Source organism: Dongia sp., from assembly GCF_041910485.1.
Classification (GTDB): Bacteria; Pseudomonadota; Alphaproteobacteria; order Dongiales; family Dongiaceae; genus Dongia.
Genome location: NZ_JAYRQR010000013.1, coordinates 1 through 54,486, shown reverse-complemented (window position 1 = coordinate 54,486; position 54,486 = coordinate 1). Strand labels below are relative to the sequence as shown.

Annotated in this window: 59 protein-coding genes and 2 riboswitches (1 of these 61 only partly in view); of the genes, 24 read left to right on the top strand and 35 right to left on the bottom strand. The window is 62.8% G+C overall.

From position 1 onward, the window contains the following. Positions 1-282 carry the 5' portion of a hypothetical protein gene (locus ACE3PP_RS03425; protein WP_374377956.1) on the bottom strand. It extends 252 nt beyond the left edge of the window, so 282 of the gene's 534 nt are visible here — the first part of the coding sequence; the start codon lies at positions 280-282; the stop codon falls past the left edge of the window. 236 nt (positions 283-518) lie between these two features. Here ACE3PP_RS03425 and ACE3PP_RS03420 point away from each other — a divergent pair, with 236 nt between their 5' ends. After that, positions 519-1,118, top strand: a complete 600-nt coding sequence (locus ACE3PP_RS03420; protein WP_374377954.1) for a hypothetical protein — start codon at positions 519-521, stop codon at positions 1,116-1,118. Positions 1,119-1,133: 15 nt separating this feature from the next. Beyond that, positions 1,134-1,424, top strand: coding sequence for a 4a-hydroxytetrahydrobiopterin dehydratase (locus tag ACE3PP_RS03415; protein WP_374377952.1), 291 nt, complete (start codon positions 1,134-1,136; stop codon positions 1,422-1,424). A gap of 4 nt (positions 1,425-1,428) precedes the next feature. On the opposite strand, the gene ACE3PP_RS03410 is transcribed toward ACE3PP_RS03415, so the two are convergent. The 4 genes from ACE3PP_RS03410 to cobA all read right to left on the bottom strand — a co-directional run bounded on the left by ACE3PP_RS03410 (position 1,429) and on the right by cobA (position 5,491). Next, on the bottom strand, positions 1,429-1,932 hold the full coding sequence (locus tag ACE3PP_RS03410; RefSeq protein ID WP_374377950.1) for a PAS domain-containing protein: 504 nt from the start codon (positions 1,930-1,932) through the stop codon (positions 1,429-1,431). Between the two features lie 49 nt (positions 1,933-1,981). Then, positions 1,982-3,169 (bottom strand): MFS transporter, encoded by a 1,188-nt coding sequence (locus ACE3PP_RS03405; RefSeq protein ID WP_374377948.1) that lies wholly within the window; start codon positions 3,167-3,169, stop codon positions 1,982-1,984. A gap of 143 nt (positions 3,170-3,312) precedes the next feature. Then, a complete protein-coding gene (locus ACE3PP_RS03400) occupies positions 3,313-4,641 on the bottom strand; it encodes a cobyrinate a,c-diamide synthase (RefSeq protein WP_374377946.1) in 1,329 nt (442 codons plus the stop codon). Between the two features lie 10 nt (positions 4,642-4,651). Continuing rightward, complete coding sequence (gene cobA, locus ACE3PP_RS03395; RefSeq protein WP_374377944.1) at positions 4,652-5,491, bottom strand: uroporphyrinogen-III C-methyltransferase; 840 nt, start codon at positions 5,489-5,491, stop codon at positions 4,652-4,654. Positions 5,492-5,560: 69 nt separating this feature from the next. Between cobA and ACE3PP_RS03390 the strand changes: the two genes are divergently transcribed. Then, positions 5,561-6,679, top strand: a complete 1,119-nt coding sequence (locus ACE3PP_RS03390) for a cobalt-precorrin-5B (C(1))-methyltransferase (RefSeq protein WP_374377942.1) — start codon at positions 5,561-5,563, stop codon at positions 6,677-6,679. Here ACE3PP_RS03390 and ACE3PP_RS03385 read toward each other — a convergent pair. From ACE3PP_RS03385 to ACE3PP_RS03370, 4 genes are read right to left on the bottom strand one after another with little or no spacing between them, the layout of a single operon-like run. Next, positions 6,676-7,911: an MFS transporter gene (locus ACE3PP_RS03385; protein ID WP_374377940.1), complete on the bottom strand. Its 1,236-nt coding sequence runs from the start codon at positions 7,909-7,911 to the stop codon at positions 6,676-6,678. The two genes, ACE3PP_RS03390 and ACE3PP_RS03385, sit on opposite strands and share 4 nt — an antisense overlap. Before the next feature lie 2 nt (positions 7,912-7,913). After that, complete coding sequence (cobM, locus tag ACE3PP_RS03380; protein WP_374377938.1) at positions 7,914-8,672, bottom strand: precorrin-4 C(11)-methyltransferase; 759 nt, start codon at positions 8,670-8,672, stop codon at positions 7,914-7,916. 18 nt (positions 8,673-8,690) lie between these two features. Then, positions 8,691-9,074, bottom strand: a complete 384-nt coding sequence (locus ACE3PP_RS03375) for a cobalamin biosynthesis protein (RefSeq protein ID WP_374377936.1) — start codon at positions 9,072-9,074, stop codon at positions 8,691-8,693. Between the two features lie 5 nt (positions 9,075-9,079). After that, positions 9,080-9,478, bottom strand: coding sequence for a GFA family protein (locus ACE3PP_RS03370; protein ID WP_374377934.1), 399 nt, complete (start codon positions 9,476-9,478; stop codon positions 9,080-9,082). 80 nt (positions 9,479-9,558) lie between these two features. Here ACE3PP_RS03370 and cbiB point away from each other — a divergent pair, with 80 nt between their 5' ends. Further along, positions 9,559-10,527: an adenosylcobinamide-phosphate synthase CbiB gene (gene cbiB / locus ACE3PP_RS03365; RefSeq protein ID WP_374377932.1), complete on the top strand. Its 969-nt coding sequence runs from the start codon at positions 9,559-9,561 to the stop codon at positions 10,525-10,527. Here cbiB and ACE3PP_RS03360 read toward each other — a convergent pair. The 5 genes from ACE3PP_RS03360 to cobU all read right to left on the bottom strand — a co-directional run bounded on the left by ACE3PP_RS03360 (position 10,524) and on the right by cobU (position 18,120). Further along, complete coding sequence (locus ACE3PP_RS03360; RefSeq protein WP_374377931.1) at positions 10,524-11,984, bottom strand: cobyric acid synthase; 1,461 nt, start codon at positions 11,982-11,984, stop codon at positions 10,524-10,526. The two genes, cbiB and ACE3PP_RS03360, sit on opposite strands and share 4 nt — an antisense overlap. 163 nt (positions 11,985-12,147) lie before the next feature. Next, entirely contained in the window at positions 12,148-12,768 is a 621-nt protein-coding gene (cobO, locus tag ACE3PP_RS03355; protein WP_374377929.1) for a cob(I)yrinic acid a,c-diamide adenosyltransferase, read from the bottom strand. Beyond that, a complete protein-coding gene (cobN, locus tag ACE3PP_RS03350) occupies positions 12,765-16,484 on the bottom strand; it encodes a cobaltochelatase subunit CobN (RefSeq protein ID WP_374377927.1) in 3,720 nt (1,239 codons plus the stop codon). The genes cobO and cobN overlap by 4 nt, the downstream gene beginning before the upstream one ends. A gap of 6 nt (positions 16,485-16,490) precedes the next feature. Then, positions 16,491-17,537 carry a cobalamin biosynthesis protein CobW gene (gene cobW, locus ACE3PP_RS03345; RefSeq protein ID WP_374377925.1) on the bottom strand — a complete coding sequence of 349 codons (1,047 nt, stop codon included), beginning with the start codon at positions 17,535-17,537 and terminating at the stop codon, positions 16,491-16,493. A 19-nt stretch (positions 17,538-17,556) separates the two neighbouring features. After that, on the bottom strand, positions 17,557-18,120 hold the full coding sequence (gene cobU, locus ACE3PP_RS03340; protein ID WP_374377923.1) for a bifunctional adenosylcobinamide kinase/adenosylcobinamide-phosphate guanylyltransferase: 564 nt from the start codon (positions 18,118-18,120) through the stop codon (positions 17,557-17,559). Positions 18,121-18,171: 51 nt separating this feature from the next. After that, positions 18,172-18,339, bottom strand: a riboswitch (cobalamin riboswitch). Positions 18,340-18,586: 247 nt separating this feature from the next. On the opposite strand from cobU, the gene ACE3PP_RS03335 reads away from it, so the two are divergent. The 4 genes from ACE3PP_RS03335 to ACE3PP_RS03320 all read left to right on the top strand — a co-directional run bounded on the left by ACE3PP_RS03335 (position 18,587) and on the right by ACE3PP_RS03320 (position 21,342). Then, positions 18,587-19,765 carry an ATP-binding protein gene (locus ACE3PP_RS03335; RefSeq protein WP_374377922.1) on the top strand — a complete coding sequence of 393 codons (1,179 nt, stop codon included), beginning with the start codon at positions 18,587-18,589 and terminating at the stop codon, positions 19,763-19,765. A gap of 69 nt (positions 19,766-19,834) precedes the next feature. Next, entirely contained in the window at positions 19,835-20,593 is a 759-nt protein-coding gene (locus tag ACE3PP_RS03330; protein WP_374377920.1) for an SDR family NAD(P)-dependent oxidoreductase, read from the top strand. A 75-nt stretch (positions 20,594-20,668) separates the two neighbouring features. Beyond that, positions 20,669-20,914: a hypothetical protein gene (locus ACE3PP_RS03325; protein ID WP_374377918.1), complete on the top strand. Its 246-nt coding sequence runs from the start codon at positions 20,669-20,671 to the stop codon at positions 20,912-20,914. A gap of 20 nt (positions 20,915-20,934) precedes the next feature. Continuing rightward, positions 20,935-21,342, top strand: a complete 408-nt coding sequence (locus ACE3PP_RS03320) for a hypothetical protein (RefSeq protein WP_374377916.1) — start codon at positions 20,935-20,937, stop codon at positions 21,340-21,342. Positions 21,343-21,523: 181 nt separating this feature from the next. On the opposite strand, the gene arsC is transcribed toward ACE3PP_RS03320, so the two are convergent. Continuing rightward, positions 21,524-21,874 carry an arsenate reductase (glutaredoxin) gene (gene arsC, locus ACE3PP_RS03315; RefSeq protein WP_374377914.1) on the bottom strand — a complete coding sequence of 117 codons (351 nt, stop codon included), beginning with the start codon at positions 21,872-21,874 and terminating at the stop codon, positions 21,524-21,526. Positions 21,875-21,945: 71 nt separating this feature from the next. Here arsC and ACE3PP_RS03310 point away from each other — a divergent pair, with 71 nt between their 5' ends. From ACE3PP_RS03310 to ACE3PP_RS03300, 3 genes are read left to right on the top strand one after another with little or no spacing between them, the layout of a single operon-like run. Next, complete coding sequence (locus ACE3PP_RS03310; protein WP_374377912.1) at positions 21,946-22,476, top strand: PAS domain-containing protein; 531 nt, start codon at positions 21,946-21,948, stop codon at positions 22,474-22,476. A gap of 9 nt (positions 22,477-22,485) precedes the next feature. Beyond that, positions 22,486-22,737 (top strand): molybdopterin converting factor subunit 1, encoded by a 252-nt coding sequence (gene moaD, locus ACE3PP_RS03305; protein ID WP_374377910.1) that lies wholly within the window; start codon positions 22,486-22,488, stop codon positions 22,735-22,737. Between the two features lie 4 nt (positions 22,738-22,741). Further along, positions 22,742-23,224 (top strand): molybdenum cofactor biosynthesis protein MoaE, encoded by a 483-nt coding sequence (locus tag ACE3PP_RS03300; protein WP_374377908.1) that lies wholly within the window; start codon positions 22,742-22,744, stop codon positions 23,222-23,224. Between the two features lie 21 nt (positions 23,225-23,245). Here ACE3PP_RS03300 and ACE3PP_RS03295 read toward each other — a convergent pair whose 3' ends face one another. Together ACE3PP_RS03295 and ACE3PP_RS03290 are read right to left on the bottom strand one after the other, a co-directional pair. Then, on the bottom strand, positions 23,246-23,563 hold the full coding sequence (locus tag ACE3PP_RS03295) for a hypothetical protein (RefSeq protein WP_374377906.1): 318 nt from the start codon (positions 23,561-23,563) through the stop codon (positions 23,246-23,248). Positions 23,564-23,732: 169 nt separating this feature from the next. Continuing rightward, positions 23,733-24,188 carry a carboxymuconolactone decarboxylase family protein gene (locus tag ACE3PP_RS03290; protein WP_374377904.1) on the bottom strand — a complete coding sequence of 152 codons (456 nt, stop codon included), beginning with the start codon at positions 24,186-24,188 and terminating at the stop codon, positions 23,733-23,735. Positions 24,189-24,253: 65 nt separating this feature from the next. Here ACE3PP_RS03290 and ACE3PP_RS03285 point away from each other — a divergent pair, with 65 nt between their 5' ends. Next, complete coding sequence (locus ACE3PP_RS03285; protein ID WP_374377902.1) at positions 24,254-24,748, top strand: MarR family winged helix-turn-helix transcriptional regulator; 495 nt, start codon at positions 24,254-24,256, stop codon at positions 24,746-24,748. 177 nt (positions 24,749-24,925) lie between these two features. Further along, positions 24,926-25,003: riboswitch (SAM riboswitch) on the top strand. Between the two features lie 63 nt (positions 25,004-25,066). Then, positions 25,067-25,984, top strand: a complete 918-nt coding sequence (gene metA / locus ACE3PP_RS03280; protein ID WP_374377900.1) for a homoserine O-succinyltransferase — start codon at positions 25,067-25,069, stop codon at positions 25,982-25,984. Between the two features lie 28 nt (positions 25,985-26,012). On the opposite strand, the gene ACE3PP_RS03275 is transcribed toward metA, so the two are convergent. From ACE3PP_RS03275 to ACE3PP_RS03255, 5 genes are all read right to left on the bottom strand, one after another. Next, a complete protein-coding gene (locus tag ACE3PP_RS03275) occupies positions 26,013-26,240 on the bottom strand; it encodes a hypothetical protein (protein WP_374377898.1) in 228 nt (75 codons plus the stop codon). Positions 26,241-26,436: 196 nt separating this feature from the next. Beyond that, positions 26,437-26,646, bottom strand: coding sequence for a cold-shock protein (locus ACE3PP_RS03270; RefSeq protein ID WP_374377897.1), 210 nt, complete (start codon positions 26,644-26,646; stop codon positions 26,437-26,439). A gap of 392 nt (positions 26,647-27,038) precedes the next feature. Next, positions 27,039-27,815, bottom strand: coding sequence for an enoyl-CoA hydratase (locus tag ACE3PP_RS03265; RefSeq protein ID WP_374377895.1), 777 nt, complete (start codon positions 27,813-27,815; stop codon positions 27,039-27,041). Positions 27,816-27,867: 52 nt separating this feature from the next. Further along, positions 27,868-28,230 (bottom strand): hypothetical protein, encoded by a 363-nt coding sequence (locus tag ACE3PP_RS03260; protein ID WP_374377893.1) that lies wholly within the window; start codon positions 28,228-28,230, stop codon positions 27,868-27,870. Between the two features lie 51 nt (positions 28,231-28,281). Next, the gene (locus tag ACE3PP_RS03255; RefSeq protein ID WP_374378343.1) at positions 28,282-28,962 is read right to left on the bottom strand and encodes an ArsR/SmtB family transcription factor; all 681 of its coding nucleotides are present in this window, start codon (positions 28,960-28,962) and stop codon (positions 28,282-28,284) included. A 183-nt stretch (positions 28,963-29,145) separates the two neighbouring features. On the opposite strand from ACE3PP_RS03255, the gene ACE3PP_RS03250 reads away from it, so the two are divergent. From ACE3PP_RS03250 to ychF, 5 genes are all read left to right on the top strand, one after another. Further along, the gene (locus ACE3PP_RS03250; protein WP_374377891.1) at positions 29,146-29,367 is read left to right on the top strand and encodes a DUF1127 domain-containing protein; all 222 of its coding nucleotides are present in this window, start codon (positions 29,146-29,148) and stop codon (positions 29,365-29,367) included. Positions 29,368-29,950: 583 nt separating this feature from the next. Then, a complete protein-coding gene (locus ACE3PP_RS03245) occupies positions 29,951-30,886 on the top strand; it encodes a ribose-phosphate pyrophosphokinase (RefSeq protein ID WP_374377889.1) in 936 nt (311 codons plus the stop codon). A gap of 100 nt (positions 30,887-30,986) precedes the next feature. Further along, positions 30,987-31,691: a 50S ribosomal protein L25/general stress protein Ctc gene (locus tag ACE3PP_RS03240; RefSeq protein ID WP_374377887.1), complete on the top strand. Its 705-nt coding sequence runs from the start codon at positions 30,987-30,989 to the stop codon at positions 31,689-31,691. A gap of 36 nt (positions 31,692-31,727) precedes the next feature. Beyond that, positions 31,728-32,354 (top strand): aminoacyl-tRNA hydrolase, encoded by a 627-nt coding sequence (gene pth, locus ACE3PP_RS03235; RefSeq protein ID WP_374377885.1) that lies wholly within the window; start codon positions 31,728-31,730, stop codon positions 32,352-32,354. Positions 32,355-32,368: 14 nt separating this feature from the next. Beyond that, positions 32,369-33,472 (top strand): redox-regulated ATPase YchF, encoded by a 1,104-nt coding sequence (gene ychF / locus ACE3PP_RS03230; RefSeq protein WP_374377883.1) that lies wholly within the window; start codon positions 32,369-32,371, stop codon positions 33,470-33,472. Between the two features lie 14 nt (positions 33,473-33,486). On the opposite strand, the gene ACE3PP_RS03225 is transcribed toward ychF, so the two are convergent. Next, a complete protein-coding gene (locus ACE3PP_RS03225; protein ID WP_374377881.1) occupies positions 33,487-35,538 on the bottom strand; it encodes a caspase family protein in 2,052 nt (683 codons plus the stop codon). A gap of 157 nt (positions 35,539-35,695) precedes the next feature. On the opposite strand from ACE3PP_RS03225, the gene ACE3PP_RS03220 reads away from it, so the two are divergent. Then, entirely contained in the window at positions 35,696-36,667 is a 972-nt protein-coding gene (locus tag ACE3PP_RS03220) for a DMT family transporter (protein ID WP_374377879.1), read from the top strand. Positions 36,668-36,850: 183 nt separating this feature from the next. Continuing rightward, complete coding sequence (locus ACE3PP_RS03215; protein ID WP_374377877.1) at positions 36,851-38,521, top strand: calcium-binding protein; 1,671 nt, start codon at positions 36,851-36,853, stop codon at positions 38,519-38,521. A 46-nt stretch (positions 38,522-38,567) separates the two neighbouring features. Here ACE3PP_RS03215 and gshB read toward each other — a convergent pair whose 3' ends face one another. From gshB to rsmI, 5 genes are all read right to left on the bottom strand, one after another. Next, positions 38,568-39,506 carry a glutathione synthase gene (gene gshB, locus ACE3PP_RS03210; RefSeq protein WP_374377875.1) on the bottom strand — a complete coding sequence of 313 codons (939 nt, stop codon included), beginning with the start codon at positions 39,504-39,506 and terminating at the stop codon, positions 38,568-38,570. Positions 39,507-39,570: 64 nt separating this feature from the next. After that, positions 39,571-40,431 (bottom strand): SirB1 family protein, encoded by an 861-nt coding sequence (locus ACE3PP_RS03205; RefSeq protein ID WP_374377873.1) that lies wholly within the window; start codon positions 40,429-40,431, stop codon positions 39,571-39,573. Between the two features lie 21 nt (positions 40,432-40,452). Continuing rightward, on the bottom strand, positions 40,453-41,319 hold the full coding sequence (locus tag ACE3PP_RS03200) for a BON domain-containing protein (RefSeq protein WP_374377871.1): 867 nt from the start codon (positions 41,317-41,319) through the stop codon (positions 40,453-40,455). Positions 41,320-41,375: 56 nt separating this feature from the next. Then, on the bottom strand, positions 41,376-41,750 hold the full coding sequence (locus tag ACE3PP_RS03195) for a YraN family protein (protein WP_374377869.1): 375 nt from the start codon (positions 41,748-41,750) through the stop codon (positions 41,376-41,378). Continuing rightward, positions 41,743-42,648, bottom strand: coding sequence for a 16S rRNA (cytidine(1402)-2'-O)-methyltransferase (rsmI, locus tag ACE3PP_RS03190; protein ID WP_374377867.1), 906 nt, complete (start codon positions 42,646-42,648; stop codon positions 41,743-41,745). Before rsmI ends, ACE3PP_RS03195 begins: the two co-directional genes overlap by 8 nt. A 32-nt stretch (positions 42,649-42,680) precedes the next feature. Here rsmI and ACE3PP_RS03185 point away from each other — a divergent pair, with 32 nt between their 5' ends. After that, positions 42,681-43,907, top strand: a complete 1,227-nt coding sequence (locus ACE3PP_RS03185) for a penicillin-binding protein activator (protein ID WP_374377865.1) — start codon at positions 42,681-42,683, stop codon at positions 43,905-43,907. A gap of 25 nt (positions 43,908-43,932) precedes the next feature. On the opposite strand, the gene hemW is transcribed toward ACE3PP_RS03185, so the two are convergent. From hemW to ACE3PP_RS03150, 7 genes are all read right to left on the bottom strand, one after another. Beyond that, positions 43,933-45,099, bottom strand: coding sequence for a radical SAM family heme chaperone HemW (gene hemW / locus ACE3PP_RS03180; RefSeq protein ID WP_374378341.1), 1,167 nt, complete (start codon positions 45,097-45,099; stop codon positions 43,933-43,935). A gap of 176 nt (positions 45,100-45,275) precedes the next feature. After that, positions 45,276-47,330 carry an ASKHA domain-containing protein gene (locus ACE3PP_RS03175; protein WP_374377864.1) on the bottom strand — a complete coding sequence of 685 codons (2,055 nt, stop codon included), beginning with the start codon at positions 47,328-47,330 and terminating at the stop codon, positions 45,276-45,278. A 220-nt stretch (positions 47,331-47,550) separates the two neighbouring features. After that, positions 47,551-48,492, bottom strand: a complete 942-nt coding sequence (locus ACE3PP_RS03170) for a methyltetrahydrofolate cobalamin methyltransferase (protein ID WP_374377862.1) — start codon at positions 48,490-48,492, stop codon at positions 47,551-47,553. Positions 48,493-48,528: 36 nt separating this feature from the next. After that, positions 48,529-49,536: a methylenetetrahydrofolate reductase gene (locus tag ACE3PP_RS03165; RefSeq protein ID WP_374378339.1), complete on the bottom strand. Its 1,008-nt coding sequence runs from the start codon at positions 49,534-49,536 to the stop codon at positions 48,529-48,531. Then, on the bottom strand, positions 49,536-50,093 hold the full coding sequence (locus tag ACE3PP_RS03160) for a methylenetetrahydrofolate reductase C-terminal domain-containing protein (protein WP_374377860.1): 558 nt from the start codon (positions 50,091-50,093) through the stop codon (positions 49,536-49,538). The genes ACE3PP_RS03165 and ACE3PP_RS03160 overlap by 1 nt, the downstream gene beginning before the upstream one ends. Positions 50,094-50,108: 15 nt before the next feature. Beyond that, positions 50,109-50,417, bottom strand: a complete 309-nt coding sequence (locus ACE3PP_RS03155) for a virulence factor (protein ID WP_374377858.1) — start codon at positions 50,415-50,417, stop codon at positions 50,109-50,111. A gap of 9 nt (positions 50,418-50,426) precedes the next feature. Next, positions 50,427-51,050 carry a DUF1638 domain-containing protein gene (locus ACE3PP_RS03150; RefSeq protein WP_374377856.1) on the bottom strand — a complete coding sequence of 208 codons (624 nt, stop codon included), beginning with the start codon at positions 51,048-51,050 and terminating at the stop codon, positions 50,427-50,429. 137 nt (positions 51,051-51,187) lie between these two features. On the opposite strand from ACE3PP_RS03150, the gene ACE3PP_RS03145 reads away from it, so the two are divergent. From ACE3PP_RS03145 to ACE3PP_RS03135, 3 genes are all read left to right on the top strand, one after another. After that, positions 51,188-51,604, top strand: coding sequence for a hypothetical protein (locus ACE3PP_RS03145; protein ID WP_374377854.1), 417 nt, complete (start codon positions 51,188-51,190; stop codon positions 51,602-51,604). Positions 51,605-51,847: 243 nt separating this feature from the next. After that, entirely contained in the window at positions 51,848-53,203 is a 1,356-nt protein-coding gene (locus ACE3PP_RS03140; RefSeq protein WP_374377852.1) for a protoglobin domain-containing protein, read from the top strand. A gap of 215 nt (positions 53,204-53,418) precedes the next feature. After that, a partial coding sequence (locus ACE3PP_RS03135; RefSeq protein ID WP_374377850.1) for an MCP four helix bundle domain-containing protein occupies positions 53,419-54,486 on the top strand: 1,068 nt, incomplete at its 3' end.

The following is a 54,486-nucleotide window of genomic DNA, read 5'->3' as shown; positions in this document are numbered from 1 at the left end:
GCAGCGAATGTCGATCTGGCGCGTCGCATCATGCGCGACGATGGTGAGAAGTGCGTCGAGCGAGGCTCGGGCCGGTTTGAGATCCAGCTTCTCGAATGTGCCGCAACTTACGTCTTCAAACGGCTTGTCCAATTTCAACGCTGTCACCCAAGCACGCGCCGACCAGATGACAAATTGCGCCCCGAATGTGAGCGCCGTGAGGGCCGGCTCAGTGAGCGGTCCCGTCTCCTGAACGTCGGCAGGTTCGGCCGCATGGGTGCATTCATTGTCGTTGGCCGCCATGACAGTTCCTTTCATCTTCAGAGAGGCGACCATAGCTCCCGCGGACTTCAATTGCAAATGATTTGCAATTGCAACAATGCCGCACTTGCGGGCGGAAGGGGGCGCTGGCAGGGTCGTAGGCACCCGATTTGCCGTTGAACCTGGTCAACGCAGCGGAAACAGACCGTCACCCCAGCCGCAGCACACTGCAAAGCGTCCCAGTTTTCGATCACCAGCCACAAGAGTCTTCGCTGCCGATGTTTGCAAAACCTACCCGCCTCGCCTTCCTCGCCGCGCTCGGCGCGGCGATGTTCTCCCTCACCGCCTGCAACACGCCGCCGGATCGCCAGGCATTTCCCGACATCACCTTCCAGCATCTGCCACCGATCAATCTCGACGTGGCCCATATCGAAATCGCCAGCGACTACCGCGCGGCGGACGTTCAGAATGAGAATTCGGCCGACTATCCGGAAACACCGGAAAAGCTCGCCCTCGACTGGGCCCGTGACCGCTTGAAGAAGGTTGGTTCGCGTGGCCAAGCCACCTATACCGTCGTCGAGGCGCGTGCCGTGAGGGTCCCTCTGCCGCGCTCCTCGGGAATCAATGCGGCTTTGAAGACGGAACAATCCGATCGCTACGATCTCAGCATCACCGTGCGGCTCGAAGCGGGCAATCCGCTGTCGGGCAAATCCGGAACGGTGACTGAGACCGTCACCAGATCGCAGACGGTGCCGGAGAATATGACTCTCAACCAGCGCGAGGCGGTCCTCTTCAACATGCTCGACGCCGCCATGAAAGATCTCAATGCGCGACTTGAAGCCAGCATTCCGCAGTATCTGGCGCCTCTCGTGCGCTGAAACAAGGAGGTGGACATGATTGCCAAGCTCAATGATACCGAGCGCAATCTCGCCTTCGCCGAGTTGCCACAATGGAAGCCGGTCGACGGCCGCGACGCGATCTCGCGCAGCTTCCGCTTCAAGAACTTCGTCGAAGCCTGGGGCTTCATGTCGAGCGTTGCCCTTCTCGCCGAAGCGCAGGACCATCACCCGGAATGGTTCAATGTCTATAACCGCGTTGATATTCTGCTGACGACGCACGACTGCAAGGGACTGAGTGCGCGCGACGTGAAGCTCGCCAAGTCAATCGACCAGTTGGCGGGCTGAGTGCTCAGGAACTCGCCTGCCGACGCAAATCGAGGGGCGAGAAGAAGAAGTCCTCCAGCCCCAGGCAGCGATCGATCCGCGCGCCCGAGCTGGACAATGGCAGCATCACGATTTCGCTGCGCCCGTCGGTATCATTGCTGAGCGGCCAGGAATCGAGCCCGTAATGCGGTAGGCCGCTGGCCACAACTGCGTGATAGGCGCGTGTATAGCGCTCGCTGGAATCCCAGCGCATCTCGTCGAGATAGGTCCCGGTGAAATCGAGCCGGTTGAATTCCACGACCCGCGTCCCCACCAGCCGGTAGCGCACACGGAACGGCTCTTCAATCTCGGCAATGAGGAGCAACGGCAGCAGGTCGCGAATGGCGGCAGGGTCGATATCGTCGCGCAAAGGGACAGGACGGCCGTTCCGGCGGGATTCCCAATAGGCAACGAGGCGCCGGATCCGCGTCGATGTGATCGCGGAATCGCTTGGGGAGAAATCGGGAAAATGCTCCGCCATGTCAGTCATGGTCGCGTAACCGGTGTGACAAAGCGACAGGAATGAGAGCCGGCGGTCGTCATAGGCTACGCGGCAGCTTCAACGCCAGCATGCCGCACAACAACGCGAAGCCGCCGCTGACGACGAAGACAACGGGCAGCGGAAAGAAGCTGAGAAGAAGGGCAAAGATCGCCGGCGGAATGAGAGCGGCACTGTCGCGGTAGATGCTGAAGATCATCGTCATCTGCGGCCGCTCCCATCCGCGGACGGCGCGCAGAAAGGTAACGACGCAGACGGAATCGAGCGAAACCGAGCCGATGGCCGAGACGATCAGCATCCAGCTGGCGACATCCGGCCGGTCGCTGAACCAGGCGACGGAGAAGGTCGCAACCGCTACCCAGCAAAAGGCCCCGGCGATGAAACGCCTGAGACCGATGCGCCGACCAAGCCACCCAAGGAACAGGCTGACGAAAAGAAGTGCCGTGCAGGAGGCGATGAGGTCGCCCGCCTCAACCGCCGGCTTTCCGGCCTGAACAAGATAAATCGGCGCGTAGGTGAAGAGCGTCACCCACCACATCTCGCGCCCGAAATTGAGTACCCAGGCAAGCGTCAGCCGCCTTTGGGAGAAGAAGCGCCGCACGTTCACCCAGGGCGTGAAGCGACCGGCGGCGATCGCCGGGGATGGTGCCTGCAGGTGGAGACGCCGGAAATAGATGAAGAGCACGATCGCGGCAGCAATCGACACGGCAAAGGGGAGCAGCGGCGACATTTCATAGAAGCGGATGCCCAGGAACGGTCCGCCGACCCAGGCCGTCGCCGAAAAGAAGGTGCGCAAGGGTTCCGACTTGGCGAGGTCGCGCTTGTCGATGAAGGCCGCGATATAGATGTTGAGGAGGCCGAGCAGACCCGCCGCCGCCATTGCCCGCATCATCCAGCCAAGGCCAAAACCCACCACGCTCTGCGAGGCCATCAGCAGCGAGGCGATACCCAGCATGCCGATCGCCAGCAGGTACGTGGCGCGCGGCCGCCAGCGATGAATGATCGCAGGCAGGACCAACGCCATGCAGACACCGGCGACGCCGACCACCGTCACCGCGACACTGACATTGCGCGCCGAGCCGAGAAGCCGCAGCGCCTCGAGCGGAATGACCGGGGCGATGATCGCCCGCGCAATCGAATCCAGGGTGAACAGAGTCGCAAATAGCACCGGTCCCGGCCGCGTTACGGGCGCGTACCAGGGGCGGTCGTCGGCTAGGGCGATACTCATGGGGTGGGGTGGATTTCGGCGCGAGGATCGATGGGTCGCGCCATCATAGCGATTGCCGCACCGCGCGCGATGCATGCCTTTGCATAGCGGCCATCCGCCCACGTCCGGACAGCAGCTGCAGCAAAGGTGAACTTTACCGATCGCTAACCATGACCAGTGGTGCGGTCGATGAGATGCATGAACGATCCCATAACGGTGCCGGCACGGCGGCCGACCGGCCCCAATAAGCGGCCCCGCGCATCGCGCGCCGTAAAGAGGGCGGCGTCCCCATCCTCGGCGGTCACGCTTGCATAGTGGAACTCGTGGCCACGATAGATGGTCCCGGCTGGGCCGAGTGGCGTGCCATCGAGCAAATTCGCTTCGCGGTAGCCAAGATGCAGCTTGCGCTTGGCAAAGCTGGTCTCGACCGGCAGCAGCCCCGCCATCTGATGCCGGACGCCGGCGGCGTCCACCAGCCCGCGCCCCAGCGCCATATAGCCGCCGCATTCGCCATAGATGAAGGCGCCGCGCGCGGCCGCTGCATGGAGGCCCGCCTGAAAGGTCGCATTGGCGGCCAAACGGCCGGCATGGAGTTCGGGATAGCCACCGGGCAGAAAGACCGCGTCGGCATCGGCGCGCGGGCTTTCGTCCGCCAGGGGCGAGAAGGGCGTCACTTCGGCACCCGCCGCGACCCAGGCCTCGCGGTGGAATGGGTAGGAAAAGGCAAAGGCCGCGTCATCGGCCAGGGCGATGCGCTGCCCCAGCGGCGCCACCATTGGCAGGAGCTTTGCGTCAGTTGCCGTGATCGGCCCTGCTGCGGCCATGATCGCGTCGAGATCGAAACTATCGGCGAAATGTTCGCGCGCATTGGCCAGGAACTTGTCGAGGACCGCGATCTCGCGCGCCTGCACCAGCCCCAGATGCCGCGACGGCACATTGAGCACCGGGACATGCGGCAGGAACCCCAGTGCCGGTACGCCGGCCCGTTGCGCCGCATCGCTCAAGATCTCGCGGTGGCCTGCACTTCCCACATTGTTGAAGATGATGCCGGCGATCTTGAGCGCCGGATCGTGGCGCACCAGCCCCTCGATGATGGCCGCCGCCGTCGCCCCCTGGCCCTTGGCGTTGAGCACCAGGACAACGGGCAGATCAAGGAGTCGCGCCAATTGCGCCGCCGATCCGTTGGCATCGATGGGCAGGCCCGGAATGCCGTCGAAGAGCCCCATGACGCCCTCGACGATGATGAGCTCGCCGCGTTTCGCTTGCGCCGCCAGCAGCGCTTGCAGCGATGGCGGTCGCATGGTCCAGAGATCGAGGTTGAAACAGGGAAGACCCGTCGCCGCGGCGTGGAATTCGGGATCGATATAATCCGGCCCCGCCTTGCAGCCAGCGACCTTGATACCCTTGGCGTGCAGCAAAGAGAGAAGGCTGAGTGTCGTGAGCGTCTTGCCGCTGCCCGAGGATGGAGCGGCGATGAGGAGTCCCCGCGCCAAGAGGGAACGCTCAGCCGGTCCGGTCGCGCTGGCGCTGGCCGAGCGGATCGGGAATGAGGCTCTTGCCGTCCATGGCACCGCGCCAATCCATCGCCGCGCGCAGCTTCACGACCTCGCCCACCACCACCATGGCCGGGGGTTCGATTCCGGCTTCGGTCGCATCGGCAGCGGCGCGAGAGAGAGTCGTTTCCAGCACGCGTTGCTCGCTGGTTGTCGCCTTGGCAATGATGGCGACCGGATCGTTGGCGTTGCGTCCACCCTCGATGAGGCGCTGGGCGATGCGACCGATATGCTTCAGCGCCATATAGAGCACGATGACCGGCGCGCCCTTGGCAAGCGCCGCCCAATCGACCGAATCCGGCACCTCGCCGGTCGCGTCATGGCCGGTCACGAAGGCAACCGCCGAATTGCAATCGCGGTGCGTCACCGGAATGCCGGCATAGGCGAGGCCACCGATTCCAGCGGAGATGCCAGGGACGATACGGAAAGGGATCTTGTTTTCGACCAGCGTCAGCGCTTCTTCACCGCCGCGCCCAAAGACGAACGGATCACCGCCCTTGAGGCGCAGCACGCGTTTGCCCTCGCGCGCCAGTTGAACAAGGCGCAACGAAATGTCGGGCTGCTTGGCCGAAGGCTTGCCGCCGCGCTTGCCTGCATATTCGAGGATGGCACCCGGGCGCGCGAGATCGAGGATCGACTGGTCGACCAGCGCGTCATAGACAATGACGTCGGCCGAACTGAGACCCTTCACCGCCAACAGGGTGAGGAGGCCGGGATCGCCGGGACCGGCGCCAGTCAACCACACCCAGCCGGGTTCGAGTTCCGGCAATGTCGCAAACAGCTTATTCATAGGCGTTAAATTAGCGCAGGATGGCCCCGACACTAGCCAGCAAAAGACATCGGCCCATAAAATAGCGTCATGACTGATAAAAAAACGACAGAAGGCGCCCCGCGCCGGCCGGAAGGCGCCTTGCGGCGAGGTTGGACCACGGGTTGCTGCGCCACGGCGGCCAGCAAGGCCGCTTTTTCAGCCCTTTTGAGCGGAAAATTCGCCGATTCGGTCACAATTACCCTGCCCAAGGGCGAAAAACCGACCTTTCCGCTGCTGGAACCGGTGCTTCAGGCTGATTTTGCCGAGGTTGGCATCGTAAAAGATGCTGGTGACGACCCGGATGTGACCCATGGTGCCCATATAAGGGCCCGAATCCGCCACTTGCCGGCCGGCAGCGGCACGGTGTTCAAGGCGGGTGCAGGTGTCGGCCTGGTCACCAAGCCCGGCCTGCCCATCCCGCCCGGCGAGCCCGCCATCAACCCTGCTCCCCGCACCATGATCGCGGGCGTGCTGGCGGAAGTCGCCGCCGAGCATGGGACCCATCCGGATGCCGAAGTGACGGTCAGCGTCATCGGCGGTGCCGAGATCGCCAAGCAGACCTGGAACCCCCGCCTCGGCATCGTTGGCGGCATTTCGATCCTCGGCACGACGGGGATCGTACACCCCTTTTCCTGCGCGGCCTGGATCGCCTCGATCCATCGCGGCATCGACGTCATTCGGGCCGCCGGACAAACCCACGCCGCCGCCTGCACCGGCTCCACCACGGAAGCAGCCGTCGAACAGCGGCACGACCTGCCCGATTTCGCCTTCATCGACATGGGCGATTTCGCGGGCGGCGTCCTCAAATATCTGCGCCACCACCCGGTCGAGCGGCTGACCCTTGCCGGCGGCTTTGCCAAAATGGCCAAGCTCGCCGAAGGTCATCTCGATCTTCATTCCGGGAGAAGCCAGATCGATCTCAGTCGCTTGGCGGAACGCGCCACGGCACTGGGCGGCGATGCGCAATTGGCGGCAAGCATTCGCGCCGGCAATACGGCGATGGAAGCGTTGGAGCTTTGCAACAAGGCCGGCATCCCGATCGGCACCGACATCGCCCGCGCAGCGCAGGATGTGGCCCTGACCGAATCCGACCATCGCCTTGAAATCGAATTGCTGGTCTATGACCGCAAGGGCAATCTGGTCGGCGAGGCACCGTTCAGGCGCTAAATCCGGTTTAGGCGCCGGACATCCGACAGGAACGCCACCACCGGCGACAGCGCATAACCTGCGACCGCAATCCACATCACGGCATGAACGCCGATCTGTTCCGCAATGAGGCCGCCAATCAGTGCCGCAAACGGAATGGGGGCATCATTGACCAGCCGGGTCGTCGCCCCGGCGCGCGCCAACAATTCGGCCGGCACGCGTCGTTGGCGCAGGCTGCGCTCGACCACCATGAAATAGCCTGTGCTGCCGTCGGCGAGAATCTGCTGGGCGATCAGCAGCAGAATGGCTGCATAGGGACCCAGGCCCAATGCGTGCCCAGCAAGCGGCACGCAGGCAAGGCCCAGTGACTTGACCGCAAACGCAAGGATGAGACCGGGACCGGCGGTAAAGAGCGTCACCAGCTTCGGGACGGCAGCGGAACCGAGCAGCGATGCCGCCCCACCGACAGCAACAACCAGGCCCAGTTGCAAGGGTGTGAGGCCAAGGTCTGTCACGGCATAGAGCACATAAAACGGCCCCAACATGCCGCCGAAGAAGGTGCGGATGAAGCGCGCATAGAGCAGCGGCCGCAGTACGGAATCGTGCCACAGGACGCTGAGACCCGCCTTGATCTCATGCGTGATATTGGGCACCTCGGCGCGGGGCGTTGATCTCGGTTCATCGGCGCGGATACGGCCCAGGAAAAGCGCCGAGACCAGATAGCTCACCGCGTCGATGAGGATCGTGAATGGCCCGCCGATTGTCTGGACGAGGATACCACCCACGGGCGGCCCCACGATTTCCGTCGCAGCATCGGCTGCTTCCTTCAGCGAATTGGCCTGGACGATCTCCTCTTTGCCGACGAGACCCGGCAGATAGGCCTGGTCGGCAATGTCGAAGGCGAGCGTCGCTGCCGAGACGAAGAAAGCGACGATGACCAGCTGTCCGATGGAAAGAGCCCCGAACAAAGCCGCGATCGGCACCGAGATCAGCACCAGGAAGCGAATGAGATCGGCGACAATCATGGCGGGCCGGCGCCGCACCCGGTCAAGGAACGCACCAGCATGGAGCGCCATCAGCAAGGTCGGCAGGCTTGCCGCAACCGTGAGCCCGCTCATCGCCATTGGCCCGGCACCCAGCACCAGCACTGCCGTCAGCGGCAACGCCTCGCGCGCCACCTTGGCCCCCATCTGCGAAACGCCGAGCGCTGCGATGAGGCGCCGGAAGTCGGCGTGCCGCCAAAGGCCCGCCATATTCAGTCCGGTCGATAAAGGTGCTGATGCGCGGCGCTATAAAGCTGGCTGTCCTTGAACTGCGCCGCCCCAAAAACACGGCCAACGAAGATCAGCGCCGTGCGTGCAATGTCGGTCCCTTGCAGCTGCGCCTCGATGTCGCCGAGGCTGCCGCGCACCACCGCCTCATCCGGCCAGGAGGCGCGATAGACGACGATAACCGGGCAATCGGCACCGTAATGAGGCGTCAGTTCCGCGACCACCTTGGCGATGCTCTTCACGGAAAGATGGAGCGCCATCGTGGCGCCCGCCTTGCCGAGGGTGCTGAGATCCTCGCCCGGCGGCATAGGCGACGAGGCGCCCTGGACACGCGTCAGGATGATCGACTGACTGACCCCTGGCAGCGTCAATTCGCTCTTGAGAAGGGCGGCGGCGGCGGCAAAAGCCGGAACGCCGGGCACAACCGCGTAAGGAATGCCCAACTCATCCAGCCGCCGCATCTGTTCGCCCGTGGCGCCATAGATCGACGGATCGCCAGAATGGACACGCGCCACATCTTCCCCGCGCGCGATCGCGGCCGCCATCTCGGCGACGATCTCGTCGAGATGCAGCGGCGCTGTATCGATGACCCTTGCATCGGGCCTGACACACTCAACCAGCGCGCGCGGCACCAGCGAACCGGCATAGAGCACGACCGGTGCCGCCTCGATAAGGCGCCGCCCCTTGACCGTGATGAGGTCGGGGTCGCCCGGACCCGCGCCGATGAAATGAACCATAGCCATGCCGCTTTATGGACCGGATCACCCGAGCCGGGCAATGGCGCAGGTGACCCCTTTTCCAGCGGTCTTGGGCAGGATTAGGACACTGCCGGGTCCGGCCGCCGCGAGCGCCGCCGCCTCGGCGACGCCATGACAACCGAGGCGGCGAAACAATTCCTCGGACGGGTTGGCAAGGCGCGGCGTTTCCGCCTCCAATTCGGCGGCGGTGAAATAGCGCGCGGCGCTGCCCAGTTGCCCCGCCAGGGCCGCCACCAGACTGGCATCCTGTCTGCGATCGATGCTCGCCACCGCCACGATTTCGGCCTCCGACAGATTGAGCCCGCCCAAGGCCTGCCGCACCAGGGCGGCAAGGTCGGCGAATTGCGCCGCCTTTTCGTGACCGATGCCCAATGTATAGCGGCTCATGCCGGTCAATCGCCCGGATGGCGCGGCAGGTCGTCGCGCGTCTCGAACCAGGCGACCTTTTCTTCCGTGTGCCAGTGTGCTTCGGGGATCAGAACATCGGGACGGTCAAAGACACCGATGTGAAGATGGATTTCGTCCGGATATTTCTCGGCCTCATAACTCAGCGGCGTCCCGCAATGGGGGCAAAAGCGGCGCGTGACACCGGGCGTGGAACGGAAGATCGCCGGCGCCTCGGCCGTCCAGGCGAAATGGCCCGCGACGGGAAAGGCCGCGAAGCTCGCGACCGCCCCGCCGGTCTGGCGGCGGCAGGAAAAACAATGGCAATGGAAGACCGAGCGCGGCTTGCCGCTTGCTCGGAACCGCACCTTGCCGCAAAGGCATCCGCCTTCATGTTGTTCCATCATGGCTCTCCTGCCGCAATTGGGTTGCTCGGCGGCGCTCCCGCACTTGACGGGTCGGTGCCGATGCGCAGGATCGGTCCATCATGACCGAACTCCTTCAACCCGCTGCCCTCACACTCGCTATCCTTGCCGATGCCGCCCTGGGTGAGCCGGTCTGGCTCTATCGCCGCGTGGCGCATCCGATCATTCTCATCGGCCAAGTCATCGCATGGGCCGACCGCCGGTTCAACCGCGAGAGCGCAACGCCGGCGGCCCGCCGGCGGGCCGGCCTCTTCGTCTGCCTCGCCGGGGTTGCCATCGCTTTCCTTCTCGGTTGGGGTCTGCAGGCGCTGCTCCTCAGCTTCCCCGGCGGTCCGCTGTGGCTGGGCCTCCTCATGTCGACCCTCATCGCCCAGCAGAGCCTCTATACCCATGTCGCCGATGTCGCCAAGGCAATGGAACTATCCGGTGTCGAAGGTGGGCGCATTGCGGTCGCGCGCATCGTCGGGCGCGATCCGGAGGTCCTCGACGAAGCCGGCATTTCCCGCGCCGCCATCGAAAGTCTCGCCGAAAATTTCTCCGACGGGATTGTCGCTCCTATCTTCTGGGGTCTCGTCTTAGGCCTTCCCGGCATGCTCGCCTACAAGGCCATCAACACGATGGACAGCATGATCGGCCACAAGACGCCGCGCCATCTCGATTTCGGCCGCGCTGCTGCCAAGCTTGACGATGCGGTCAACCTGCCCGCCTCGCGCCTTGCCGCCTTGCTGCTTATCCTCGCCGCCCTGGTCTTGAAAGGTGCGCGGGCTGCTGCCGCCTTCCGGGCGGTGAAGCTCGACGCCACCCGCCACAAATCGCCCAATGCGGGCTGGCCTGAAGCCGCGATGGCGGGCGCCCTCGGCTTCGCCATCGCCGGTCCCCGCCGTTATCACGGTGTGCTCGTATCCGATCCCTGGATGAACGATGGCGGCAGATGGCAATTGAAGGCCCCCGACATCCGTGCCGCTCTGGCGCTCTATTGGCGCGCCTGCGCGCTGCTGGCTCTTGCCGTCCTCGCCTGCGCGGTCTCTTAAGCGCGGGTCCGGGCGATCTCCAGCATGCGGTCCAGATCGGCATGCTGTTCGAGATGCGCCGCCAAATCATCCAGCGCCTGCTCGACACCGGCTTCATAAGCCACGCCACTCTCGGCCCGCCGGCGCAAATTGTTGAGAAAGGCGTGACGGAATTCATCGGCCGCGAACAGCCCGTGCACATAACAGCCCATGATGCGGCCGTCGGATGAAATCGCTCCGTCCGGTCGGTTGCCGATGGAAAGAAACGGCCGCGCGCAATCCGGACCTTCGGTGACGCCGACATGCATTTCATAACCGCGCACGTCATGATCCAGCGCCCGCGCCGTCACCTCGATCAGCGCCTTTTCGCCGGTCAGGGTTGTTACCACGTCGAGCAGGCCCAGCCCGTCGATACCGCCCTTGGGGCCTTCGATGCCGGTCGGATCTTCGACACGGCGGCCCATCATCTGATAGCCGCCGCACAGGCCGAAGACAGCGCCGCCGCGCCGGTGATGGGCGCGGATGTCGATGTCCCATCCGGCTTCATAGAGCGCCTTGAGATCGGCAATGGTGGCTTTCGATCCGGGCAGCAGGATGAGATCGGCATCGCCCGGCAGAGCGGTTCCCGGCCGCACCAGTTCGACGCTGACATCCGGTTCGGCCCGCAACGGGTCGAGATCGTCGAAATTGGAAATGCGCGGCAATTGCGGCACGACGATCTTGATCGGCGCGTTCTTTCCTTTGTAGCTCGACAGCGCCACCGCATCCTCGGGCGGCAGCCGATCGGCGCCCGCGAACCAGGGGATGAGGCCGAGGGCGGCAAGCCCCGTCTTCTCGGCGACGAGCTTCATGCCATCGGCAAAGAGCGCCGGATCGCCACGAAACTTGTTGATGAGGAAGCCCTTGATGCGCGCCGCTTCACCCGGCGCCAGCAGTTGGACCGTGCCGTAGATGCTGGCGATGACGCCGCCCCGGTCGATATCGCCCACCAGCACGACTGGCAAATCGGCCGCTTCGGCAAAGCCCATGTTGGCGATGTCGCCGGCGCGCAAATTGATCTCAGCAGGCGATCCCGCCCCTTCGACCAGCATCAGATCGGCCTGGGCCTCAAGATGGCGATAGCTCTCGAGAACAGCATCGAGAAGTTGCGGCTTCAGCCGGTGATAGTCGGCGGCCTTGGCATTGCCGAAAATCTTTCCCTGCACGATCACCTGCGAACCCACATCGCTCTGCGGTTTCAGCAGTACCGGATTCATATGGACCGACAGCGGCACACGCGCGGCGCGCGCCTGCAGCGCCTGCGCCCGCCCGATCTCGCCGCCATCTGCGGTGACCGCCGCATTATTCGACATGTTCTGCGGCTTGAACGGCCGGACCTTGAGCCCCCGCTTTGTAAAGGCCCGGGCGAGGCCAGCAACGATCAACGACTTGCCGACATCGGATCCCGTGCCCTGGAACATGATGGCGGGAGTTTTCATGGCGCGAACTTGGATGGAATTGCGCGCATACACCCCCACCCAACCCTCCCCCTGAAGGGAGAGGGCTTCGTGTGGAATTCGCACCAACACCTCGCTCCAATCCCCTCTCCCTTCAGGGGGAGGGTCAGGGTGGGGGTGTGCAAGTGACGGCTGCAGGCCAATCTCAGAACTCCACGCCCGCCTGCGCCTTGATGCCGTCGCGGAAGGGGTGCTTTACCATTTCCATTTCCGTTACCAGATCGGCAATGGCGATGAGTTCGTCTTTCGCATTGCGACCGGTCAGGCAGACATGGAGGTTATCCCGCTTCGCTTTCAGGAAATCGGTCACTTCCTCGACCGGCAGGTAATCGTAGCGGAGCGCGATATTGATCTCGTCTAGGAGCACGAACTGGAACGACGGATCGTTCATCATGCGCTTGCCTTCATCCCAGGCGGCGCGGGCGAAGGCGATGTCGCGGGCACGGTCCTGAGTTTCCCAGGTGAAACCTTCGCCCAGCGCCCTGATCTCGATCTGGTCGGGGAATTTCTCCAGCACGGTGCGCTCGCCGGTATCCCACTTGCCCTTGATGAATTGGACGACGCCCACCTTCATGCCGTGGCCGATGCAACGCAGCACCATGCCGAAGGCCGCGGTCGATTTGCCTTTGCCCTTGCCGGTATGGACGATGATGAGGCCTTTCTCGCGGTTCTTGTCCGCCATCATACGGTCGCGCGCTTCCTTGCGGCGCGCCGCCTTCTCATTGGCCTTCTGGTTCAGGTCTTCGGGTTGGTTCGTCTCGCTCATGCTGCCTTGCTCCCATTGGCCCAGGCATTGAGGCGCATGCCGGCCGAGTTTGATTTGGCCTGCCAGAGCCCGCGCGACTGCGCCTCCAGCAGACGGTCGGCGATCTCCTTCAAGGCCGCCGGATTGTGTTTTTCCAGAAACGCCCGCACCGCATCATCGTCGAGATAAGCGGAATAGACGGCGTCGAAATGATGATCCGCTACGCAATCGGCCGTGGCCGCGAAGGCAAAGAGGTAGTCGACGGTTGCCGCCATCTCGAACCCGCCTTTGTAACCGTGGCGCATGATGCCGTTGATCCATTTCGGATTGACGACGCGCGCGCGCACGATGCGGGCAATCTCCTCATCCAGCGCACGCACCCTCGGCGCTTCGGGACGCGAATGGTCGTTGTGCCACACCACTGCGCGCTTGCCGCTGAGATGCTGGACGGCGGCAGCCAGGCCGCCCTCGAACTGCCAGTAATTGTCGCTGTCGAGCAAATCATGCTCGGCATTGTCCTGGTTATGGAGCACCGCTTCGACGCCGCTCAAGCGTTGGGCAAAGAGCTGCGGCACAGCCTCGCCACTCGCCCCCTGTCCATAGGCGTAGCCGCCCCAGGCGAGATAGGCGCGCGCCAGATCGCCCGTCTCCGACCAGCCCTTCTCGTCGATCAGAGTCTGGAGCCCCGCGCCATAGGCGCCCGGCTTCGAGCCGAAGACGCGGTAGCCGGCGCGGCGCGCCGCTTCCGTCTCGGCAACACCTTGCGCGACAAGGCCCGCGCGTTCGCTGCGGAAGCGCGCTGCCAGCGGATTGAGATGATCCGGCTCGTCGAGACCCGCCACATCGCGCGCGGCGGAGTCGAAGAGGTCGATCTGTGCCGGGAAGGCATCGCGGAAGAAGCCGGAGACGCGCAAAGTCACATCGACCCGCGGCCGACCCAGCACGGAAAGCGGCATGATCTCGAAGCCCGCGACACGGCCCGACCCGCCCGGGTCCCAGCTCGGCTTCACACCCATCAAAGCCAGGGCCTGGGCGATATCGTCGCCGCCCGTGCGCATGTTGGCGGTGCCCCAGGCGGACAGCACGATCGCTTTCGGCCAGGCGCCGTGTTCCTGCCGGTGCCGTTCAAGGACGAGGAGCGCCGATTGCCACCCCAAGCCCCAGGCGGTCGGCGTCGGCACCGAGCGCGTATCGACCGAGAAGAAATTGCGCCCCGTGGGCAGCACATCGAGCCGCCCGCGCGTGGGCGCCCCCGAGGGTCCCGGCTTCACGAAGCGGCCATCTAGACCGGCAAGGAGCCCGGCAATCTCGGCGGCACCACAGCCTTCAACGCGGGGCCGCAGATCCTCCTCGATGAAGGCCAGCACCTCGCGCGTGCGCGCCCAAGCGGTCTCGCAGCCGCGCTGTTTTGCCACCAGGGCAAGCGCCAGCATTTCCAGCCGTTCCACCGTGTCGCCGGTGAGGCGCCACGGATCGCCGCTGATCTCGGCGAGCGGCGCGGGGCGAGGGCCGGTCCAGGCATCGCCGAGTCTTGCGTTCAACGGATCGAAATCGAGACCGAGATCCGTGCTCAACGCGCGGATGAGCGAAGCGCCGCGCCCCTCGCTCTGCCCGCGCGGGAGGCGCGTCAAGGCCACCAGCAATTCGTCGAGCATCGCCCCTTCCGGCGCCTTTCCGAAGATATGGAGGCCGTCGCGGATCTGCGCTTCCTTTAGCTCGCACAGATGATTGTCGAGCTTGGCGAGCGCCGTATCCGTATCGTCCGTCGCCAGCACACCGCAATCGGCAGCAAGGCCCGACGACATGGCAAGGTCAAGGATCTGCCGCTTAAGGTCGATGCAGCGTCTGGGGTCGACCTGACTCGCCTCGAAATATTCATCGACCAGCCGCTCAAGATCGCGCGTCGGGCCATAGCTTTCGGCCCGCGTCAGCGGCGGCGTCATATGATCGATGATGACGGCCTGGGCGCGGCGCTTCGCCTGCGCCCCTTCGCCGGGATCGTTGACGATGAAGGGATAAAGGTGCGGCGTCGGCCCGAAAATCGCTTCCGGATAGCAGCCGCTTGAGAGCGCCAACGCCTTTCCCGGCAGCCATTCCAGATTGCCGTGCTTGCCCATATGCACGATGGCGAGCGCCCCGAAGTTCTGCCGCAAATAGGCATAGAAGGCGAAATAGTAATGCGGCGGCACGAGGTCCGGATCGTGATAGGTCGCGGTCGGATCGACTTCATAGCCGCGCGTCGGCTGGATGCCGATGACGATCTTGCCCAGCGAGATAAGTGCCAGATCGAAGCCGCCATTCGTGAAATGCGGATCGGTTTCAGGCTGCCCCCAGCGCACGGTGACGGCTTCCCGCATCGCCACCGACAGGCCGGCGAAGAACGCGGCATAGTCGCCAGCGTCCAGGCGAAACGGGTTTGCCGGCCGACGGATGAGTTCCTGCATCAGTGCATCGCCATCCGTCGGGATGCGCGTAATGGCATAACCCGCCTCCCGCATCGCCCGCAGCACCTCAATCGTGCCGGCCGGCGTGTCGAGCCCGACGCCGTTGCCGATGCGTCCTTCGCGGTTGGGGTAATTGGCGAGCACGATGGCAATGGGGCGCTCGCCCCGCGCCGTCCGCCGCAGCTTCACCCAATTGGCGGCGAGGTTGGCGACAAAATCGACGCGGTCCGCGAGCGGCAGCGGCGCCACAATGGTGCATTGCGTCGCTTCATCAAAGCGCGCCGCCGACTTCCAAGAAATGGCGCGGGTCAGAATACGGCCGTCGAGTTCGGGAAGCGCCACCTGCATGGCGAGATCGCGTGGCGATAGCCCCCGCTGCCCCGCCTGCCATTGTTCCTGGGCTTCCGAGGAGAGCGCAACCTGCAGCACCGGATGATCGCCGCCGTCGAACGGTGTCGCGAAGGTCTGCGCGCCCGGCTGCGAGATGGCGAAGCCGGTGCAGTTCAAAGTCACGTCCGGCGCCGTTTCGGCATAAAGCGTACGGATGAGATCCGCCGCCACCGCTTCCTTCAGCGAATTGACGAAGATGGGCAGCGGGTTGATCCCCCGCGCCGCCACGGCGCGGATGAGCGCATCGATCGGCGCCAGCGTTCCCGCTTGCAGAAGCGCGCGGTAGAAGACGATACCGGCGACCGGTGCCCCCAATTGCCAATGCGGCACCAGATCGGCCAGTCCCAGCACCTCCGCCCCGGGCCAATAGAGACCGGCACGCAAAAGCGGGCGCGGCTCGGCCCACTCGGTCTGATAGCCGATGAGGCTCGCCGCATAACGCAGGAAATTCTCCGCGTTCACGCTCCCGCCATGCACCTGATACTGCCACAGGCGATGCGCCTCGCCGTCAAGGACCGTCGAGCGGCGTGCCAGTTCCGGGTCCGGCTGATCGTCGCCGGAGAGCGACGCGAACTTCGCTCCACGTGTCTGCGCGCTGAGCGCCAGCTGCTCGACCCCATAGGGCCAATAGCGCTCACCGCCGATGAGGCGCAGCACCACAAGCTTGGCGTGGCTCACCACCTGCTCGATATAGAGATCGACCGACATGTGATGCTGCAATTGCAGCAGGTTGACGAGGCGCAATGTCGGCTTCGGTTCGGCCAGCGCTGCATGCGCCGCCGCCAAGGCCGCGAGTTCCGTGTCCGCCGCACTCAGCACCACGATCTCGGCCGGCGTCTGGCCGAGATCGACGGCCTCGCCGCCGTCGCTGATTGTTCCTGGTTTGGCGGCGAGGAGATGCATGGGTCTTTACGCGAGCGCCGCCGCGATGGCTGCGCGGTCGAGACCTTTGAGGCCGATGACGACGATGCGGCCCTTGCGGCCCTCATGCGCTTCAAGAGGCCGGTCGTAATAATGCTGCAGGCGGTTGCCCACACCCTGCAGCACCAGGCGCATATCCTTGTCCTTTACGGCGAGGAATCCTTTGACGCGCAGGATGTCGTGGGCCTCGATCGCCGGAATGAGCTTGGCAATGAGATCCTGCGGGTTGCCCAGTTCGCCAATTTCGACTTGGAAGCTTTCGAAATCGTCATGGTCATGATCCTCGCCTTCCAATTCATGGTGCGAGGGGCGCGCATGGAGATCGTCTTCCGCCGCCGCATCCAGCCCTAAGAGCACGCGCGGATCGACCTCGCCGAAGCGCGCCGTGATCATCTTCGCCGGACGCTGCAATTCCTTGATGATATGCGCCTGCGCCGCTTCGTGCTGGCCGCCCGTCATCTGGTCGGCTTTGTTGACGATGATGAGGTCGGCGCAATTGATCTGGTCTTCGAAGAGTTCTGCCAAGGGGCTTTCGTGATCGAGCCCGTCATCCGATTTCCGTTGCGCATCCACCGCCTCCGGATCGTCGGCAAAGCGCCCGGCGGCAACGGCCGGCCCGTCGACCACGGCAACGACACCATCCACTGTGACGCGCGTGCGGATCTCCGGCCAGTTGAAGGCCTTGACCAGGGGCTTCGGCAAAGCGAGGCCCGAAGTTTCGATGACGATATGGTCGGGCGGGCTCGCGCGGTCGAGCAGCGCCTTCATCGTGGGCAGGAAATCGTCGGCAACCGTGCAGCAGATGCAGCCATTGGCGAGTTCGACGATATTCTCGTCAGGGCAGCCCTCGATCTTGCAGCCCTTCACGATCTCGCCGTCGACGCCAAGCTCGCCGAACTCGTTGATGATGAGTGCCAGGCGCTTGCCACCGGCATTCTTCAAAAGATGCTGGATGAGGCTGGTTTTCCCCGCACCGAGAAAGCCCGTGACGATGGTTGCGGGAATCTTGCCGGTATTGGCAGTGATGACGGTCATGGCGTGATCCTTATCGGCTTTACTTCAGTATCAGCGGCAGGCCCGCCGCGACGAACAGCACATGGTCGGCCCTGGCCGCGATACGCTGGTTGAGGCGCCCCGCATGATCGCGGAAATCGCGCGCCAGTTTGTTGTCCGGCACGATGCCGAGCCCGACTTCGTTGGCGACGAAAATCAGCGGGCCGCCGCATTGGCCGAGCGCTGCTTCGAGCGCGTCGATCTCCGCCGGCACGTCTTTTTCCGCCAACAATACATTGGTGAGCCACAGCGTCAGGCAATCGACCAGGACCGCCGCCCCTTTCTCTGTTTCCGCCACGATGGCCCGGGCGAGATCCATCGGCTCCTCGACCAGGCGCCAGTCGGGATCGCGCCGCGCCTGGTGCAGCTTCACCCGTTCGGCCATTTCGGCGTCGCGGATCTCGGCCGTGGCGATATAGGTGCGGCTGCCCGTATGCCGGTCGAGCACTTCCTCGGCATAGCGGCTTTTACCCGAGCGCGCGCCGCCCAGAACCAGGGTGATCGCTGGAAGCGGGGTAATGAGGCCGGTTAGGCCGGTGCCTGTTGACGTGCCGGATCGAGCCATGACAGCGCGAAACCTCCCACCGAGGTCGTTGCGAAAAACGGTCAACCGCCGAGGTTTCCTGGCTCAACCCGAGACGCCCTCGCCTTCCCAGCCCATTGGCCAGTGGCATGTCGAAAAGCGCCGCCCTGGGCTTCCCCAAGGCATAAGGTCCTACAGTTGCGGGGGCAGCGCCGGATTCTCGCCGTTCAGCTTTGCTGGCCAGCGACCACCGGCTTCCCTCAAACACGGTCGGGCGCAACCTAGCCAAAGCCGGCGGCGTTGGCCAGCCGGAAAGGAGACAGTCTGTCGCAACTAATTTATCAAGTATGATACATTATAGTGTGTATTTGTGACTGCCCGTTTACTTCTCGTTATTTACGGTCTGGCAACATTCCAAACTGTAACTTCCTTCGGTTTGGAACGGCTGTTCTATTACGGCCGCGGATGAATAGGTTTGAGTGCGTTTTCCACCAATCGGGATGTTCCGATGCCCTTTGAGCGAATTGGCCAAGCTGCGGTCAGAGCGGACGAAGTGTCGCTGCTCGACGTCGTCGCGACGCCGATCGTCATCACGCATCTGGGCACGACTGAGATACTCTATTCCAATCGTGCGGCCCACCTCCTGTTCGATCGACCCGACGAGATCGACCCGGCCAAGCGGGCCGAAGATCTCTATGTCGATCCCGACCAGCGCACCAAGCTCATCCAGCGCCTGAAGCAGTTTGGCGAAGTCACCAATTACGAGATCGAGTTCAAGGCCCTTTCGGGTCGGCGCTTCTGGGGGCTGCTGTCCGGCCGTGCCACGACCTTCGATGGCCACCCCGCCTTCATCGCTTCGATCGTCGACATTTCGGCGCAGAAGGAGCGCGAGGTTCAGCTCGCCCAGGCAACAGAACAGCTGCGCATCCACGCCGCCGCCGCCGTCAAGCTCAACCGCGAACTCAAAGGCCAGCGCCAAGTGGCCATTACCGCCAGCCGTGCCAAGAGCGACTTCCTGGCGCGCATGAGCCACGAATTGCGCTCACCCCTGAATGCCATCCTCGGTTTCTCGGAAGTGATCGCCGATCGCATCTTCGGCCCCGATGCCACGGACCGCTACGAATCCTATGCCCGCAATATCCATGAGGCGGGCGGCCATCTTCTCGAGCTCATCAACGACATTCTCGATCTTTCCAAGGTCGAGGCCGGCGAGTTGCAGCTGACGCTGGAGCCGATCGAGCTAAAGGAATTGATGAAGAGCTCGGTCCAGCTTATGACGCCGATCGCGGAGAAGCGCGGTGTGCAGTTGGTGGTCGACCTTGGCCGATCCCCCTTGTCGCTGGTCGCTGACCGCCGGCGCCTGCGCCAGATGGTCGTGAACCTCGTCAGCAACGCGATCAAATTCACCCTGACCGGCGGCACCGTGATGATCACGGCGCATCAGGAAGGGGGCAATATCGTCATTGATGTCGCCGATTCAGGTATCGGCATGACTGCCGAACAGATCAAAGTGGCGCTGCAGCCCTTCGGCCAGGTTCCGACCGAAAGCCCCTACGCCCAGGTCGGCACCGGCCTCGGCCTCCCCATCGTCGAAAGCCTGGTGAAGCTCCACGGCGGCAAGCTCGACATTCACTCGACGCCCAATGTCGGCACCACGGTGACGCTGACCATCCCCAAAGTGCGGTAAAGGGCAGCGGCTTCCGGCCGTATGCCGAACGCATTACAGTCGCCCCACGCAATTGGGGGACCCGCAACCATGACTCGCTCCATCCTTATCACCGGCGCCGCCTCCGGCATCGGTGCCGCCACGGCACGGGCACTTGCCGGCGCCGATGCGCAGATCCTGCTGCACACCAAAGGCAATCGCGCAGGCCTTGAGAAGATCGCCGCCGAGTTGGAAGCGAAGGGCACGCGCACCGTGCTGGCGCTGGGTGATCTCGCCGAACGCGAGACCGGCGCACGGCTGGTCGAAAAAGCCATCGACAGTTTCGGTACCCTCGATATCGTCATCAGCAATGCCGGGTTCCCTTTGCGGCCGCTCATCGGCACGCTCACCCGCGACGAGCTCGACCATGCCTACGCGGTTATCGCCGGCGGGTTATTCTCTCTGGCGACGGCGGCCCTCCCCCATCTCAAATCCGCGGGCTCAAGCGGTCGCCTCGTCGCGGTCTCGACCCATAACGCGCACCTTTTCCTGCCCGGCTATCTCAACTTCCCGGCCAGTGCCGCAGCCAAGGCGGCCCTCGAGACGCTGGTCAAATCTCTCGCCCTGCAATTGGCGCCGGACGGTGTCACGGTGAATGCGATCGCCCCCGGCCTCATCGCCAAGGACAAATCGGCCGGCGAGCAGACCCTCTCGCCTGAGGAATGGCAGAAGCTCAAGGCCCGCATCCCCATGGGCGATCTGGGCACCCCCGCCGATGTCGCCGCCACCATCGCGTTCCTCTGCTCCCCCGCCGCCCGCTACATCACCGGGCAGATCCTCCATGTCGATGGCGGCCTCGTGATCCGCTGAACTTGGCTCAAAGCGGTCACTTGACTTTACCTTGGTACATTGGTACATCATCCGTCGAACCCAATCGAGGAAAAGATGGAAACGATCGAGCGCGTGCAGACCGGCGTGCGGCTGGAAAAGCGCCTGCTGAAGGTGCTGAAGGGTTTGGCCGAGCTGAAGGACATCAGCTTGGGCGATCTGCTCGAAGGGATGGCGCTCCATGCCTTCGAAGGGAAATGCCCGTTCGGGCCCGAGACCATCGCCCAGATCGACCAGCTGAAGCAGGTCTACGGCCTCACCCTTTCGGCAGAATCGAGCCATCGCCTGACGGAGCGGGAATGATGACGAAGACGGAGGCTATGATGACAGACAACGCATTCCTGGGCGCCCTTGAATCCTGCGCGCTGAAACCGGCCGATTTCAATCACGCGGCCCATATCCGCGCCGGCTTTCTCTATCTGCAGCGCCACGATTTTGCGGGTGCCTTGCAGGCCATGCGCCGTGCCATCCGCACCTTCGCCGCATCGATTGGCAAGGACGGGCTCTATCACGAGACCATCACGGTCGCGTTCATGACTTTCATCAATGAGCGTTTGGCCGGCGAGCCCACCGGCATCGCCTGGAACGATTTCGCGGGCCGCCATCCCGATCTCTTCAACGGCACGGTGCTGTCGCAGCATTATTCGAAGGGGCGCCTCAATGATCCGCGTGCGCGCGACGTGTTCCTGCTCCCGGACCGAGTGCCGAATGGTTTGGGAGAAGCCGCTTAGAATCTTCGCTTCAGCCCCCACCCTAACCCTCCCCCTGAAGGGAGAGGGGACTGCAGCCGGTTTCGCACCGCTGCTTGAGCCAACGCGGTGGGATTCCCTCTCCCTTTAGGGGGAGGGTTAGGGTGGGGGTGTCGGCATATGCCGAGTGAGGGTGTCAGGTCAGCGACCCTTGGTCCAACACCTACTCCACCACTTCCCAAACCCGCTCCGGCGGGCGGCACAGGATGGCGCGTTTGCCGTTGATCACGATCGGGCGCTCGATCAGCACCGGCTCGGCAACCATTTTGGCGATGAGCTGGTCGGGTGAGAGCTTCGCCACATCGCCCAGCGCCTCATAGGCATCGCCCTTGCGCCGCAAAATGTCTGCTGGGGCGGCATTGCCCATCATCGTCAGGATTTTCTTCAGCATTGCCGCATCGGGGGGTGTCTTCAGATACTCGACCACATTCGGCCGATGACCCTTCTCGACCAGCCAGTCGAGGACCTTGCGCGACGTGCTGCATTTGGGGTTGTGATAGATGGTGATCGACATTTCGGGCTCGCCTTTGTGCTGCGCTTCCAAACAACTGGCCACAAGCTAGCGGGAAGACATTCGCCTTGCCAATGACGACCGACATCCACGATCCGCCCACCCTGGCAGCCGATCCACGCTTCGGCCGGTTGCTGAGGCATGTCGCTGGAAAGCGCGGCGACCGGCGCTGGGCCCGGCGCGCCGATATCGACGCCAGCGAAATTCCCGGCCTTCTGCCACATATCTGGATGATCGAGATCGAACGCCCCGGCGATTGCAATGTACGGCGCCTGCGCGTGCGCCTGGCCGGAACGCGGATCGAGAATGTCTACGGTCGCGCCCTGAGCGGTCTCTATCTCGAGGAGATGGATTGGGGGACCTATTCGCCGCGCATTCTCAATTCCCTCACGCGCATGGCCGATGAGGGGATTGGGCATTTTCTCGACGCGGCTGCGATGGTTCAGCCGCGCCTTTCACGGCGCGTGCGGCGCCTGGGCCTGCCCCTTTCCGATGACGATGAACGGCCGAGCCATCTGCTGCTGCTGGCCTATTACGAGTTCAACGCCAGCGCGCCGGAACATTTCAATGAAATGTGGCTGGACGGAGCGGCCCTCACACCCTAAATCAGGGCCATGAAACTCCTCTATTTTGCCTGGATCCGGTCCAAGGTCGGCCTCTCCGAGGAACGCGTCAGCTTGCCCGACCATGTTGGGAATGTGGGTGACCTCGTCGACTGGCTGGTGGCGCGCGGCCCCAATTACGCGGCGGCTCTTTCCGAACGCAAGGTAGTGAAGGTCGCCGTCAACCAGGAATATGTCGGCTTCGATCATCCAGTGAAGAGCGGCGACGAGATCGCCTTCTTCCCGCCCGTGACCGGTGGTTGAACCCATGCCCCGATCCATTGTAACGGTGAAGGTTCAGCGCGAGGATTTCGACATCGGCGCCGAGTTGGCGGCGATGAGCGACGGCGACCCGCAAGTGGGGGGTGTCGCGAGCTTCACCGGCTTGGTACGCGAGATGGTGCCGGATGCGGCCGCCGCCGATGGCGCACCATCAAGCATGACGCTCGAACATTATCCCGGCATGACCGAAAAGCAGCTCGCTGCCATCTCCGAGGAAGCGATGCGCCGCTGGCCGCTCTCGCGCGCACTCATCATCCATCGCTATGGCAAGCTGCTGCCCGGCGACCGCATCGTGCTGGTGGCGACCGCATCGGCGCATCGTGAAGCGGCACTGCAATCCTGTGCCTTCCTCATCGATTGGCTGAAGACCAAGGCGCCGTTCTGGAAATTGGAAGATGACGGGCGAACCCAGAATTGGGTCGAAGCCAAGGACAGTGACGATCAGGCAGCCCAACGCTGGCAGCGCTAGGCCAGGCCCCCCTTTCGCGGCCTATTTTTTGCCGCTGCTGCGGGCTTCCTCGGTAACGAGTTTCATGAGGATGTTGCGCCAGCTCGGCGTCGGCGGCGTATAGCGAACGTCGCAGCCGCTGGAATCGTTCTTGGTGACGACGCCATAGGTCGGCAGGCTGCGTTCCCATTCCTTCAGCGTGATGACGAACGAAAACTCGACCCGCTGGCCGACAGCCATCCAATCGGGCATGCCGCCGATCAGCACGTCCTGGATGTTGAGGTTGACGATCGGATGCGGTTTGCGATCGATCATCACATGCATGTTCTTCAACGTGAGACGCGGCAGGGCTTGCGACATCGGGGCCTGAATCTTTTGGGCCGTAATCATTTGGGCCTTGAATCCAATCACTTATACAGGGCGCGCACGGAAAATGCGCGCTTTGTTGCCGCCAGACTGAAGCAAGATGGTTAGGAAATGGTTTATCCCGGCTGCGCCCCGTCAGCGCATCCCGCCCCCCTCTGCCCCATCAGAGGATGGGGGCGAAGCGGAAGCCGACGCTGATCCGGTTCCAGGCGTTGATGTTGGCGATGGCGGCACTGAGATGCGCGATCTCTTTCTGACTGAATTCCTGCTGCAATGCCGCGAAAGCCTTATCCATCGCCTCGCCATGCGCCAGGTCGGTCAACGCCTCGGCCCAGCCGAGCGCCGCCCGTTCGCGCGCCGAATAGATGTCGGCATCCGCCCAAGCCGCGACCAGATCCAGCTTCGATCCCTTGACGCCGAGCTTGCGCCCGATGCCGATATGCATCTGCACGCAGAAGGCACAGCCATTCATCTGCGAAACGCGCAGCTTGATGAGCTCCGTCAGTTCTTTCTCCAACCCCGACTCGTCGACCGCCTTCCCCAGGGCGATGAGCGCGTCGCGCGCGGCGGGGGCAAGTTGATAGAATTCGGCCTGGGGCAGGCGCGGCGTCACAGACATGGCTGGTCCTTTCGGCAAAAGCATCTATTATCAGAGTTCGAACAACATATAAGAGCTATGATATCATGAACAAGCGACGCGCAGGCGATGCGGCCATGCCACTGGTGCATGTCCCCAAGGTCGGCGAGGGCAAGCGCGGCGAGGCCGGCTATCTCGGCTATCTGCTGCGCCAGGCCAGCGTCGCGCATCGCCAGCGTTTCGAGCAGGATCTTCTCTCTGTCGGCATCACCAATCCGCAATTCGTCGTGCTCACCATGCTGGCGAATTATCCGGGACTCTCCAATGCGGATCTCGCACGCCTCTCGCTCCTCACCCCGCAGACGGTCAGCGTCATCGTCGCCAATCTGCTGAAGGCCGGATTCGTGGTGCGGAAGAAACATGCCATCCACGGGCGTATCCAGCAGATCGACGTCACCGATCAAGGGCGCGCCATGCTGGCCGATTGCCGCAAGCCCGCCCAGCGCGACGAGGCTTGGCTCAAACAGAATCTCACGGCGGCTGATGAACAAGTCATCCGCCGCTGGTTGGTCCGCCTTGCCAAAGATGTGGCCGAGAACTAGCCCGAAACAGCGCGGGCAATCGATTTTCGGCGCGATCGGTCAGGTGGTGGGGTGGCTGCCGAAGGCTCCTTACCCATCGATAGATCAAGGTTTTAGAACCCTTGCCGGTGCCAGCGGACAGAAATCCGGGGTCAATAAATCGCATTGCCGGGCAGGCCCTGCTTCGGGTAAAAAGCGGGCTGGTTCCGTGGTGATTTGGCCGGCCGGCTTGCAGCCACGTTAAAAAACTCGCTAAAGGGCCGCCCCGGGTTCTCCCAGACAGAAACTCACGGCAGCGGTCCTCCAGGCGATTCTATTGCCGATATTTGGGTGACCGACATGCCGATCAAGATTCCAGACAAGCTTCCAGCCTTCCATGCGCTCCAGGATGAGGGTGTGCGCGTGATGACCGAGACGGCGGCGATCCGTCAGGACATCCGGCCGCTGCAGATCGGCCTGCTCAACCTGATGCCCAACAAGATCAAGACGGAGCTGCAATTCGCGCGCCTGCTGGGGGCGACCCCGCTGCAGATCGAGCTGTCTCTTATCCGCATCGGCAACCATGTCGCCAAGAACACGGCGGCCGACCACCTCACCACCTTCTACCAGACGTGGGAGGATGCGCGGCACCGCAAGTTCGACGGGTTCATCATCACGGGGACACCGGTCGAGACGATCCCCTATGAGGACGTGACCTATTGGTCGGAGATGCAGCAGATCTTCGACTGGACCACGACCAATGCGCATGCCTCGATGAATGTCTGTTGGGGGGCAATGGCGGCGCTCTACCATTTCCACGGCGTGCCGAAGCACCAGCTGGATGAGAAGGCCTTCGGCGTCTATCACCAGAAGATCATGAAGCCGTCTTCGCCCTATCTCATCGGCTTTTCCGACGATTTCATGATTCCGATTTCGCGCTGGGCGGAAATCCGGATGGAAGATGTGAAGAGCCGGCCCGAAGTCGAGGTGCTGGCCTATTCCGACGAGAAGGGCCTGTGCATCGGTCAGAGCAAGGGCACGCGGCGCCTGTTCGTGCTGGATCACATGGAATATGACGCAACGTCACTGGGCGACGAATATGCGCGCGATGTCGCCGCCAACGTGCCGATCAAGATGCCGCACAATTATTTCCCGCACGACGATGCGTCGCAAGCGCCGCTCAACCGCTGGCGCCCGCACGCGCATCTCTTCATCTCGAACTGGATCAACGAGATCTATCAGACGACGCCGTTCGACATAAATGGGATCGGGCGATAGGTGCGACGTCCCTTTAGGGGACTTCCCGTTACTGACCAGGCGAGCGCTTGATGGTTTTGATGGGGCCGCGAGCCTGGCCGGACATTTCGGCGATCTTGCGGTCCTGTTCCTCAATGAAGGTCTTGGCTGGTGTATCGCCATCGAGGCCACCGAGGTCGGCGGCGGGTACCTTGCGGTTCGAGGTCTGGCGGCCGTCCTGATAGACGACGTCGAACAGGACGAAGCCGGCATCGACGGCTGGTTTCTTGCGGGCCATGGACATGTTCCTTTTTTCGGTTCGTTGGCCCTCGTGACAAGAGCGGGTGTTGGTGGTGCCGGCACAAAGTCGGACCCGGATCACGAAATGAACGGCCCGGCCGGCAAAGGGAGATTCCGGTAAAAGCAATGGGGCACCCGTTGCGGGGTGCCCCATTCCAAATCATCGCCGCCAGTGGCAGCGACGAGATGTCAGCTTAGACGGCCTTGAGATTCTCGGCCGAGCTCTTGCCGCGCTTCGGGTCGTTGAAGATTTCATAGGAAACCTTCTGACCGTCGTTCAGGGTGCCCATGCCGGCGCGCTCGACGGCCGAGATGTGCACGAAGACGTCCGGACCACCGGCTTCCGGCTGAATGAAACCGTAACCCTTGGTGCTGTTGAACCATTTGACAGTGCCGACGGGCATTTCTGTCCTCCGTAACAAGTTGGGTGGCGCCATCCCCCATGGACAACGCATCAGACTGAGTCTCGATTTGACACGATCTGGGCACCCGGAGGGCTTAGCAGGTCGGCAGAAACAAGCAGAATGACCAGACTAAGATAGAAAATCTAAAGAAAGACGCAAGAAGAAAGGCGACATCGGGTCGCGCAATCGTTCCTAACCATTTGACCCTACTGGAAACACGGGCGGACAGGCGGCAAGCCACCAATATCTAGCCGCAACACCGATTCCCCGCCCTACCGCTGGTTCCCCACCCTACCGCTGGTTGGGTCCCGACAGGGTCGGGGCCGCAATTAGGGCCATTGGCCTCGAATTCCCCGGGGAAGGCCCAAACCAAATCGGAAGGGACGGGCCGGTCAGCGATGCTTGAAGCTGGGTTTCCGCTTTTCGGCGAAGGCCGACATGCCTTCCTTCTGATCTTCGGTGGCGAAGGCCGCGTGGAACAGGCGGCGTTCGAACTTGATCCCCTCGGCGAGGCTGGTTTCGAAGGCGCGGTTGACGCTTTCCTTGGCGAGAAGGGTGATCGGCAGTGAATAGCCGGCGATCTTCTCGGCCGCCGCCAGCGCCTCGTCGAGGAGCTTATCGACCGGCACCACGCGAGCGACCAAACCGCTACGCTCGGCCTCGGCGGCATCCATCATGCGGCCGGTCAGCACCAGATCCATCGCCTTGGCCTTGCCGACGGCGCGGGTCAGGCGCTGGGTCCCGCCAGCGCCGGGAATGATGCCGAGCGTGATTTCCGGCTGGCCGAATTTCGCATTCTCGGCCGCGATAATGAAGTCGCACATCATGGCGATCTCGCAGCCGCCGCCCAACGCGAAGCCGGCGACGGCGGCGATGATGGGCTTGCGGACCGTGGCGATCCGTTCCCAGCCATTGGTGATGAAATCGCTGACCAGCACGTCGACGAAGCCGCGATCCTTCATCTCCTTGATGTCGGCGCCGGCGGCGAACGCCTTTTCCGACCCGGTGAGGACGATGGCGCCGATGCCGCTGTCGGCTTCGAGCTGGTTGAGGGCCGTTCCCAATTCGCGCACCAATTCGTCGCAGAGCGCGTTCAATGCCTGCGGGCGGTTGAGGCGGATGAGGCCGACACGGCCCCGGGTTTCAAGCTCTATGGTGGCGAAAGCCATGATCGGGATCTCGGAATGTTGAAGAAACGGCCTGGAAGGTGTGAGGAGGCTTTTAGTTTTCGGACGACAGGGTGAAGGTCGCCGTCACCGGGCCGGCTTCGGGCCCCAGCACGTCGATCTTCAGCGTCTGATTGCCGCGGCGCCAATTGCCTTCGTCCGTCTCGGTCCAGCCGAGCTGGGGCAGCGTGTCGTTGTAGAAATCATGGACGCTGTCGGCTGTGCCGGGGCCGCTTGCATAGGCGGTCACGACGCGGCCGACGGCGGAATCGAACACGGTCGACTTGTCCTTTTGCTCAGCGAGGCCGCTGGGCAGCGGCAGATCGCTGATGCCGCTGAGATAGTCGGTCGCCAGCGCCGGCAGGGCCAAGCCCGATGCCAGGAGCGAGAATGCAAGGGCCGCAAGAAGTCGGCGCATGGAAAGCCTCCGCGAATGGGGCCCTCTTTCTAGCGCGGATGGGATATGGGCTCAAGCTGATGCGGTTTTGGCTGGGCCCAGCTTGAGATCGGCCGCCAAAGCGCCGAGATCGATGTCGAAATGGCGGTGGAAGGCCGCGTTGCCGGCAACTGTCACACGAACCGCACGGCTGTCACGGATATGTTCGATCCAATGCCGCTCAAAACAATGGCCGGCAATGGCAGCGCCGACCGAGCCGGCGAGATGCGGGCGCCGTTCGCTCCAATCGAGGCAGGGGCGGCAGAAGATGCGCTTGTGATTGTCCGAGAGCGCGACGAGCGGGATGCCGATCTCACTCAGTGCGCGAGCGCCGCTCGCGGTGAGTTCGCCGGCATCGTCGCCGAGGATGGCATGGCCGCGCGCCACCAGCGCCTCGGCCAAAGCGACACCAAGGCGCCCCGCCAGATGATCGTAGCAGGTGCGCGCCAGCCGCATCGCCGCGTCGCGCGTCGTGCGCGGCTGGTAGCGTTGCGGCGCGCCGATGGCGGCAAAGGTCATGATGCCTTCGAGCATGCGGCTCACCAGCGGCGAGGCCAGGCGGAAATAGCGATGCCGCCCTTGCTTGACGACAGTGAGGATGTTGGCTGCTTCGAGCTTGGCAAGATGGGCGCTGGCGGTCGAGGCGCCGATGCCGGCCACAAAGCTGAGCTCGGTTGCGGTGAGTGCACGCCCATCCATCAGGGCCGCCAACATGTTGGCCCGCGCCGGATCGCCGACCAGCGCCGCAACTTCCGCCAAGTTTGATCCCAGTGTCATGGGGCAATCATAGAAACGCGGTGCGGCGCCGCCAAGCGCCGACGCTTCGACCGTGAACGAAGCGATCTCTGGCGACAGAAAAGGGCCCGTGCCGCATCCTTCTTCGCATTGGAGGAAAAGATGATGACGATCTCGATGCGGCACACACGCTGCCGGCAAGCGGCACCCGGAAACCTACCGCGCAATCTTCTGCAGCGCTTGCTGGGCTGGATGGCGGCCGCCTTCGAACGCGGCCGCCAGCGCCGGACGCTCGGCACTTTGAGCGATCATCAACTCAAGGATATCGGCCTGACCCGCGCCGACGTCGCGCGAGAGACGGCAAAGCCCTTCTGGCGGGTGTGACACCGTTCACAGCTTCCCGTCCGCTTTCCCGGTAGACCGGCGATGACGACCCAAACGTCGCCGGCCATCACCGCCGCATCGCCTAACCAGATGCGGGCTGACCTGGCGACGGCGCAGGGACCCGGCTTCCATCCCGGCCGGGTCCCTGCAAGCATTTGGGCCTTGCCCGTCGGGCGCGGCGGGGATAGGTCTCGGCCATGCCGTATTTCATGGTCATTACGGCCGGGCTGATCGTCGCCCTGGTCATGATTCTGGTGATTGCTTGACGCCAGCACTGTTGCTGCGCTGCAACAATCCATATTTAATCATTATATAACAATCGATTAGACAATATACGGCAGGAGCTACGCCGCGCTTTACTCCGTACCGGGGGCGCTGATACATTCCGCGCGCCTTTCGACCCCCCGCGATGGAGATTTCCGCGGCTTCGGGGAGGGGGATTTTTGTCTTGGGGCCACGCCTCTGCGCGGCGGCCGTTGGATGGGAAGCCGCCAGCGAAAGGAATATGGGTCGGCCGACCGGGCTTTCAAGAAACCGGCGGCCTGAAAAATCGGGTCGAGTTCGGGACGAGAGCGGGCAGCAGATGAAGATCCTTACCGGCAACAGCAACCGGCCACTGGCGGAAGCGATTTCGGCTTACCTCAACCTGCCGCTGATCAATGCCAGCGTCAGGCGCTTCTCGGACATGGAAGTGTTCGTCGAGATCAACGAGAACATCCGCGGCGAGGATGTGTTCATCGTCCAGCCGACCTCCTTCCCGACCAACGACAATCTGATGGAATTGCTGGTGACGATCGATGCGTTGAAGCGCAGTTCCGCGCGCCGCATCACCGCCGTCATCCCCTATTACGGCTACGCGCGGCAGGACCGGAAATCGGGCCCCCGTACGCCGATCTCGGCAAAGCTCGTCGCCAACCTCATCACCACCGCCGGCGCCGACCGCGTTCTGACCGTCGATCTCCATGCCGGGCAGATCCAGGGCTTCTTCGACATCCCGACGGACAATCTTTTCGCCGCTCCCGTCCTCACCAAGGACATCAAGGAGCGTTTCGGCACCGGCGACAATCTGTGCATCGTCAGCCCCGACGTGGGCGGCGTGGTGCGTGCCCGCGCCTTTGCCAAGCGCCTGGATGGCGACCTTGCCATCGTCGACAAGCGCCGTGAGCGCGCCGGCGTTTCCGAAGTCATGAACATCATCGGCGACGTCGAAGGGAAGCGCTGCATCCTGGTCGACGACATCGTCGATTCCGCCGGTACGCTGTGCAATGCCGCCGTGGCGTTGAGGGAAAAGGGCGCCCTGTCGGTCGCCGCCTACGTGACCCACGGCGTGCTCTCCGGTGGTGCCGTCGCCCGCGTTTCGGCCTCGCCGCTTGAGAGCCTTGTCATCACCGATTCAATTCAGGCCACCGAAGCCGTGCGCGTGTCGCAGACGGTGCGCCAGCTGACGATCGCGCCGCTTCTCGCCGAAGCCATGGCGCGGATCAGTGAAGAGAAATCGGTCTCGTCCCTGTTCGACTGAACGGGTGCGAGACTGAAATCCGATCGGCACCCCTGGAGGCCGGTCGGTCGATAACCGGATGGTCCGGTTATTGGTAACTGCGAAACGATAGGAGACAGCAATGTCCGCAGTTCAGTCCGTCAGCGCGGAAGCTCGCGACCGCGCCGGGAAGGGGGCCGCCCGTGCCACACGTCGCACTGGTCGAGTGCCCGCCGTCATTTATGGTGACAAGAAAGAACCGACTTTGATCTCGCTTGACCCCAAGGAGATCGACCGCCACATCCACAAGAAGGGCTTCTTCGCCACCCTTCTCGACATCGACATTGCCGGCAAGAAGCATCGCGTCCTGCCGCGCGACGTGCAGTTCGACGTCGTCACCGACCGCACGCTGCATGTCGACTTCCAGCGCGTCGGCAAGGACACCAAGATCCACGTCAACGTGCCGGTCGTGGTCCGCAACGAATCGGCCGCTCCAGGCATCAAGCGCGGTGGCGTGCTTAACCTGGTCCGTCACGAGATCGAGTTCATCTGCGCGCCGGATCACATCCCGCAGATGGTAGAGGTCGACCTCACCGGTCTCGATATCGGCGGTTCGATCCACATCAGCTCGGTCAAGCTGCCGGAAGGTGCGACGCCGAACGTGCGCGAGCGCGATTTCACGCTGGTCACCATCGGTGCGCCGTCGGGCATGAAGGCTGAAGCTGAAGCGGCCCCGGCCGCTGCCGCCGCCCCCGCCGCTGGTGCTGCCGCCCCGGCCAAGGGTGCGGCTGCTGCTCCGGCCAAGGGCGCTGCCCCGGCTGCTGCCGCTGCACCGAAGAAGAAGTAAGAAGCCGACATTCGTCGGGATTAGTGGGGCTCCGCGATGCGCCTTATCGTTGGATTGGGCAATCCGGGGCCCCGCTACGCCGACAACCGGCACAATATCGGTTTCCTGGCGGTGGACGAGATCGTCCGCCGCTATTCTTTTGGGCCCATCAAGTCGAAGTTCCACGGCGCCATCGCCGAAGGGACGATCGGGTCCGAAAAGACCATCTGCCTCTGCCCCACCACTTTCATGAACGATTCCGGCCGCGCCGTTCAGGCGGCCATGCAGTTCTACAAGCTGGAACCCGGCGACATCACAGTCATCCATGACGAGATCGACTTGCCGCTGGGCAAGGTGAAGGTGAAGCGCGGCGGCGGTGCCGGCGGCCATAACGGTTTGCGCTCGATCGATGCCCATATCGGGCCCGATTATTGGCGCATCCGGCTTGGCGTCGGGCATCCCGGCGTGAAGGCCGCCGTGAAGAATTTCGTGCTGATGGATTTCGGCAAGGAAGAGCGCAAGCTGGTCGACGAGATCAACGCCGTCTGCGCCGAGAACCTGCCCTTGCTGTTCAGCGCCGACGAAAACAAGTACATGAACAAGATCAACATCACCCTCAACCCGCCGCCGCCAAAGGATACGCCCAAGGATGGACCGAAGCGGGATGCGGGCGAAGCGAAGTAGAAGGTTCGAAGATCATGGGTTTCAACTGCGGTATCGTCGGTCTGCCCAATGTCGGCAAATCGACTTTGTTCAACGCATTGACGGCGACGGCCGCGGCGCAGGCGGCGAACTATCCGTTCTGCACCATCGAGCCCAATGTCGGGCGCGTCTCGGTGCCGGACGAGCGGCTGGAGAAGTGCGCCGCGATCGCCAAATCGGCAAAGCTCATCCCGACGCAATTGGAATTCGTCGATATCGCCGGCCTGGTGCGCGGCGCCAGCAAGGGCGAGGGTCTCGGCAACAAGTTCCTTGCCAACATCCGCGAAGTCGACGCCATCGTCCATGTGCTGCGCTGCTTCGAGGGCGAAGTGACCCATGTCGAAGGCTCGGTCGATCCGATCCGCGACGCCGAGACGGTCGAGACGGAGCTGATGCTGGCCGATCTCGAAAGTGTGGAAAAGCGACTGGACAATGCGCAGAAGCGCGCCAAGGGAAATGACAAGGAAGCCAAGGAACTGGTCGAGGTCCTAGCCCCCGCTGTCGAGGCGCTGCGTGCCGGCAAGGCCGCACGCACGGTGCTGAAGGATCTGTCGCCGGAACAGAAGATCCGCTTCCGCCAATTGCAGCTGATGACGGGCAAGCCCGTGCTCTATGTCTGCAATGTCGAGGAAGGCGCTGCTGCCACTGGCAATGCCTGGTCTGAGAAGGTCGACGCGATGGCAAAGGCCCAGGGTGCCGCCACCGTCGTTATTTCTGCCGCCATCGAAGCCGAGGTGGCGCAGCTCTCCAGCGACGAGGAAAAGCAGGAGTTCCTGGAGACGCTGGGTCTCAAGGAAACCGGCCTCGCCCGCGTCATCCGCGCCGGATACAAGCTCCTCGACCTCATCACCTTCTTCACGGTGGGTCCCAAGGAAGCCCGCGCCTGGACCGTGCGCGCGGGCGCCAAGGCGCCCGAGGCCGCCGGTGTCATCCACACCGATTTCGAGCGCGGCTTCATCCGCGCCGAGACCATGTCCTATGCCGATTTCATCGCCTTCAACGGCGAAGCGGGCGTCAAGGAAGCGGGCAAGTTCCGCCAGGAAGGCAAGGAATACGTCGTCGAGGACGGCGACATCTTCAACTTCCGCTTCAACGTCTGATCAATCCGCCCCGATCAATTGGCGCCAAGCTGTCTCTGAAGCGCGGCGGCGGAATAGTACTCGATATAGTTATGGACCTTGGTTTCCAGGGCGGCGGCGAGATAGGCCGCCGCCTTTTCCTTGTCGCCCTGGCTGAAATAATGCTCGCCAAGATAGAAGTTCGCCTCGCACAGCTGGTTGCGCGCGTCCTGGTCGGTTCCCTCGCGCGCCTTCGCAAGCAAAGTTTCGTCGTCGAACTTGCCCACCATCCATTTCATCAGTATGCCCGGCCAATCTTCGCGATGATCATTGATGGTCTTCGTCAGCAGCGATCGCGCGGCACCTGACTGACCTTCGCGCTGCAGGGCCATCGCCTTCCAGATTTGCCCATAGCCGTAATCGCCGTTTTCTTCGATCTGCCGGTCGGCCATGGCGATCATGTCTTTGGTGCGGCCAGCGAGATAGAGCACGGCGATGCTGCTGATGTTATAGCCATTGGGATCGCTGGCGAGTGCCCGGTTGGTATATTCAACAGCCTGCTTGTCGTTGCCCTCGGCCAGCGCCACATAGCCACGCGTCGAGAGGAGATCGAAATTCTCGTCGATCGCCAGGGCCGCATCCAGATCCGCCGCAGCCCCGGCCGGATCGTCCTGATACAGTTTGGCGTAGCCGCGATTGTAATAGTGCCAGACATTCTTCGGGTCGAGATTGATTGCCTTGTCATAGGCGGTAACCGAGCCCGCGTAATCCCCTGAATCCGACAAGGCGAGACCGAGATTGGAGACATAGGCCGGCTCGGCCGGGTCGAGTTTCATTGCTTCGCCATAGGCAGCGATCGCCTGATCATATTGCTGCATATCGTAATAGGCGCGGCCGACCTCATTGGTGAGATCCCCCTTGGCGACGCGGTCAAGCTCATCCTTTTTGAGTGCCGCTTGGCAGGCGGCGAGATGCGCCTCGGGCGTTGCATCCTCGTTGCGGCAAGCCTTTGCCGCCTCGTCCGGATCGGTCGGGGCTGCCGCACCGGCCAACTGGTTTGCGGTCTCGGATGACGCCGCAGGTGGCGTCTCGTCCGATGTAACCTCGGCAACGCCAACTTCCTTGGCCGGTGCCGTAGATGCCACATTGCCGGTCAGCATATTGAGCCGGTTGCGCGCGAGGCGCGCAAAATTGCCGTTGGGATATTGCTCGAGATAGGCCACGAAATCGGCCGGGTCCTTGCTGGCCTTGACCGAATCCCAGAACGCCAGTTCGAGCGCCCGCGCATCGCCCGCTGGCGCCGCCGGCGCAGCATCCGCGGTCGCCGCCTCGGCCTTCGGCGTAAAGAAGAAAGGGGCGGTCAACGAGGAGGATTCCCAAGGTGTCTGGGCATTGCCGGTTTCACTGAGGACGCTGCCACGCACGTTGCGAAAGGCTTCCTCGATGCTGAGGCCGGGGGTCGTGATGGCGGTCGCCAGTGCCGCCGTATAGGGGCTGTTGTCGCCCTTGCCGTCGGCAGCGACATCGCCCGGCGCCGTCGAATAGGCGACGAAGGAACCGCGCGGCGCGTCGATGCGCGCAAGGCCCGTCTGCGCCGAACGGAAGCTGCGCGGCAGCGGATTGTTGCGGCAGGCATCGAGGATGACGATGTTGACCCGCGCGTCCGAGAATTGCATCTGCTTGAGCACTGTATCGGCAGAAATTGCCTCAAGATCGACATCGGCATCGCGTTCGATCTGGGCATCCAGCGGGATCAAGTAATTCTCACCACCGACCTGGATACCATGACCCGAATAATAGAAAAGTGCCGTCACGGTGGGACCGGCCGCCGCCAGTTTGTCGCCGAAATCGATGATGGCCCGCTTCATTTCCTTCTGGTCGGCATCCGTCACCAGGATGACATCGAACCCCGCCTTGCCGAGCGAGGCCTGCATCAACTTGGCATCGTTCACCGGGTTGGCGAGGTTGCCGATATCGGCCCCATAGCCGGCATTGCCGATGACAAGCGCCACGCGCGGCTCGGCCAGGGCATGACCACCGGCAAGGATGACAAGAGCCACCGCCAAGCCCAGAAGTTTGCTGTAACGCCCAAAGATGCTGGTACGCATGTGATCCTCACCAGACCCGATCCATCGCCAGGATATCCCGATCCCACGGTTATTTCCACGAGCGGGATAGCTCTTTGCCAAGCTGGTCGCTATGGTGGCGATCACACGTCGCCCCGCAATTTCCGCAGATTTCCTTCATTCCTCAGCAGATTCTCCCATGACATCGCCAGCTCCTACGCATCTTCGCGCGATCGCCACCGACCGGCCGGTCCTGGCCATCCTGCTGATGAACCTGGCAGTCCTGATCTTCACCTCGATGGACGGGGTGGTGAAGTATATCTCGGAAGCCTACGGCTACTCGACCGGCGAAATCGTGTTTGTGCGCAATCTCTTCGCCTTCCTGCCGCTGATTGCCTACATGCTGGTGGTGGAGAAAAGGCTGAACCTGCGCACCGAGCGACCCTGGGGCCATGTGTGGCGCGGTCTTGCTGGTGTGTCGGCCATGTTCTGCTATTTCCTGTCCTATCAACTGCTGCCGCTCTCCGATGCGATCGCCCTGGGACTTTCCGGGCCGATCTTCCTCACCATCCTGTCGGTACCGCTCCTTGGTGAGAAGGTCGGCTGGCGGCGCTGGAGCGCCGTCACGGTGGGCTTTGTCGGCGTCCTCATCATGACCCGGCCGGGCTCGGGCGTGTTCGAGATCGCAGCACTGGTACCGCTTCTTGCCTCGCTCTTCTACGCCCTGGCCATGATTTCGATCCGGCGCTTGGCCGCGACCGAGCAGTCCACCACGATTGTCTTCTATTTCACCTTGTTCGCGACCTTCACGTCGCTCTTCACCATTCCGCTGGGCGCGATCGACCCGAGTTTTGCCTGGCGCTGGCCACAGGATTGGAGCGAGCTTGGCCTCGTCATCCTCATCGGTTTCATGGGCGGCGCGGCCCAAATCGCACTGACCACCGCTTTCCGCCGCGCTTCGGTTTCGGTCGTGGCGCCGTTCGATTACATGGCCCTGGTCTATGGATTCCTGATCGGCTTCCTGCTCTTTGCCGAGCGGCCGGACCGCTATCTCATCGTCGGCGGTGCCATTGTGGTGGCGAGCGGCATCTATATCATCCATCGCGAGGCAAAGCTTGCCCGTGAGCGGCGGCGCCAGGAGAGCCTGCCGTCGCTGCCTGTCACGCAATAGAGCCAGGATTAAAGGCCGCGCCGCGTCACATTTTTTGGCGATCCCACATTATCATCGGCAGGTTTCAGGAATTTTCTGAGCCGAATCAAGACTGACTTATTTTTTGCCCGGAAAAGCCCGTTTTTCCTACACTTCCCAGCGGTTCGGCGCCTTTTTGCAAACTGTCTTGGGGAGTTTCAAATCATGGCGATCATCAACGGCACGAACGCGCCGGAAGAAATCTATGGCACCGATGAGAACGACACGATCAACGGCTGGGCGGCGGCAAATCTGCCGGGTGACACTGGTCCGGCCGACGACAACGACACGATCTGGGGCTTTGCCGGCAATGACACGCTGAATGGCGGCAATGGCAATGATGCCCTGATCGGCGATATCGGACTCGATACATTGAGCGGCGGAAACGGCAACGATCTGCTGTGGGGCGGCGATGACAATGACTCGCTGCGCGGCGATGCCGGCGATGACCAGCTGAGCGGCGACAACGGCAATGACTATCTCTCGGGCGGGGCCGGCACCGACTATATCTGGGGCGGTGCGGGGGTCGATACGCTGAAGGGTGATGACGGCAACGACTTCCTTTATGCCGATGACGGCGATGATTTCGCCAATGGCGGCGCCGGCGACGATGATGTGCGCGGCGGCGACGGCAACGACACGCTCTCTGGCGGTCTTGGGAACGATCTGGTCATCGGCGGCGAAGGCAATGACAAGCTCAACGGCAATGAAGGCGACGACCATCTGTGGGGTGGAAACGGCATCGACCGGCTATACGGCGATGCGGGCAATGACGAGCTGAACGGCGAGGCCGCCAATGACCTGCTCTATGGCGGCGATGGAAACGATACCTTGTTCGGCGAGCTCGGCGACGATCAGCTCAATGGCGATGCCGGCAATGACGCGCTGGTGGGCGGGCTCGGCAACGACATCATCAAGGGCGGCGACGGTACCGACAATCTGTGGGGTGGTGACGGCAACGACACGCTGTCCGGCGATGGCGGTGACGATTTCATCGAATCCGGCAATGGCGATGACAATGCGAATGGCGGCGCCGGCAATGACAATCTGTCAGGCGAAGTGGGTAACGATATCCTGGCCGGTGGGACAGGCAACGATACGATGTGGGGCGGCGACGGTGCCGACCTGGTGAACGGCAATGAAGGCAATGACAGCATCATCGGCGATGCGGGCACTGACACGCTGCACGGCGATGATGGCGACGATACGCTGTGGGGCGGCAACGATATCGACAAGGTCTATGGCGATGCCGGCAACGATTGGCTGGAAGGCAATGACGGCAACGATCTGCTGGAAGGCGGCAGCGGCAACGACACGCTGTTGGGCGGGACCGGCAATGACAGCCTGGCCGGTGGTGACGGCGCCGACCAGCTGGTGGGTGAGGATGGCAACGACTCGCTTTCGGGCGGCAATGACGGCGACGTGCTGTGGGGTTCCGACGGCGACGACCGCATGTTCGGTGATGCCGGCGATGACGTGCTGATTGGCGGTGCCGGCAACGATGCGCTGGTCGGCGGGACCGGTGCCGACACGTTCGGCTTCGCACATGAATCAGGGATCGATACGATCAAGGATTTCAACGTCGCCGAGGATTCGATTGCATTCGACCGCGCCGCCTTCGGCATCGCCGACGATGCCGCGATCGAGGATTACCTGCTGTTCTCGGCCAGCAAGACCCTGCCCACCCCACCCGATGCGGGTCATGGCTACTTCCTGGTATCAACCGGAGCGGTCTGGTGGGATGCCGACGGCAGCGGGGCGGAGGCGGCCGTCGCGGTGACGCGCTTTGCCGTTGAGACGCCGGGGCTTACGGCAGCGAATTTCGAATTCGCGTGATGGAGCGGCCCCTCATCCCATATGCGTGGAATGAGGGGCCCTTCGCTCAGAGCTTTGCTTCGATGGCATCCCAGATCCGGTCTTCGAGACAGACACCGTCGAAGCGGTTGATCTGCTGCAGGCCCGTGGGTGAGGTGACGTTGATTTCAGTGAGATAGTCGCCGATGACGTCGATGCCGACGAAAATGAGGCCGCGACGTTTCAACTCCGGGCCGATAATTTCGCAGATTTCTTCCTCGCGCTTGGTCAGCGTCGATTTCACCGCCTGGCCACCGACATGCATGTTGGAGCGCGCCTCACCCTGCGCCGGAACACGGTTGATGGCGCCCACCGCCTTGCCGTCGATGAGGATGATGCGCTTGTCGCCCAAACGCACCTTGGGTTCGTAGCGCTGGATCTGGATGGGCTCGCGGTAGAATTGCGTGAACATCTCGAGCAGCGAAGCGAGGTTCTCATCATCGGGCTTCACATGAAAGACGCCGGCGCCGCCATTGCCGAAGAGTGGCTTCAGGATGATGTCCTTATGCTCGTCGCGAAAGGCGAGGATTTCACGCCGGTCGCTGGTGATGAGCGTCGGCGGCATCACGTTCTTGAATTCGGTGACGGAGAGCTTTTCCGGCGCATTGCGGACATGGGCCGGATCGTTGACGACCAGCGTTTCGGGGTGAATGCGCTCGAGGATATGCGTCGCCGTGATATAGGCCATGTCGAAGGGCGGGTCCTGGCGCATCAGGATGACGTCGAGGGTGGAGAGGTCGAGCACCTCCTCGGCGCCCAATGTCGCGTGATTGCCGCGTTCGCGGCGGAATTCGACCGGTCGCGCGCGCGCCGTCACCTTGCCGTCGCGCCAGGAGAGCTCGCGCGGATGATAGTGATAGAGCGTGTGGCCGCGCCGCTGCGCGGCAAGGCCCAGCACAAAACTGGAATCGCCGTCTATATCGATCGTTTCGACCGGGTCCATCTGGATGGCAACAGCAAGCGACATGTGAAATCCCACCTTGAAGATAGGCCGGCAGTTTAGCCGCCTGCCCCGGCGGCGCAAGCAGCACCTACTGCAGGCGTTGGTTGATATCCTGGAGGAGGCGCGCCACCTGATGGCGCTGGGAATCGTTGTCGGCAAGTTCCAGGAAGCGCGTCAAGGCGAGTTTCGCTGCCAACAGATTGCCGAGGCGCGACTGGATGAGGCCAGATTCGCGCCAGAGTGCGGCAACCTTGGGCGCCACCATCAACATGCGTTCAACGATCGTGGCGGCGCGCGGTAGATTGCCTTCCTGGATGAGACGCACCTTGATGTTGTTCTGGAGCCGCAACAGGATGTCGCGATTGCCGATGGCGGCATAATGGCCCGGCTGCAGTTCCGCAGCATCGCCCAAGGTGGTTTTTAGGCGCTGCCTGAGATCGCCGGTTTCGAGCACGCGGCCGCCATCGAAGGGATCGAGCATCGCCGCCTTGCCGTCATGAAACAGGCGGATGACGAAATGGCCGGGAAAATTGACGCCCTCGATCTGCCAGCCCTGGCTGCGGGCGGCATGGATGTAAAGAATGGCCAGTGCCACGGGGAGACCCTGGCGGCGGTCGATCACACGCATGAGATCAGCGTTCTGCAGGTCGTCATAATTCATGCGGTCGCCGCGATAGGCGTACTGGCCCGCCATCACATCGGCCAGCAGCCGGCAGCGCGCATCGAGTCCAGCCTGTCCACCTTCCTTGATCTCGGGCGCCGCAGATCCGACCAACATCGCCTCGGCAATGTTGGCCAGATGCATCTGGTAGGGATGGCGCGTCGATTCGGGCCGCTCGATCGCGGCGAGAGCCAAGGCCGCTTCGGCCAGATCGATATCGCCATCGGCCAGTGCACCGACCTTCACAAGGTCGGCCTCGATCGCGGCGCGGGCGTTCGCTTCGGTCATCGGCTTTGGGCCTTGGCGGCGTTACGGCTGAGAAGGCGGAACGTTCTTTTGCGACGCCGGTTGCGTCGATTTCGGCAGATCGCCGCCCGGCATGGCGCCGGCAGTATAGCTGATGGGCTGGGCCGAAACTTGCGTGGACGTAATGGGCGCGGACGAAATAGGTGCCGATGGCAGCGTGTTCGCGCTGCTGGCCACCACCGGTTCCGAGACCGGACCGGGCTGCTCGACGGGAGGCTTGGCCGGGATCGGTGGCAGCGGATCGCTCACCACACGCACATGGCTTACCACCGCGCGCACATAGGCGATGTCGCGGGCGTGGTCGATGACCCGCTGACGTTCGGCCTCGGTCTTGGCAACACCCATCAGGTAGATGGTCGAGCGGATGCAATCGATGCTGAAATTGTTGGCGCGGATCTGGCGGTCGGCCATCAGCTTCAGCTTCAGGCGGTTGATGAGGAAAGCGTCTTCCGAATAGTCGCCGAAATCGAGCGTTCGCCCGACCTTCATTTCGTTCATCACTTCGCGCACACCTTTCGACTGCCAGGCGATCTCGGTGGCGGCGAGGCGATCTTCGGGCTTGGGCACAAAGCCGGTAAGCAGGACGCGGCCTTCATGAACCTGCAGGCTGACATTCTTGAAAAGGACGGCATCCTTCTTGAACAGATGGTCGTTGATGCCGACCCAGATCAGATTGTCATCGACCCCGGTCACCAGCCCGCGTTCCTGGGTGGCAAGGTTGATGGTGGTGGCGGCGACACCCACGGCGGTCCCGACCGGCGAGCAGGCTGAGAGGGAAAACAGCAGGATTCCCCCGGCGGCCAGGCGCAACGGATGGTTCGAGACGAAACGCGCAACTTTGGCCAGGGCCGGTGTCATGGCGCGAATCATGCCTGAACTCCGACTCGACCTCAAGATATGTATTAACGACACCTGCTAACTGTTTGTTAGGCTTCAGGTCGCCAAGCATCCTTGAGATGGATGGGCCAACCCAGCTTGGCAAAGGCGACGACATCGCAGCGCAGGTCGAGGTGAGCCAATTCCGGCCGGGTCTTGAGATAATGTCCGAGTGATCTGATCAGTCTTTGCCGCTGCGGCGCCAGGACGGCCCCGCGCGCTGATGCGGCGTCGCCCCGGGTTTTCACCTCGACCAGGACTAGAAGATCGCCCTTTCGCGCCAGCACGTCGATCTCGCCGAGCTTCGATCGCCAGTTGCGCTCGAGGATGCGGTAGCCCTTGAGGCGCAAGAAAAGGACGGCGAGGCTCTCGGCGACATGCCCCTGCCGGCGCGCACGCGCCCCACGCCGACGACGATCAGCCATCGCCATCGTCGTCACTGGCTTGCTGTTTGAGTTCGAGCGCCCGCTGGTAGACGAGCCGCTTGGGCCGACCCGTCGCCGCCGCCACCGCCTCGGCCGCTTCCTTGACGCGCATGGCGCCCAGCGCCTTCAGCAGCGCGGCATCGAGATCGTCGCCCGTTGCCGGCGCCTCGGCCAAAGGTGGGCCGACGACGATGACGATCTCGCCCTTGGGTGGGCCAGCTTCGGCATAATGCTCATGGAGTTCGCGCAAGGTGCCACGCCGCACTTCCTCGAACATTTTCGTGAGTTCGCGCGCCACCGCCGCCGGCCGGTTGCCGAGAACGGCAAGAAGATCGTCGAGCGCCTGCACGAGGCGGGGCGCCGTCTCGAACAGGATGAGGCTGGCGCGCAGGGTCGCCACTTCCTCGAGCTCGGCGCGACGAGCGGCGGATTTCGGCGCCAGAAAGCCCAAAAAAAGGAACCGATCGGTGGGTAGCCCGGAGAGGATGAGCGCCATCAAAGGTGCCGAGGGGCCAGGAAGTGCCGTGACCTTCAGCCCCTGCTCGGCCGCCGCGCGCACCAGCTTGAAGCCGGGATCGGAAATGAGCGGCGTTCCGGCATCGGACACCAGAGCCACCCGCTCACCCGCCGCGACCCGTCCCAGCAGTTTCGGGCGCATCTCCTCGGCATTGTGGTCGTGGTAGGTGAGGAGCGGCTTCTTCAACCCCAGATGCTGCAGCAGGCGGATGGTGATCCGGCTGTCCTCGCAGGCAATCGCATCGGCCGATTTGAGATAGTCGGCAGCGCGCGGGCTGATATCGCCGAGATTGCCGATCGGTGTCGCCACCAGCCCCAATTCGCCCCGATCCGACCCTGGCCCCAGTTTACTTGCCGCGCTGCTATCGTTAGGCTTTGTCATCTCTTCTCAATCGTTTGACCGCCGGAGTAACCATGATCGACGAAGCTGCGAAAAAGCGCCCCCTCTCGTTCCTGGCGGGCGTCCTGATGTCGAGCTTCCTCGCCCTCACCCTTGGCGCCTGCGCGCCCAACGTAGCGCCCCCGCCCAAGGTTAGCCAGCCGGCCCCTGCCCCCGTCATCAACCCGCCCGTCGTGCAGGCGCCGAGCACGCCGGTCGTCCCCGCCGATACCGAGACCAAGGTCGGGCTGCTGCTGCCGCTTTCGGGTCCGCAGGCGAGCCTCGGCCGCTCGATGCTGCAGGCGGCCGAGATGGGCCTCTTCGATGTCGGCAATGACGATTTCAAGCTGACGGTACGCGACAGTGCGACACCCGGCGGCCCAGCCGCCGCATCGCGCGAGGTGCTGTCCGACAAAGCCGATATCGTGCTGGGCCCCCTCTTCGGCGCGGAACTGAAGCAGGCGGCAGGCCCGGTCGCAGCGGCGCGCGTGCCGATGGTGAGCTTCAGCAACGATTCCTCGCAGGCGCAGCCCGGCGTCTATGTGCTGGGCGTGACGCCGGAAAGCCAGATTGCCCGCGTTGTTTCCTATGCGGCGGGGCAAGGCCTGAAGCGTTTTGCCATCATGACCCCCAATTCCGCCTTTGGCCGGCTGGTTCTCGCCGCCTATCAGGAGCAGGTGGTGAAAGCGGGCGGTACGATCGCGCAGGTCACATTCTACGATCCGAAATCGCCGGACCTCACCATCCCCGTGCGCGAGATGGCCGATGCCTATAAGCGCAGCGGCTTCGACGCGCTGATGATCCCCGAGGGCGGGCAGAAGTTGCGCGCCTTTGCCGCCATGCTGCCAGCCTTCGAAATGCCGACGGGCCTGGTGCGCCTCCTCGGCACGGCACAATGGCAGGATCCGGCCATCGCCGCCGAGCCGGCCCTGGCCGGCGGCTGGTTCGCAGCACCGGCACCCGACCGGTTCCAGACCTTCGCCCAGCGCTATGCGAACCTCTATGGTGCCGCCCCTGATCCGCGCGCCGCCATCGTCTACGATGCGGTGACGCTCGCCGTGGCACTCGCCCAGTCGAAGGAAGGCGGCGACTTCTCGGCAGCGCGGATCACCGATCCGTCGGGCTTTGCCGGTGTCACGGGTGTCTTCCGCCTGACGGCCGATGGCAAAACCGAACGCGGCCTTGCCGTGCTCGAAGTGGGCGGTGGCACCTTCAACGTGAAGGACCCCGCCCCCACGACCTTCGCTGCCCTCATCAACTGAGGATCAGTATACGGGCGCCGTACCTTTAGCCGAGCAGCTCGGCGAGGACAGCGTCGAGCCGCTGGCGCCCGGCCTGGGTGGCCTTCAGCCAACCATCGCCGAGCTCAAGAAACCCGGCTTCGGTGAGACGCTTAACGCGCACGGGGTCGACGCAGTCGGCGAAAGTTCGGCCGCTTTCGGCTTCGAAGCGGGCAAGCGGTATCCCTTCGGCAAGGCGCAGCCCCATCATGGTGAGTTCGGCGATGCGGGCCTCGCGATCCACTTCGTCGAACTGGCGCGTGGCATGGCCCTGCGTCGCGACCATTTCCAGCCAGCGTTCCGGCGCGCGGTGCTGGCGCGTCGCCATTTTCCGATCCTCCAGCGTCAACCGACCATGCGCACCCGGTCCGATGCCCACGTAATCGCCATAACGCCAATAGGTGAGATTGTGGCGAGATTCGCTGCCCGGTTTCGCATAGTTTGAAATCTCGTAATCCGCCATGCCGGCATCGCCCAGGATATCGGCGGTGAGCTCGTAGAGCTCGGCCTGCACATCTTCGGACGGCAGTTCGAAATCGCCGCGCGCGTGAGATTGTTCGAAGACCGTTCCGGTCTCGATGGTCAGCTGATAGAGCGAGATGTGATCGGCGGCGAAAGTAAGCGCGCGCGTCAGTTCGGCCTGCCACTCTGCGACAGTCTGGCCGGGCCGCGCATAGATGAGGTCGAAGGTGAAGCGATCGAACGTCTCGGCAGCAAGGCCCAGAGCCTTCAGCCCTTCCGCCTGATTGTGCTGGCGGCCGAGGAATTTGAGATCAGCATCGTTGAGTGCCTGGATGCCCATCGAGATGCGGTTGATCCCCGCCGCGCGGAATTCCCTGAGCTTCCCCGTTTCGACCGAGGTCGGATTGGCTTCGAGCGTGATTTCAATGTCGTTCGCAATGCGCCAGGTCCGCGCCACGGCATCGATCACCGCTTCCGCCGTGCCTGGTTGCATCAGGGATGGCGTACCGCCGCCGAAGAAGATGCTGGTGACGGTGCGGCCCGGCACCATCGCCGCGAAGTGCGATAGCTCCTTGAGATAGCTTTCGCGCCACGCCTCTTCCTCGATCCGCTCCCGCACATGGGAGTTGAAATCGCAATAGGGGCATTTGGCCTTGCAGAAGGGCCAATGGATATAAATGCCGAAACCGCGGGGGTCGGAAATTGAGTTCATGCCGGCAAGGGAAGGCTTTCGGGTCCGCACGTCAAGATCGAACATTCTGCACGAACCCCCACCCCTCCCCCTGAAGGGAGAGGGAGTTAGAGCGAGGTGATGGAAGCAATCTCGGCCCAAAAGCCCTCTCCCTTCAGGGGGAGGGTTGGGTGGGGGCGGACTGAAAATTCAATCCACTATCCCCGGCGGCGGTTGCGGCGGCGGGCGCCGTCGCCTTCGCCGTCGGGTTGGGCGGCGATTTTCGGGGCCGGGAGGTTCACGGCCTTGGCGAGGTGCGGATAGGGATCGGTCTTGTGCGGCAGAGCCATCGCGCCGATGAAATGTTCCTGGAACTTGGCCTCGACCGCGGTTTCGATCTTTTCCACCTGTTTCACGACACGCGCGATTTCTTCGCGCGCCCCGCGATTGAGCAAGGCGATGCGGGCGCCCGTGCCGGCGGCATTGCCAGCCGACGTCACCTTGGCGAGGTCGCAATCCGGGATCATGCCCAGCACCATCGCGTATTTGACATCGATGTGGCTGCCGAAGGCACCAGCGAGCGTGATGCGGTCGACCTTCTCGACGCCGAGCTTGTCCATGAGGAGGCGCGCACCGGCATAGAGGGCGGCCTTCGCCAGCTGGATCGCGCGCACATCATTCTGCGTGATTTTGAGTTGCGGCTGGCCGTCATGGAGCAGATAGAGGAAAGTGCGTCCCTCGGCCTGGATGCGCGGGCTTTGCGCGGCCATAGCGCCGTCGATGACACCATCCTGGGTCAAGATGCCGGCAAGGAACATTTCCGCCAGCGCCTCGATGATGCCGGAACCGCAGATGCCGGTGACGCCGAACGCTTCCGTCTCCTTGGCGAAATCCGGATGATCGGACCAGAGGTCGCAGCCGATCACCTTGAAGCGCGGTTCCAACGTCGCGCGGTCGATGCGCACGCGCTCGATGGCGCCGGGGGCCGCGCGCTGGCCGCAGGAAATCTGTGCGCCCTCAAACGCCGGGCCGGTGGGCGACGATGCAGCCAGCAGGCGGTGCTTGTTGCCGAGCACGATTTCGGCATTGGTGCCGACATCGACGATGAGCGTCATCTCATCCGCCTCGTAAGGCGTTTCGGATAGGATGACACCTGCCGTATCGGCGCCGACATGGCCGGCGATGCAGGGCAGCACATAGATGCGCGCGTTGGGATGGACCTTGAGATCGATTTCGGATGCCCAGATCTGCACCGGCCCGTCGGTCGCCAGCGCAAAGGGCGCCCAGCCGAGCTCAATGGGGTTAATGCCGAGCAGCAGATGATGCATGATCGGATTGCCGACGAAGGTGCATTCCAGAATGTCGTTGACGGTGCAGCCCGCTTCCTTGGCGACGGCTTGCGCCAAATCGTTCAAGGCTTCACGCACCGCCTTGGTCATGTCGGCATCGCCGCCGGGATTCATCATGACATAGGAGACGCGGCTCATCAGATCTTCGCCGAAGCGGATCTGCGGGTTCATGAGGCCCGAGGAGGCAACGACATCGCCGGTCTGCAGGTCACAAAGATGCCCGGCGATGGTAGTCGAGCCGACATCGACGGCAAAGCCGTAGATCTTTTCCTGGAAGCCCGGCCAGACGGCGGTGATCTGCTTACCCTGATGGACGGCAACCGTCACCTTCCACTCGCCCTTGCGGAGCGCCTGCTGCAAGCCCTGGATGGCGCGCACGTCGCAATCGAGACCTTCGAGATTCCACTGCGCCTTCAATGCCTTTTCCAGGCGCTGCAGATCGCCGGTCGGGTCGTGCATGTCCGGTTCCTGCACCTCGACATAATGCAGGCGGATGACCGGATCGAGCGTGATGTCGCGCATCTCGGCGCGCTTCCTCACCACCTGCTTGTGCACCTGGCTGTCGGCCGGCACGTCGATGACAAGATCGCCGAGGAGCTGGGCCGAGCAGGAGAGGCGCCGCCCTGGCTTCAAGCCGCGCTTGTCCGCATAGCGCTGTTCGACACTGGAGAAGTCAGAAAGATGATGCGCGTCGGACGTGACGCCGAGCTTGGCGAACTCGCCTTCCGACACGACGACCTGGCAACGGCCACAGATGCCGCGTCCGCCGCACACGGAATCGATATCGACGCCCAGCTGGCGCGCTGCCGTCAAGATCGGCGTGCCCTTGGCGAAGTGCCCACGTTTGCCGGACGGCATGAAGACAAGCATCGCCTCGTCCTTGTTGCCGTTGGTTTCCGAAGCTGCCGCGCCGACATCCGCCATGATGGGAATTCCTGCAATGCTCGTATGGGTTTAAGCCGCCCTAAAATGCCAAACCCCATCCTCGGGCTCAAGGATGGGGAAGGTGAAGTTATCAGTCGCTCACCCCCCTCTCTAACTCTCCCCCTCAAGGGGGGAGAGAATTGGAACGAGGTTGTCTTTTCCACTCGGTCCAAACCCCCTCCCCCCTTGAGGGGGAGGGCCGGGGAGGGGGGCTTAGTTCTTACGCGTTCGCCGCTTCCGGGGTGGAGCTGCCGCCGCCACCGCCGCGACGGCCGGTGCGCTCGCGGCGACCACGGCCGCCGGCTTCGCCTTCCGGGGTCGGTTCGCGGAAGCGCTTGATCCAATGGGCGCAATGCGCGTCGGTACCCATGAGCACGTCAGCGCCCCAGATGCCGGTCATTTCTTCCATGTGCAGCGGATTCATGATCGCCGAGGTCATGCCGGCGCCGATCGCCATCGCCAGGAACGACTGGTTGAGGCCGTGGCGGTTCGGCAGGCCGAAGCTGATGTTCGAGGCGCCGCAGGTCGTGTTGACCTTCAATTCCTCGCGCAGGCGGCGGATCAGGCTGAAGGCCGACTTCCCCGCATTGCCCAAGGCACCGATCGGCATGACCAGCGGATCGACCACGATATCCTTGTAGGGGATGCCGTAATCGGCAGCACGCTGCACGATCTTCTTGGCCACTTCGAAGCGCACGTCCGGATCCTCGGAGATGCCGGTCTCGTCATTCGAGATGGCGACGACGGCGGCCCCGTACTTCTTCACCAGCGGCAGCACCACTTCGAGGCGCTCTTCCTCACCCGTGACCGAATTGACCAGCGCCTTCCCCTTGTAGACGGCAAGGCCGGCTTCGAGGGCGGCGACGATCGAGCTGTCGATCGAGAGCGGCGTATCGGTCAGCGACTGCACCAGCTGGATCGCTTCGGCCAGAATGCGCGGTTCGTCGGCCATCGGGATGCCGGCGTTGACGTCGAGCATATGCGCACCGGCTTCAACCTGGGCCAGAGCATCCGACTTCACGCGGCTGTAATCGCCGGCGGCCATTTCGGCGGCCAACAGCTTGCGGCCGGTCGGGTTGATACGCTCGCCGATCACGCAGAAGGGACGATCGAAGCCGATCACGATTTCCTTGGTGGCCGAGCTGACGACGGTATCAGTCATAACGGGTAGTCCTTTCTAGAGAAGCAATGTTGTTGGCTATGCTACGACGCTGACCGGCTCGGCTGGCCTGGGTGCGCGTTGCGGCTGGCGATTCTTCATCACGCCCGAAGCGTGGATGATGTCGTTGACGAATTCTTCCTGGCGATAGGCCATGACATGGACGCCGGCCACGCCCTCGATCTCCTTGATCTCCTGAATGAGGTCGATAGCGAGCTGCTTGCCTTCCGCCTTCTCGTTCTTCGACTTTTCCATCCGTTCGATCACGGCATCGGGAATATGGACGCCGGGCACATTGGAGCGCATCCAGCGGGCGGTCTTCGACGAGGGCAAAGGACCGACGCCGATCAGGAAGAACGCCTTTTCATGCAGGCCCTGCTCGCGCACCTGGTCCATGAACTTCCGCAGCATCGGCACGTCATAGCAATATTGCGTCTGGATGAACTGGGCGCCCGCGGCGATCTTCTTGCCGATATGGATGGCACGCTGGGCCACCGGCGGAACGAAGGGGTTGGCGGCACCGCCGAGGAAAACCCGCGGCGGCACGGTGATCTTGCGGCCCGACAGGAACTTCCCTTCGTCGCGCATGCCGCGGATGCAGCGGAGCAGCGAGGTCGAATCGAAATCGAAGACGGGCTTGGCTTCCGGCTGGTCGCCGGCCTGCACACCGTCGCCGGTCAGGCAGAGGATGTTCTGGACACCCATCGCCGCCGCCCCCAGCACATCGCCCTGGATGGCGATCCGGTTCCGGTCGCGGCAAGATATCTGCATGATGACGGCATAGCCGGCACGGGTCAGCAGCGAGCAGATGCCGACCGAGGACATGTGGCAATTGGCGCCCGAGGCATCGGTCGCGTTGATCGCATCGCACACTTCGGACAAGACCAGGGCGCGGTCATAGACGTCGCGCGGATCGGCCGAGTCCGGCGGATTGAGTTCGGCTGTCACGGCAAACTTGCCGGCGCGCAGGATGCGCTCCAGGCGGCCGCCGGAGGAATGGCCGGGAAGGTGCGGGAGCGGTGCGGCGGGATCGATCTGCGGGTCCATCACGCGGCCTTTCCTTCACCGGGGGCAGCGGGCTTGGCAGCGGCTGCCGGCGCCGCGGCATCGGGCTTTTTCGCGACCGGCTTCTTGGGCGGCGGCGGGGCGAACTCGCCCACCTTCTTTTCCATGCGCACGACGCGGAGCCAGGAAGAGCGGCCCTTGATCTTGTTGTCGACCTGGAGCTGCACGTCCTTGATTTTGGAGAGGTCGCCCATGTTCTCAGCGCCCGCCCAGCCCTGGACCCAGACGCACTTCATCTCGGGCTTCACTTCGCAATGGCCGTTGGGGCGAACGCCGCCGCAAGGACCGTTACGCAAGGTCTTGGGGCAGTTCATCGGGCAGGACATGCCGGTCGACGAAAGCGCGCACTGGCCGCACATCTGGCAATCGAAGAGAAAACCCTTGGTGGCTTTTTCCATCACCTGGAATGGGCGCTCGACCTTGTCGTAGCCGATCTTGTTCCACACCGGGTGCAGGGCCACAATGACGCGCTCGAACGCCTTGTAGAAGCGGTTGAGGCCCTTTGCGTGGCGCACCGACCAGAGGCGCACTGCGTACATGAGCTCTGCTCCCCTTTACGCTTTGGCGGCGGCGACGCCGCCCGCTTCGACGAGTTCCTTGAGCTTCTCTTCCGGATAGGCGGCTTCGAGCGCCGCCGCAGCCTTCGTTACCTCGGCTTCGAGATCGTCACTGACCTCGACCGGCGCGGCGCGGCGCCATTCGGCGAGGTACGAATCGGTGTCGCGCAGATTTGCGCGCATGGCAGCGCGGTCGATCGCCTTTTCAAAGCGCTCGTCGAGTTGGCGTTTGGCGCTGTCGCGCCCCTTCTTGACGATGACCTGGGCCGGAATGTCGCGCCAGTAAACGGTGACCAATTGCGCCATGATCTCTATTCAATCCTGTTGTTGCGAAGCGGCCGCCAGCTTCATGAAGGTGGCCATCTCACCGTAACCCGTAAAACGACGCTCGAAGGTCAACCCCAAGCGCGCCGCCGCTTTTTCCGCCCGTTCGGTCAGCGCCGGATCGTCGATCTGTGCCAGATAGACGAGGCGCCGGTAGTGCCCGAAATAGGCATCGCGCAATTCCGGATGGCGATCGAGGCCCATACCCTGCCAGATCAGCCGATCGAAATGGCGCGCAATATAGTCGGTCAGAAAGAAGGTCCCCAGTTCCTCTTCCATCATTTCTTCGAAGGCCTGGTGGCCGGCGAAGAAATCATAGCAATGGGGCCCGTCTATCCGTTCGACCTCTTCCTCCTTCAACACCGCGTCAAGCGCGCCGCCCGTCCCGCAATCCCCATAGAGCACGAAGATCTTGGCGTAGCGCTTCTTGCCCCAGCGGATCTTCGCCCTGACGCCCGCCGGGATCTTCTCCGGCCGGTTATGCCAGATCGCTGGGAGACAAGTGATCGCCAATTGCGCGTCCGACCAGCCATTGGCGGCTCGCACGGCCAGGAATTCCCTGGCAAGCGCGCCGCAGGCAATGATCAAACAACCGCTCTTGGCTCCATCCGACATTCCCACTCCAACAATCGGCCTATTGCTAGGCGCTCCACCCACCCGTGGCTGCAATTGGTGCGACTGCAGTTAGTCGATTAACGACTAGGCGTCATGTCGCAAACTGAACTTTTCTCACTTCCAGGTGAGGATCGGTCATGGAAAACGATGCCAAGGCACCATTTAACGCAAACAATATTTCTTTACGCTACGACACTAAAAATCCATCACCCCAAAGTCGCGGGCCTTGCGGGCAGCCGCGGTCCCGTTGCGGGTACCCGGCAAGCGGGGATCCGGTGAGCCTGGACATTGGCGGTCGCTTCCGTGATGCCGAGGCGATCGCCGAGTTCCTGGCTGGTTGCCTCTTCGACGAGTTCGGCCAGGGCATCGCGATAATCACCCCATGCGGGTGGGCGGGTTCGGCAAGCCCAGAGCGGCTTCGTCCGGTGTCGGCATCAGCGGCAACTGAGGCAAGACGAAGCGATGCCGGCGAAAGCGAATGGCAGCACCGGCAGCAATCGGTCGCACTCGACACCACGCGAGACGAACGCGATAGCCGAGATGCGGATCGATGACGATCTCGCCCAAGGAGAATTGGTCGTAGCGCAGCAGTGCCGACTTGCCGCGCTGACGTCGGTTTCACAACGCTCATCCGAATTAAATCAGCCAACTTGTGCCTATATTCATGAGTTAGGAATTACCGCTGATTTTCTCGTAATGATATTTTCAGTATTCTTATGGAACCTAAGTAAGAGAGGCATGCTTCTCGCTCGTGCTGCTCGCAAAAACTTCACGAATTCATCAGGCAGGTTTGGCACATGCAGACGACACAGCAGAATTTGCACATTCAGGAACGTCTTGCGTTTTCCGGTATCGACCAAAATGTCCTAAAAGTTATTGCTGGCTTCCGAGCGGAGATCGAAGCGGTACTGCCGGATGCCATCGCCGAATTCTATCGCTATCTCGGCGATTGGCCGAACCTCACTGGTATGTTCAGCGATAGCAAGCGCATGGAATATGCGCGCTCTGCACAGGCCGCGCATTGGAAGCGACTGTTCTCCGGTCAGCTCGACGAAACCTATTTCCAATCTGCGCTGAAGATCGGCCTGGTGCATGCCAGGATCGGCTTGGAGCCGCGCTGGTACATCGCCGCCTACTACCGCACCCTTTCGCATTTGATCAGGCACGCCGTCGTTGCCTGCTACTCCCGCGTCCACGCACATCGTGCAAGCGTGCAGATTGGCGATGTCGTCTCGGCGATGACACAGCTTGCCATGCTGGACATGGATATTGCCGTCTCGGCTTATTTCGAGGAATTGCAGGCCCGCCATGCCAAGGAATTGCAGCGTATCGGCGAGGAGTTCCGCACCAAGGTCGGCGGTGTGGTCGGTGCCTTGAAGACAGTCTCGGCACATCTGCAATCCGGTTCCAGTGAATTGCTGAATTCATCGCATTCGGCCGCCGCCGACGCGCAGGCCGTTTCCGAAGCGTCGCGCATCACGGCCGAAAATGTCGAGAGCGTCGCTGCTGCCGCCGAAGAATTGACGGCAGCCATCAACGAGATCCAACGCCAGACCGCCAGCGCCAGCACCATCGCCCATCAGGCGGTGAGCGAGGCGAACAGTTCGAACGAGTCAGTGAGCACGCTCGAACAGGCAGCAAACCATATCGGCAATGTCGTGAAGCTTATCGACGATATCGCCGGTCACACCAATCTGCTGGCGCTCAACGCCACCATCGAGGCCGCCCGCGCAGGGGATGCTGGGCGCGGATTCCAGATCGTCGCCGCCGAGGTCAAAGGGCTCTCTCGCCAGACCGCGGACGCCACCAATCAGATATCGGGCGAGATCAAGGCGATGCAATCGGCGACCGGGCAATCGGCCAGCGCCATCCACACAATCGCCAGCACCATCAGCCGCATCAGCGACACCACGACGGCTATCGCGGCCGCAGTCGAACAACAAGGTGCCGCCACGACCGAGATCGCCCGCAGCGTCGAGACCGTCTCGCAAAGCACCAGCGCCGTCAACAACCGCATTGCGGCGGTCGCTTCGTCGATCAGCGTCGCCAATCGCATCGCCGACAGCGTGTCACATGAAATCGCCGACCTGATGGCACAGACATCGGCACTTGAGCGTGAAGTCGAAGAATTCCTGAAGAGTCTTGCGCGCTGATCGGAGGCGCGTGGCAGGCAGCAAGGACCAATACCCTAGAGTCAGCAACGAATTCCGCGCTCTGCGAATTCTTTCCCTATACGAAAGGATAGAATCGAATTCTTTCGTTTATGCAGATCGGATTTGAACCTTTGTTAATGTTCACACCGCACGTTGCATGAAAGTCCCGCTCGTCGTCGGGGAAAATCTTGCCTTTGGCCAACAGGAGCTACAACGTGAAGAACCTTCGCATCGCCGTGAAAATATCCATCGCGGTCGGCATCCTCTTGGTTGGCCTCCTCTCTATTGGCGTTCTCTCCATCTATAATCTCGGCATCGTCAACGATCAGTCGACGGAAATCACGGTCAACTGGCTGCCAAGCGTCGACATCGTCAACCGCTTGAACACCAACACGTCCGACCTGCGTATCGCCCAAGGAACGCACATCATGTCGACGACGGAAGAGGAAATGGGCAAGGCTGAGAAGGATATCAACCAAACCAACCAGACAATCGCTGAGAACCGCAAGATCTATGAAGCGCTGATTTCAAGCGAAGAAGAGCGACAGATTTACAATACGTTCGGCGAACAATGGGGCAGTTACCTGGCACTGAGCGATAAGGTTCTGGAACTGTCACGCAAGAACGCGAATGAAGAGGCATCTGCCCTGTTCAAAGGCGAGGCACGTCAGCATTACGACGAAGCATCCGCCACTCTGCTTCAGCTCGTCGATCTGAACAGGAAGGGCGCAAGCGACGCGAGCGCCACGGGGGACACCATCTATGCACAGTCGCGGACGATCATCGTTTCGACCCTCATCGTGATCATGGTCGTGAGCGTCGGAGTCAGCATCTTGCTGGTACGCAGCATCAGCCGGCCCGCCACAGCGATTGCCAGTGTGCTGCAGACCATGTCGACCGGCAATCTGGACATCACTGTGCCGGAGACCGATCGCGGCGACGAGATGGGTGACATCGCCAAGGCGAGCCTCGTCTTCCAGGAAGGTATGATCAAGGCCCGCAAGCTGGATCAGGAAGCCAAACAAGAGGCCGAGCGGCAGGCGGAACGCGGCCGGCAGATGGAACAGGCCGTGTCGGCCTTTGAAACCGTGATCACGGAAGTCGTTGCCGTGGTGAGTTCGGCTGCCACCGAATTGCAGGCAACGGCGCAGACCCTGTCGGCAACGGCCGAGGAGACGGCGCAGCAATCGACGGCAGTTGCCGCCGCCACCGAGGAAATGTCGCAGAATGTGCAAACGGTGGCTTCGGCAACCGAGGAGCTTTCGGCTTCGATCAGCGAGATT

Bases quoted from the DNA above. Each gene is read 5' to 3' on its own strand.
- ACE3PP_RS03335 (WP_374377922.1), top strand. From the start codon at position 18,587: ATGCCCTTTGAGCGAATTGGCCAAGCTGCGGTCAGAGCGGACGAAGTG.
- pth (WP_374377885.1), top strand. From the start codon at position 31,728: ATGCGCCTTATCGTTGGATTGGGCAATCCGGGGCCCCGCTACGCCGAC.
- ACE3PP_RS03270 (WP_374377897.1), bottom strand. From the start codon at position 26,646: ATGCCCGTCGGCACTGTCAAATGGTTCAACAGCACCAAGGGTTACGGT.
- cobU (WP_374377923.1), bottom strand. From the start codon at position 18,120: ATGGCTCGATCCGGCACGTCAACAGGCACCGGCCTAACCGGCCTCATT.
- ACE3PP_RS03150 (WP_374377856.1), bottom strand. From the start codon at position 51,050: ATGTCGGATGGAGCCAAGAGCGGTTGTTTGATCATTGCCTGCGGCGCG.
- gshB (WP_374377875.1), bottom strand. From the start codon at position 39,506: ATGTCGCTTGCTGTTGCCATCCAGATGGACCCGGTCGAAACGATCGAT.
- ACE3PP_RS03200 (WP_374377871.1), bottom strand. From the start codon at position 41,319: ATGATTCGCGCCATGACACCGGCCCTGGCCAAAGTTGCGCGTTTCGTC.
- ACE3PP_RS03250 (WP_374377891.1), top strand. From the start codon at position 29,146: ATGATGACGATCTCGATGCGGCACACACGCTGCCGGCAAGCGGCACCC.
- ACE3PP_RS03145 (WP_374377854.1), top strand. From the start codon at position 51,188: ATGGAAAACGATGCCAAGGCACCATTTAACGCAAACAATATTTCTTTA.
- ACE3PP_RS03325 (WP_374377918.1), top strand. From the start codon at position 20,669: ATGGAAACGATCGAGCGCGTGCAGACCGGCGTGCGGCTGGAAAAGCGC.
- ACE3PP_RS03265 (WP_374377895.1), bottom strand. From the start codon at position 27,815: ATGGCTTTCGCCACCATAGAGCTTGAAACCCGGGGCCGTGTCGGCCTC.
- ACE3PP_RS03330 (WP_374377920.1), top strand. From the start codon at position 19,835: ATGACTCGCTCCATCCTTATCACCGGCGCCGCCTCCGGCATCGGTGCC.
- cobN (WP_374377927.1), bottom strand. From the start codon at position 16,484: ATGCATCTCCTCGCCGCCAAACCAGGAACAATCAGCGACGGCGGCGAG.
- moaD (WP_374377910.1), top strand. From the start codon at position 22,486: ATGAAACTCCTCTATTTTGCCTGGATCCGGTCCAAGGTCGGCCTCTCC.
- cobA (WP_374377944.1), bottom strand. From the start codon at position 5,491: ATGAATAAGCTGTTTGCGACATTGCCGGAACTCGAACCCGGCTGGGTG.
- cobW (WP_374377925.1), bottom strand. From the start codon at position 17,537: ATGACCGTCATCACTGCCAATACCGGCAAGATTCCCGCAACCATCGTC.
- ACE3PP_RS03255 (WP_374378343.1), bottom strand. From the start codon at position 28,962: ATGTTGGCGGCCCTGATGGATGGGCGTGCACTCACCGCAACCGAGCTC.
- ACE3PP_RS03245 (WP_374377889.1), top strand. From the start codon at position 29,951: ATGAAGATCCTTACCGGCAACAGCAACCGGCCACTGGCGGAAGCGATT.
- ACE3PP_RS03375 (WP_374377936.1), bottom strand. From the start codon at position 9,074: ATGAGCCGCTATACATTGGGCATCGGTCACGAAAAGGCGGCGCAATTC.
- ACE3PP_RS03275 (WP_374377898.1), bottom strand. From the start codon at position 26,240: ATGGCCCGCAAGAAACCAGCCGTCGATGCCGGCTTCGTCCTGTTCGAC.
- ACE3PP_RS03240 (WP_374377887.1), top strand. From the start codon at position 30,987: ATGTCCGCAGTTCAGTCCGTCAGCGCGGAAGCTCGCGACCGCGCCGGG.
- metA (WP_374377900.1), top strand. From the start codon at position 25,067: ATGCCGATCAAGATTCCAGACAAGCTTCCAGCCTTCCATGCGCTCCAG.
- ACE3PP_RS03185 (WP_374377865.1), top strand. From the start codon at position 42,681: ATGATCGACGAAGCTGCGAAAAAGCGCCCCCTCTCGTTCCTGGCGGGC.
- ychF (WP_374377883.1), top strand. From the start codon at position 32,369: ATGGGTTTCAACTGCGGTATCGTCGGTCTGCCCAATGTCGGCAAATCG.
- cobO (WP_374377929.1), bottom strand. From the start codon at position 12,768: ATGAGCGAGACGAACCAACCCGAAGACCTGAACCAGAAGGCCAATGAG.
- ACE3PP_RS03170 (WP_374377862.1), bottom strand. From the start codon at position 48,492: ATGACTGATACCGTCGTCAGCTCGGCCACCAAGGAAATCGTGATCGGC.
- ACE3PP_RS03285 (WP_374377902.1), top strand. From the start codon at position 24,254: ATGAACAAGCGACGCGCAGGCGATGCGGCCATGCCACTGGTGCATGTC.
- ACE3PP_RS03155 (WP_374377858.1), bottom strand. From the start codon at position 50,417: ATGGCGCAATTGGTCACCGTTTACTGGCGCGACATTCCGGCCCAGGTC.
- ACE3PP_RS03160 (WP_374377860.1), bottom strand. From the start codon at position 50,093: ATGTACGCAGTGCGCCTCTGGTCGGTGCGCCACGCAAAGGGCCTCAAC.
- ACE3PP_RS03195 (WP_374377869.1), bottom strand. From the start codon at position 41,750: ATGGCTGATCGTCGTCGGCGTGGGGCGCGTGCGCGCCGGCAGGGGCAT.
- ACE3PP_RS03290 (WP_374377904.1), bottom strand. From the start codon at position 24,188: ATGTCTGTGACGCCGCGCCTGCCCCAGGCCGAATTCTATCAACTTGCC.
- ACE3PP_RS03410 (WP_374377950.1), bottom strand. From the start codon at position 1,932: ATGACTGACATGGCGGAGCATTTTCCCGATTTCTCCCCAAGCGATTCC.
- ACE3PP_RS03320 (WP_374377916.1), top strand. From the start codon at position 20,935: ATGACAGACAACGCATTCCTGGGCGCCCTTGAATCCTGCGCGCTGAAA.
- ACE3PP_RS03415 (WP_374377952.1), top strand. From the start codon at position 1,134: ATGATTGCCAAGCTCAATGATACCGAGCGCAATCTCGCCTTCGCCGAG.
- ACE3PP_RS03405 (WP_374377948.1), bottom strand. From the start codon at position 3,169: ATGAGTATCGCCCTAGCCGACGACCGCCCCTGGTACGCGCCCGTAACG.
- ACE3PP_RS03220 (WP_374377879.1), top strand. From the start codon at position 35,696: ATGACATCGCCAGCTCCTACGCATCTTCGCGCGATCGCCACCGACCGG.
- ACE3PP_RS03390 (WP_374377942.1), top strand. From the start codon at position 5,561: ATGACTGATAAAAAAACGACAGAAGGCGCCCCGCGCCGGCCGGAAGGC.
- ACE3PP_RS03360 (WP_374377931.1), bottom strand. From the start codon at position 11,984: ATGAAAACTCCCGCCATCATGTTCCAGGGCACGGGATCCGATGTCGGC.
- ACE3PP_RS03300 (WP_374377908.1), top strand. From the start codon at position 22,742: ATGCCCCGATCCATTGTAACGGTGAAGGTTCAGCGCGAGGATTTCGAC.
- ACE3PP_RS03225 (WP_374377881.1), bottom strand. From the start codon at position 35,538: ATGCGTACCAGCATCTTTGGGCGTTACAGCAAACTTCTGGGCTTGGCG.
- ACE3PP_RS03370 (WP_374377934.1), bottom strand. From the start codon at position 9,478: ATGATGGAACAACATGAAGGCGGATGCCTTTGCGGCAAGGTGCGGTTC.
- ACE3PP_RS03140 (WP_374377852.1), top strand. From the start codon at position 51,848: ATGCAGACGACACAGCAGAATTTGCACATTCAGGAACGTCTTGCGTTT.
- arsC (WP_374377914.1), bottom strand. From the start codon at position 21,874: ATGTCGATCACCATCTATCACAACCCCAAATGCAGCACGTCGCGCAAG.
- ACE3PP_RS03165 (WP_374378339.1), bottom strand. From the start codon at position 49,536: ATGGACCCGCAGATCGATCCCGCCGCACCGCTCCCGCACCTTCCCGGC.
- ACE3PP_RS03260 (WP_374377893.1), bottom strand. From the start codon at position 28,230: ATGCGCCGACTTCTTGCGGCCCTTGCATTCTCGCTCCTGGCATCGGGC.
- ACE3PP_RS03385 (WP_374377940.1), bottom strand. From the start codon at position 7,911: ATGGCGGGCCTTTGGCGGCACGCCGACTTCCGGCGCCTCATCGCAGCG.
- ACE3PP_RS03205 (WP_374377873.1), bottom strand. From the start codon at position 40,431: ATGACCGAAGCGAACGCCCGCGCCGCGATCGAGGCCGACCTTGTGAAG.
- ACE3PP_RS03175 (WP_374377864.1), bottom strand. From the start codon at position 47,330: ATGGCGGATGTCGGCGCGGCAGCTTCGGAAACCAACGGCAACAAGGAC.
- ACE3PP_RS03215 (WP_374377877.1), top strand. From the start codon at position 36,851: ATGGCGATCATCAACGGCACGAACGCGCCGGAAGAAATCTATGGCACC.
- cobM (WP_374377938.1), bottom strand. From the start codon at position 8,672: ATGGCTATGGTTCATTTCATCGGCGCGGGTCCGGGCGACCCCGACCTC.
- ACE3PP_RS03295 (WP_374377906.1), bottom strand. From the start codon at position 23,563: ATGTCGCAAGCCCTGCCGCGTCTCACGTTGAAGAACATGCATGTGATG.
- ACE3PP_RS03420 (WP_374377954.1), top strand. From the start codon at position 519: ATGTTTGCAAAACCTACCCGCCTCGCCTTCCTCGCCGCGCTCGGCGCG.
- rsmI (WP_374377867.1), bottom strand. From the start codon at position 42,648: ATGACAAAGCCTAACGATAGCAGCGCGGCAAGTAAACTGGGGCCAGGG.
- cbiB (WP_374377932.1), top strand. From the start codon at position 9,559: ATGACCGAACTCCTTCAACCCGCTGCCCTCACACTCGCTATCCTTGCC.
- hemW (WP_374378341.1), bottom strand. From the start codon at position 45,099: ATGAACTCAATTTCCGACCCCCGCGGTTTCGGCATTTATATCCATTGG.
- ACE3PP_RS03310 (WP_374377912.1), top strand. From the start codon at position 21,946: ATGACGACCGACATCCACGATCCGCCCACCCTGGCAGCCGATCCACGC.